52 protein-coding genes and 1 pseudogene (1 of these 53 running past the window's edge) are annotated in these 57,671 nt (G+C 56.4%); 33 read left to right on the top strand and 20 right to left on the bottom strand.

Annotation, left to right across the window (positions count from 1 at the left end):
* The 3 genes in view from DMG62_13830 to DMG62_13820 are tightly spaced (at most 37 nt apart) and all read left to right on the top strand, a layout consistent with a single transcriptional unit that may run on beyond the window.
* Positions 1–103, top strand: partial view of a hypothetical protein gene (locus DMG62_13830; protein PYY22353.1) — the 3' end only. It extends 893 nt beyond the left edge of the window; only the last 103 of its 996 coding nucleotides appear in the window; its start codon lies off the left edge, out of view; the stop codon is at positions 101–103.
* Positions 100–1,425 carry an MFS transporter gene (locus DMG62_13825; GenBank protein ID PYY22352.1) on the top strand — a complete coding sequence of 442 codons (1,326 nt, stop codon included), beginning with the start codon at positions 100–102 and terminating at the stop codon, positions 1,423–1,425. Before DMG62_13830 ends, DMG62_13825 begins: the two co-directional genes overlap by 4 nt.
* A gap of 37 nt (positions 1,426–1,462) precedes the next feature.
* Positions 1,463–3,172 carry a dihydroxy-acid dehydratase gene (locus DMG62_13820; protein ID PYY22351.1) on the top strand — a complete coding sequence of 570 codons (1,710 nt, stop codon included), beginning with the start codon at positions 1,463–1,465 and terminating at the stop codon, positions 3,170–3,172.
* A 119-nt stretch (positions 3,173–3,291) separates the two neighbouring features.
* Here the strand turns inward: DMG62_13820 and DMG62_13815 are convergent, their stop codons facing one another.
* Positions 3,292–4,548 carry an MFS transporter gene (locus DMG62_13815; protein ID PYY22350.1) on the bottom strand — a complete coding sequence of 419 codons (1,257 nt, stop codon included), beginning with the start codon at positions 4,546–4,548 and terminating at the stop codon, positions 3,292–3,294.
* Positions 4,549–4,713: 165 nt separating this feature from the next.
* On the opposite strand from DMG62_13815, the gene DMG62_13810 reads away from it, so the two are divergent.
* Genes DMG62_13810 through DMG62_13800 form a run of 3 tightly spaced genes read left to right on the top strand, consistent with a single transcriptional unit; the run spans position 4,714 to position 6,750 of the window.
* Complete coding sequence (locus DMG62_13810; GenBank protein ID PYY22349.1) at positions 4,714–5,505, top strand: hypothetical protein; 792 nt, start codon at positions 4,714–4,716, stop codon at positions 5,503–5,505.
* Positions 5,505–6,473 (top strand): aldo/keto reductase, encoded by a 969-nt coding sequence (locus tag DMG62_13805; protein ID PYY22348.1) that lies wholly within the window; start codon positions 5,505–5,507, stop codon positions 6,471–6,473. Before DMG62_13810 ends, DMG62_13805 begins: the two co-directional genes overlap by 1 nt.
* A gap of 28 nt (positions 6,474–6,501) precedes the next feature.
* Positions 6,502–6,750, top strand: coding sequence for a hypothetical protein (locus DMG62_13800; protein ID PYY22347.1), 249 nt, complete (start codon positions 6,502–6,504; stop codon positions 6,748–6,750).
* 139 nt (positions 6,751–6,889) lie between these two features.
* Here the strand turns inward: DMG62_13800 and DMG62_13795 are convergent, their stop codons facing one another.
* The gene (locus tag DMG62_13795) at positions 6,890–8,191 is read right to left on the bottom strand and encodes a glucarate dehydratase (GenBank protein PYY22346.1); all 1,302 of its coding nucleotides are present in this window, start codon (positions 8,189–8,191) and stop codon (positions 6,890–6,892) included.
* Here DMG62_13795 and DMG62_13790 point away from each other — a divergent pair.
* The 3 genes from DMG62_13790 (at position 8,190) to DMG62_13780 (ending at position 14,044) form a co-directional block, all read left to right on the top strand.
* On the top strand, positions 8,190–9,044 hold the full coding sequence (locus DMG62_13790; GenBank protein PYY22345.1) for a hypothetical protein: 855 nt from the start codon (positions 8,190–8,192) through the stop codon (positions 9,042–9,044). The genes DMG62_13795 and DMG62_13790 overlap by 2 nt on opposite strands.
* Complete coding sequence (locus DMG62_13785; protein PYY22344.1) at positions 9,010–10,068, top strand: hypothetical protein; 1,059 nt, start codon at positions 9,010–9,012, stop codon at positions 10,066–10,068. The genes DMG62_13790 and DMG62_13785 overlap by 35 nt, the downstream gene beginning before the upstream one ends.
* 247 nt (positions 10,069–10,315) lie before the next feature.
* Positions 10,316–14,044 (top strand): hypothetical protein, encoded by a 3,729-nt coding sequence (locus tag DMG62_13780; protein ID PYY22343.1) that lies wholly within the window; start codon positions 10,316–10,318, stop codon positions 14,042–14,044.
* Between the two features lie 321 nt (positions 14,045–14,365).
* Here the strand turns inward: DMG62_13780 and DMG62_13775 are convergent, their stop codons facing one another.
* On the bottom strand, positions 14,366–15,781 hold the full coding sequence (locus tag DMG62_13775; protein ID PYY22342.1) for an MATE family efflux transporter: 1,416 nt from the start codon (positions 15,779–15,781) through the stop codon (positions 14,366–14,368).
* A 96-nt stretch (positions 15,782–15,877) separates the two neighbouring features.
* Between DMG62_13775 and DMG62_13770 the strand changes: the two genes are divergently transcribed.
* Complete coding sequence (locus tag DMG62_13770) at positions 15,878–16,063, top strand: hypothetical protein (protein PYY22410.1); 186 nt, start codon at positions 15,878–15,880, stop codon at positions 16,061–16,063.
* Positions 16,064–16,093: 30 nt separating this feature from the next.
* On the opposite strand, the gene DMG62_13765 is transcribed toward DMG62_13770, so the two are convergent.
* Positions 16,094–16,918 carry a hypothetical protein gene (locus tag DMG62_13765; protein ID PYY22409.1) on the bottom strand — a complete coding sequence of 275 codons (825 nt, stop codon included), beginning with the start codon at positions 16,916–16,918 and terminating at the stop codon, positions 16,094–16,096.
* A 295-nt stretch (positions 16,919–17,213) separates the two neighbouring features.
* Between DMG62_13765 and DMG62_13760 the strand changes: the two genes are divergently transcribed.
* Positions 17,214–19,319, top strand: a complete 2,106-nt coding sequence (locus DMG62_13760) for a S9 family peptidase (GenBank protein ID PYY22341.1) — start codon at positions 17,214–17,216, stop codon at positions 19,317–19,319.
* A gap of 15 nt (positions 19,320–19,334) precedes the next feature.
* Here DMG62_13760 and DMG62_13755 read toward each other — a convergent pair whose 3' ends face one another.
* Entirely contained in the window at positions 19,335–19,535 is a 201-nt protein-coding gene (locus DMG62_13755; protein PYY22408.1) for an allantoinase, read from the bottom strand.
* Positions 19,536–19,567: 32 nt separating this feature from the next.
* Here DMG62_13755 and DMG62_13750 point away from each other — a divergent pair, with 32 nt between their 5' ends.
* The 7 genes from DMG62_13750 to DMG62_13720 all read left to right on the top strand — a co-directional run bounded on the left by DMG62_13750 (position 19,568) and on the right by DMG62_13720 (position 26,896).
* The gene (locus DMG62_13750; protein PYY22340.1) at positions 19,568–20,329 is read left to right on the top strand and encodes a hypothetical protein; all 762 of its coding nucleotides are present in this window, start codon (positions 19,568–19,570) and stop codon (positions 20,327–20,329) included.
* Between the two features lie 85 nt (positions 20,330–20,414).
* A complete protein-coding gene (trxB, locus tag DMG62_13745) occupies positions 20,415–21,350 on the top strand; it encodes a thioredoxin-disulfide reductase (protein PYY22339.1) in 936 nt (311 codons plus the stop codon).
* A gap of 174 nt (positions 21,351–21,524) precedes the next feature.
* Positions 21,525–22,274: a hypothetical protein gene (locus DMG62_13740; protein ID PYY22338.1), complete on the top strand. Its 750-nt coding sequence runs from the start codon at positions 21,525–21,527 to the stop codon at positions 22,272–22,274.
* A 36-nt stretch (positions 22,275–22,310) separates the two neighbouring features.
* Positions 22,311–23,744, top strand: a complete 1,434-nt coding sequence (locus DMG62_13735) for a hypothetical protein (GenBank protein ID PYY22337.1) — start codon at positions 22,311–22,313, stop codon at positions 23,742–23,744.
* Entirely contained in the window at positions 23,741–25,069 is a 1,329-nt protein-coding gene (locus tag DMG62_13730) for a hypothetical protein (GenBank protein ID PYY22336.1), read from the top strand. The genes DMG62_13735 and DMG62_13730 overlap by 4 nt, the downstream gene beginning before the upstream one ends.
* Positions 25,070–25,139: 70 nt before the next feature.
* Positions 25,140–25,469, top strand: a complete 330-nt coding sequence (locus DMG62_13725; protein PYY22335.1) for a hypothetical protein — start codon at positions 25,140–25,142, stop codon at positions 25,467–25,469.
* A gap of 71 nt (positions 25,470–25,540) precedes the next feature.
* Positions 25,541–26,896, top strand: coding sequence for a Fis family transcriptional regulator (locus DMG62_13720; GenBank protein PYY22334.1), 1,356 nt, complete (start codon positions 25,541–25,543; stop codon positions 26,894–26,896).
* A gap of 35 nt (positions 26,897–26,931) precedes the next feature.
* On the opposite strand, the gene DMG62_13715 is transcribed toward DMG62_13720, so the two are convergent.
* Both DMG62_13715 and DMG62_13710 read right to left on the bottom strand, forming a co-directional pair.
* The gene (locus tag DMG62_13715; protein ID PYY22333.1) at positions 26,932–27,534 is read right to left on the bottom strand and encodes a 3-octaprenyl-4-hydroxybenzoate carboxy-lyase; all 603 of its coding nucleotides are present in this window, start codon (positions 27,532–27,534) and stop codon (positions 26,932–26,934) included.
* Between the two features lie 9 nt (positions 27,535–27,543).
* Entirely contained in the window at positions 27,544–28,875 is a 1,332-nt protein-coding gene (locus DMG62_13710; protein ID PYY22332.1) for an adenylosuccinate lyase, read from the bottom strand.
* A gap of 197 nt (positions 28,876–29,072) precedes the next feature.
* Here DMG62_13710 and DMG62_13705 point away from each other — a divergent pair.
* Positions 29,073–30,896, top strand: a pseudogene (locus DMG62_13705) (chloride channel protein).
* Here DMG62_13705 and DMG62_13700 read toward each other — a convergent pair.
* From DMG62_13700 to DMG62_13685, 4 genes are all read right to left on the bottom strand, one after another.
* A complete protein-coding gene (locus DMG62_13700) occupies positions 30,893–31,522 on the bottom strand; it encodes a phosphoribosylglycinamide formyltransferase (protein PYY22331.1) in 630 nt (209 codons plus the stop codon). The pseudogene DMG62_13705 and the gene DMG62_13700 sit on opposite strands and share 4 nt — an antisense overlap.
* Positions 31,523–31,738: 216 nt before the next feature.
* Positions 31,739–32,797 carry a phosphoribosylformylglycinamidine cyclo-ligase gene (locus DMG62_13695; GenBank protein ID PYY22330.1) on the bottom strand — a complete coding sequence of 353 codons (1,059 nt, stop codon included), beginning with the start codon at positions 32,795–32,797 and terminating at the stop codon, positions 31,739–31,741.
* 49 nt (positions 32,798–32,846) lie between these two features.
* The gene (gene lepB / locus DMG62_13690; protein PYY22329.1) at positions 32,847–33,608 is read right to left on the bottom strand and encodes a signal peptidase I; all 762 of its coding nucleotides are present in this window, start codon (positions 33,606–33,608) and stop codon (positions 32,847–32,849) included.
* A gap of 160 nt (positions 33,609–33,768) precedes the next feature.
* Complete coding sequence (locus DMG62_13685; protein PYY22328.1) at positions 33,769–34,212, bottom strand: hypothetical protein; 444 nt, start codon at positions 34,210–34,212, stop codon at positions 33,769–33,771.
* Between the two features lie 195 nt (positions 34,213–34,407).
* Between DMG62_13685 and argR the strand changes: the two genes are divergently transcribed.
* Genes argR through DMG62_13645 form a run of 8 tightly spaced genes read left to right on the top strand, consistent with a single transcriptional unit; the run spans position 34,408 to position 42,084 of the window.
* Positions 34,408–34,848 carry an arginine repressor gene (argR, locus tag DMG62_13680; GenBank protein ID PYY22327.1) on the top strand — a complete coding sequence of 147 codons (441 nt, stop codon included), beginning with the start codon at positions 34,408–34,410 and terminating at the stop codon, positions 34,846–34,848.
* Positions 34,848–35,885, top strand: a complete 1,038-nt coding sequence (locus tag DMG62_13675; GenBank protein PYY22326.1) for an N-acetyl-gamma-glutamyl-phosphate reductase — start codon at positions 34,848–34,850, stop codon at positions 35,883–35,885. The genes argR and DMG62_13675 overlap by 1 nt, the downstream gene beginning before the upstream one ends.
* A complete protein-coding gene (gene argB / locus DMG62_13670; GenBank protein ID PYY22325.1) occupies positions 35,882–36,670 on the top strand; it encodes an acetylglutamate kinase in 789 nt (262 codons plus the stop codon). The genes DMG62_13675 and argB overlap by 4 nt, the downstream gene beginning before the upstream one ends.
* Positions 36,667–37,944: an aspartate aminotransferase family protein gene (locus DMG62_13665; protein PYY22324.1), complete on the top strand. Its 1,278-nt coding sequence runs from the start codon at positions 36,667–36,669 to the stop codon at positions 37,942–37,944. The genes argB and DMG62_13665 overlap by 4 nt, the downstream gene beginning before the upstream one ends.
* 35 nt (positions 37,945–37,979) lie before the next feature.
* Positions 37,980–38,966 (top strand): ornithine carbamoyltransferase, encoded by a 987-nt coding sequence (gene argF / locus DMG62_13660; GenBank protein ID PYY22323.1) that lies wholly within the window; start codon positions 37,980–37,982, stop codon positions 38,964–38,966.
* Positions 38,959–40,182, top strand: coding sequence for an argininosuccinate synthase (locus DMG62_13655; GenBank protein PYY22322.1), 1,224 nt, complete (start codon positions 38,959–38,961; stop codon positions 40,180–40,182). Before argF ends, DMG62_13655 begins: the two co-directional genes overlap by 8 nt.
* Before the next feature lie 2 nt (positions 40,183–40,184).
* On the top strand, positions 40,185–41,582 hold the full coding sequence (argH, locus tag DMG62_13650) for an argininosuccinate lyase (GenBank protein ID PYY22321.1): 1,398 nt from the start codon (positions 40,185–40,187) through the stop codon (positions 41,580–41,582).
* The gene (locus tag DMG62_13645) at positions 41,569–42,084 is read left to right on the top strand and encodes an N-acetyltransferase (GenBank protein PYY22320.1); all 516 of its coding nucleotides are present in this window, start codon (positions 41,569–41,571) and stop codon (positions 42,082–42,084) included. The genes argH and DMG62_13645 overlap by 14 nt, the downstream gene beginning before the upstream one ends.
* A 349-nt stretch (positions 42,085–42,433) precedes the next feature.
* On the opposite strand, the gene DMG62_13640 is transcribed toward DMG62_13645, so the two are convergent.
* On the bottom strand, positions 42,434–43,345 hold the full coding sequence (locus tag DMG62_13640) for a LysR family transcriptional regulator (protein PYY22319.1): 912 nt from the start codon (positions 43,343–43,345) through the stop codon (positions 42,434–42,436).
* 144 nt (positions 43,346–43,489) lie between these two features.
* On the opposite strand from DMG62_13640, the gene DMG62_13635 reads away from it, so the two are divergent.
* The 4 genes from DMG62_13635 to leuD are packed head-to-tail and all read left to right on the top strand — an operon-like array spanning position 43,490 to position 47,838.
* A complete protein-coding gene (locus DMG62_13635) occupies positions 43,490–44,692 on the top strand; it encodes a 2-isopropylmalate synthase (GenBank protein ID PYY22318.1) in 1,203 nt (400 codons plus the stop codon).
* An 18-nt stretch (positions 44,693–44,710) separates the two neighbouring features.
* Positions 44,711–45,814, top strand: a complete 1,104-nt coding sequence (gene leuB, locus DMG62_13630; protein ID PYY22317.1) for a 3-isopropylmalate dehydrogenase — start codon at positions 44,711–44,713, stop codon at positions 45,812–45,814.
* A 9-nt stretch (positions 45,815–45,823) separates the two neighbouring features.
* Positions 45,824–47,242: a 3-isopropylmalate dehydratase large subunit gene (gene leuC / locus DMG62_13625; protein ID PYY22407.1), complete on the top strand. Its 1,419-nt coding sequence runs from the start codon at positions 45,824–45,826 to the stop codon at positions 47,240–47,242.
* A complete protein-coding gene (gene leuD, locus DMG62_13620) occupies positions 47,239–47,838 on the top strand; it encodes a 3-isopropylmalate dehydratase small subunit (GenBank protein PYY22316.1) in 600 nt (199 codons plus the stop codon). The genes leuC and leuD overlap by 4 nt, the downstream gene beginning before the upstream one ends.
* Positions 47,839–47,896: 58 nt before the next feature.
* On the opposite strand, the gene DMG62_13615 is transcribed toward leuD, so the two are convergent.
* The 3 genes from DMG62_13615 to DMG62_13605 all read right to left on the bottom strand — a co-directional run bounded on the left by DMG62_13615 (position 47,897) and on the right by DMG62_13605 (position 51,002).
* Positions 47,897–48,550, bottom strand: a complete 654-nt coding sequence (locus tag DMG62_13615) for a hypothetical protein (protein PYY22315.1) — start codon at positions 48,548–48,550, stop codon at positions 47,897–47,899.
* Positions 48,551–48,633: 83 nt separating this feature from the next.
* Positions 48,634–49,806 (bottom strand): cystathionine beta-lyase, encoded by a 1,173-nt coding sequence (locus tag DMG62_13610; protein ID PYY22314.1) that lies wholly within the window; start codon positions 49,804–49,806, stop codon positions 48,634–48,636.
* The gene (locus tag DMG62_13605; GenBank protein PYY22313.1) at positions 49,803–51,002 is read right to left on the bottom strand and encodes a cystathionine gamma-synthase; all 1,200 of its coding nucleotides are present in this window, start codon (positions 51,000–51,002) and stop codon (positions 49,803–49,805) included. The genes DMG62_13610 and DMG62_13605 overlap by 4 nt, the downstream gene beginning before the upstream one ends.
* 336 nt (positions 51,003–51,338) lie before the next feature.
* Between DMG62_13605 and DMG62_13600 the strand changes: the two genes are divergently transcribed.
* Positions 51,339–52,685 (top strand): MFS transporter, encoded by a 1,347-nt coding sequence (locus DMG62_13600; GenBank protein ID PYY22312.1) that lies wholly within the window; start codon positions 51,339–51,341, stop codon positions 52,683–52,685.
* On the top strand, positions 52,654–53,046 hold the full coding sequence (locus DMG62_13595; GenBank protein PYY22311.1) for a hypothetical protein: 393 nt from the start codon (positions 52,654–52,656) through the stop codon (positions 53,044–53,046). The genes DMG62_13600 and DMG62_13595 overlap by 32 nt, the downstream gene beginning before the upstream one ends.
* A 26-nt stretch (positions 53,047–53,072) precedes the next feature.
* On the opposite strand, the gene DMG62_13590 is transcribed toward DMG62_13595, so the two are convergent.
* From DMG62_13590 to DMG62_13570, 5 genes are all read right to left on the bottom strand, one after another.
* Positions 53,073–53,354, bottom strand: a complete 282-nt coding sequence (locus tag DMG62_13590) for a hypothetical protein (GenBank protein ID PYY22310.1) — start codon at positions 53,352–53,354, stop codon at positions 53,073–53,075.
* Positions 53,355–53,614: 260 nt separating this feature from the next.
* Positions 53,615–54,823 (bottom strand): hypothetical protein, encoded by a 1,209-nt coding sequence (locus DMG62_13585; protein ID PYY22309.1) that lies wholly within the window; start codon positions 54,821–54,823, stop codon positions 53,615–53,617.
* Entirely contained in the window at positions 54,823–56,031 is a 1,209-nt protein-coding gene (locus DMG62_13580) for a hypothetical protein (protein PYY22308.1), read from the bottom strand. Before DMG62_13580 ends, DMG62_13585 begins: the two co-directional genes overlap by 1 nt.
* A 254-nt stretch (positions 56,032–56,285) precedes the next feature.
* Positions 56,286–57,224, bottom strand: coding sequence for a hypothetical protein (locus DMG62_13575; GenBank protein ID PYY22406.1), 939 nt, complete (start codon positions 57,222–57,224; stop codon positions 56,286–56,288).
* 125 nt (positions 57,225–57,349) lie between these two features.
* Positions 57,350–57,671 (bottom strand): RNA polymerase subunit sigma-24 (locus tag DMG62_13570; GenBank protein ID PYY22307.1); only part of this gene is annotated, 322 nt, incomplete at its 5' end.

Raw genomic sequence — 57,671 nt, 5'->3', positions numbered from 1 at the left:
CAGCCAGCAGCAGGCTGAGATGGCTTTGCTCAAGGCCATGCAACGCATTCTGCTGGCGCGCTGCCTTCAGGCCAATGCCTCTCAGAAGGGCTTTGACGAATGAGTAGCTCACGACATCCCGAAATGGTCCTTGAAGTCGTGGCTGACCCAATAATCCGACGCACGCGGCGTCGAATTGCCAAACGGATTCTGCCTTACGTGACGCTCCTGTACATCATCGCCTACCTGGATAGGGTGAACGTCGGCTATGCCGCACTCGAGATGGTCAACGATCTGAAGTTCGGCCCAGAGATCTATGGTTTCGGAGCCGGCATCTTCTTTGTTGGATATTTGTTGCTCGAGATTCCCGGAACGATACTCGTTGAAAAGTGGAGCGCACGGAAATGGATTGCACGCATCATGATCTCCTGGGGCATCATCGCGATGTGTACAGGGTTCATTCGTACTCCGGTGCAGTTCTACTGGGTTCGGTTTCTCTTGGGAGTAGCAGAAGCAGGCTTCTTCCCGGGAATTATTGTCTATTTGAGTCACTGGGTGCGGCCCCAGGACCGTGCGCGAGCGCTGGCCGCATTCACCGTCGCGCAGCCGATTTCCAACCTGGTAGGGTCTCCAATTTCGGGATTGCTTTTGGGAATCCATTGGTTCGGCCTTGCCGGATGGCGCTGGCTCTTCATCCTCGAAGGTCTGCCGGCGGTACTATTTGGAATAATCACGATCTTCTATTTGACTGATTGGCCGCATCAGGCTGCGTGGCTCTCTCCGGAGGAGCGGGGATGGATCAGTTCAGAACTTCAGAAAGAAATTGAGGCGAAACGAGCCGATCATCCGGTTAGCTTGTGGCAGGCGATACGGCACAAGAACGTGGTTTTTCTGTGCACGGCATATTTTTTCGTGGCAAACAGTGTCTTCGGATTTACCTTCTGGTTTCCCACAATCCTGAAGAGATTGTCAGGCTTTTCGAATCTTCTCGTCTCAACTATGGCCTCGTTGCCTTTCGCTGTCGGACTCTTATCAATGCTGCTGGTCGGATGGTCCTCGGACCGTACTGGCGAACGGCGCTGGCACACTGCAATCAGCATGCTCCTGATCGCCACCGGCCTGGCGCTGAGTTTGTGGCCGCAGGGAGTCTTTCTGCCACTGCTGCTGTTCTGTGTGGCTGGAGCCGGACTGTATAGTTATCTTCCCGGCTTCTGGTCCATACCCAGCAGCTTTCTTTGTGGGACGGCGGCAGCCGTCTCGATTGGCTTGATTAATTCTATCGGCAATCTTGGTGGGTTCGCCGGTCCTTATGTCGTAGGTCACTTGAGCAAGGCTACGCATTCATTTACTGCTGGAGTACTTTATCTTTCTCTCTCGGCGGTAGCGGCGGCCGGATTTGTCCTCGCTGTGTCGCCGAGGCGGCGAGAAAAGACTCTTCAGATGTAAAACAATTAGCGGAAAGAGCTGTGGAGGATCTGGATTCATGAAGCTGCGCAGTGCAGCCTGGTTTGGTCTACGAAATCGCGATGGCTTCATTCACCGAAGCTGGATGAAGAATCAGGGTCTGCCTGATCACTTGTTCGATGGACGTCCGGTGATCGGGATCTGCAACACCTGGTCGGAGCTGACGCCGTGCAATGCGCACTTCCGCAAAATCGCCGATCACGTGAAACGCGGAGTCTACGAGGCCGGCGGCTTCCCGCTGGAGTTTCCCGTGATGTCGCTGGGCGAGACGCTGATGCGTCCGACGACGATGCTCTTCCGCAATCTCGTCAGCATGGATGTTGAGGAATCGATTCGCGCAAATCCGGTTGATGGCGTGGTTCTGCTTGCCGGATGCGACAAGACAACGCCCGCGCTGCTGATGGGAGCCGCCAGTTGCGATCTTCCGGCGCTCATGCTCTCCGGCGGCCCAATGTTGAATGGGAAGTTCCGCGGACGAGACATCGGCTCAGGTACGGATGTGTGGAGGTTCAGCGAAGATGTGCGCTGCGGCGCCATGAGCATGTGCGACTTCATGGCCGCTGAGTCCGGCATGAGCCGCTCCGCCGGTCACTGCATGACGATGGGAACGGCCTCGACGATGGCCTGCGTCGTCGAAGCTCTCGGCATGGGATTACCTGCGAACGCTGCCATTCCCGCAGTGGATTCGCGTCGCTACACACTCGCTCATACCGCTGGCCGTCGCATCGTGGAAATGGTGAAAGAGGATCTGCGCATGTCGAAGATCCTCACCCGCAAAGCATTCGAAAATGCAATTCGCGTTGTGGGTGCGATTGGCGGTTCAACCAATGCGGTGATTCATCTTCTCGCCATCGCAGGCCGCATCGGCGTTGATCTCACTCTGCACGATTGGGATGTACTCGGGCGCAACGTTCCCTGTTTGTTGAACCTGATGCCGGCAGGCAAGTACCTGATGGAAGACTTTTACTACGCCGGCGGACTACCCGCGCTGATCCGCGAACTCGGAGACTTAATCCATCGCGACGCGCTTACAGTGAATGGCAAGACGATCGGCGAAAACGTCGGGGATGCCGAGTGCTTCGATCGCGACGTCATCCGTCCGGCGAAAGATCCATTTCGGGATCATAGCGGGATCGCCGTCCTGCGCGGCAATCTGTGCCCGAATGGAGCTGTCCTCAAACCCTCCGCCGCGACACCGGAGCTGATGAAGCACACCGGGCGCGCCGTAGTCTTCGACAACATCGAAGACTTCTACGCGCGCATCGACTCTGCCGAGCTTGATGTAGATGAAAATTCAGTATTGGTACTAAAGAATTGCGGTCCACGTGGCTATCCAGGTATGCCCGAAGTGGGAAACATGCCACTCCCGCCGAAGATTCTGAAGAAGGGAATCACCGACATGGTGCGCATCTCCGATGCCCGCATGAGCGGCACGGCCTTCGGCACCGTAGTGCTGCACGTCTCACCCGAAGCCGCTGCGGGCGGCACATTGGCGTTGGTTGAAAATGGTGACGTGATTGACTTGGACGTGGAAGCTCGCAGGTTGCAATTAAGCGTCACCGACCATGAGCTCGCACGCCGTCGAGAGCGATGGAAATCACCTCAGCCCGTATTCGAGCGAGGCTATTACAAACTCTACTTCGATCACGTGATGCAGGCGGACCGCGGCGCCGATCTGGATTTTCTTCCTGGCGGAAGCGGCGCCTACGTGCCGCGCGACAGCCATTAAGCAAGCGAACTTCTTTTTACAAGGAAGAAGTCGAAGTCGAAGCCTGCGGCGCCTGCAGGACGCTGCCGCCTTGTATCAGTTTGTCAGGCCGCCGTCGCGGCCTTTGCTTTAGACATACCTCAACAACTCACCGTCGCCGCAACCGCCGGCTGTGCCGGACGCAGCATGAAAGCCATCGCCGCCGCGATGATCAGCGCGATGCCCAGACTTCCAAATCCGTAAACAAAGCCGCCGGATTGCTTCAGGAAGTGTCCGACGACCACCGGACCGAAATATCCGCCAAGATTTCCAATTGCGTTAATCAATCCCATGGCGGTAGCAACGACCTTGAGCGGCAGCGTCTCTGTGGGCAATGCCCAAAATGGGCCGAGCGATGCATACACCGCCGCTACTGCCAAACTGATCAGAGTAAATGACACGAACGGGAATCGCTGAGTAGCCAGAGCCGCCAAAAACGACACTCCCGAAACGATCAGCGTGAGGCTCATGTGAGCGCGCCGCTCGCCAGTCCTGTCAGAACTCTTAGCTGCAGCAACCATCAGGATCGCTGCCAGCACATATGGAATCGTGATTATGTTGCCTAACGTCAGATCGCTGAGCTTCCTCGTGTTGTTAAGAGCGGTGGGAAGCCAGAACAGCGAGCCATAACTGCCAAAGTTACGGAGAAAATAAATCGCGGTAAGAATCAAGACCTGCGGCGACAGCAGAGCTGCCAGATAGCTGACTCGCTCCTGAGGCTTGCTATCGGCAGCCTCGGCGGCAAGCGTTCGCTCGAGATACTGCAGCTCCCCGGCAGAGATCCACTTTGCCTTCTTCGGGAAATCATCGATTGTCCTCAACCAGATGAGGAGCCACAAGAACGGCAAAGCGCCTTCGACCACCAAGAGCACCCGCCAGTTCCAATGCGTAAGCAGCCACCCGGAGAGCGGAGACGAAATCACAACGGAGAGCGGAAGACACAGCATCCAGTAAGCATTCGCCCGCGCTCGTTCCGCACGAGGAAACCAGTGCGCGACCAGAACAAGGACCGCAGGCCAAACTCCTCCTTCTGCCAGTCCAAGCACGAGTCTCATCATCCAGAATTGCGCTGCTGACTGAACCAGGCCCGTCGCGACGGAGCACACGCCCCACGCGACCAGAAGAATCCCCACGACTCGTTTCGCGCTCCAGTGTTGCGCCAGGTATCCGGCGGGCATTTGCAGGAGCAGGTATCCCCAGAAGAAAACTCCCACGGCGTCGCCCGCCTGCCGCGGGTCCATGTGGAGTTCGGCGCTCATCGCAGGCAGCGCCATGGAAACATTGGTGCGATCAATATAGGCGATCGTGTACATCACGAATGAGATAGAGAGAATCCGCAACCACCGCTGTTCGGTCATTTAGGGAACGTAAGTTCGTGACTAAATCTTGTATCCTCTGCAATTACTCATAAGAATCGCCAGGTTGTACTGAATGAAACGAACAATCTCAGGCGCATCGAACATTACCAATTCGTGCTTTGCTTGTCACTCAGCGTCGACGATCATGATCTCAGGAGCTGAGTGATGCCGCGAATCGCGCGAGCGGTGAAAGAGCAGGGCGCGCCGTTGTTGGGTATTGCGGCCTACTTCTACGATCCAATTTTTGTGGAGATCGCGGCTAAGCTCGGCTTTCGTGTGCTCTGGATCGAAATGGAGCATGCCTTCATCACCTTTGCGCAAGCCGCCGATCTTTGCCGCATCGCTTCCGGAAGCGGCATGCTGACGATGATCCGCATTGCTGACAACCGCCGCGAGAATGTATTGAAAGCGGCGGAGTGCGGGCCCGACATGATCGATCTTCCAATGGCGGATTCGCCGGAGATTGTCCATGACTTCATCCAGCACGCCCGCTTTCGTCCAGAAGGCGCACGCGGTTACTTCAGCGTTCCCCGCGCACTCGACTACGGCATGGTCGAGAGCCTGCCCCAGGCGCAGCAGAAGCTGAATGCGGAACTCAGCTTGATGATCCAGATTGAAACCGCAGAAGCCGTCGCTCGCGCCGATGAACTCTGTGCCATTCCGGGAATTGATATTTTCTTGGGACCGGCCGATCTGTCTTCAAGTCTCGGAGTCCCGGGCCAGACGACTCACGCAAAAGTCGTCGCGGCAGCGCAGACGTGCATTCGCAGCGCCAGACAGCACGGAAAATTAATTGCAGTCGGCAGTCCGCTGCCTGACGTGCAGTTCTGGGCCGATCAGGGCGTGGACATACTTTTCTGTGGCAACGATGTCGCCTGTTTGCGGATCGGAGCCCAATCCATCCTCAAGCAGGCGACCGCCGCCATTCAAAATCGGAAAGCGAGCACTTCGGCCTAATGGATTTCAAGCAGCTCAACCGGACTGATCTGAGAGTTTCCCGCTTGTGCTTCGGCACCATGACTTTCGGCAAGCCCGCCGATCAGCAGACCTGCAATCGGATGGTCGATCAATGCATCGAAGCAGAAATCAATTTCTTCGACACCGCCAATATGTACCAGGTTGGCGTGGCGGAAAGCATGTTGGGGGTGGCTTTAAAAGGGAAACGCGACAGGCAGATCCTGGCCACGAAAGTTCGCTTCAAAATGGGAGAGGGTCTAGACGAGAGCGGCCTCTCCAAGCGGGCTATCTATCGCGCAATCGATGAGAGTCTCAAACGGCTGCAGACGGATTATGTCGATATTTATTATCTCCACTTTCCCGATTATGCAGTTCCAATTGAGGAAACACTGGAGGCGCTGGAGTCTCTAGCCGGACAGGGCAAGATTCGTTATGCGGGCACCTCCAACTACGCCGCGTGGCAGCAAACCGAAATGCTGTGTATTGCCGAGAAGAAGAGCTACAAACCCGCAGTGATCACGCAGCCGATGTACAACCTGCTCGCGCGGGGAATCGAGCAGGAGTGGCTTCCCATGACGAAGCACTTTGGCCTGTCGAACATCGTCTACAACCCACTCGCCGGCGGATTGCTCACGGGCAAGCATCACATCCAGTCCGTCACACCCGGCACACGCTTCGACAATAACAAGTTGTACCAGGACCGCTACTGGCATCCGGAGGACTTTGCTGCGGTGGAGAAGTTGCAGTCGATCGCGAAGAAAGCCGGGCGTTCCGTTGTGAGTCTCGCTTTGAACTGGCTGCTGCATCATACGGTGAGCGACTGCGTGATTCTGGGAGCATCGCGTCCTGAGCAACTCGCAGAGAATCTGGCAGCGTGTAAGGAAGGGCCGCTTCCTGATGAAGTCGTGAAGGCGTGCGATGACGTGTGGAATGAGTTGCGTGGGCCTGTTCCTGCTTACAACAGATAAGTACAGGCCAAGCGCAAATGGGAATGCAATGAGAAACGCACACGAGAATGCGCAGGAGAACGCACACGTAGAACGCTATAAGAGCGCACAGGAGAACGCTACGAGAATGCACAGGAGAACGCTACGAGAACGCACAGGAGAACGCTACGAGAACGCACAGGAGAACGCTACGAGAACGCGCAAGGAGAACCGGCCGCCCCGGCCGTGTTTTCGTGGGGGACTGCTAACACGGATGCGATCTCCTGAATTGAAAGACGTGCTCTCGGAGGACGTCTAAGAACCGAAAGCAGAAAACACGGCCGAGGGCGGCCGGTTCTCCTTTGCGCCGATTCTCCTTTGCGGCCGGTTCTCCTTTGCGCCCGTTCTCCTTTGCGCCCTGTTCTCCTTTGCGCCCTGTTCTCCTTTGCCCTGCTTCGTCACCACCTGGGCAAGACCCTTCGCCAATTCGGATCCACGTGCTTTCGCATCTCTGCTTCGTCATCCCGCTTGCGGTACTTGCACTTGCGATAGCGCTCTCGCCCGCGAGCAAGCTGATCCTGATCGAGTTCCACTCCTAAGCCCGGCTTTTCCGGAATCTGCACGCAGCCGTTCACAATGGGAACACGGCCGCCTGCCACAACTTCGTCTTCTTCTGACTGCCACGGATAGTGCGTATCGCATGCATATGTGAGCTGCGGAGTCGCGGCAGCCGCCTGTGCCATTGCCATGAGCGACACGCCAAGGTGTGAGTTGGAATGCATCGACAATCCCAGGCCAAAGGTGTGGCAAAGCTTGCCGAGATGTTGCACCTGCTGAATCCCTCCCCAATAGTGCGGATCGCAAAGCACAACCTGCACCGCGTCAGTCTTGATCGCTTCCGGCAGATCGGCAAAGCCGGTCACAGCCACATTGCTGGCCAATGGAGTATCCACTCCTGCGGAGACGAGTTGCTTTCGTACCGCCGCCATTCCGGAGATGTTTGCGGTCGGGTCTTCGAGATAGCCGCCATTCCCCAGCTCTTCGCGTAGCGCTCTTCCAATTTCAACGGAAGTCGCCACAGACCAGGCGCAGTTCGGATCGAGGCGAATCGGCACCTTCGGCCCAAATCCTGCGCGAAGCTGGCGCACGGTCTCGATCTCCTCCGCGGGATCGAGCACTCCCGCCTTGAACTTGATCTCGCGAAATCCATACTTCGCAAACATCAGTTTTACCTGCACTACCAACTGCTTTGGAGTTAATGCCTCGCCGTATTCGTCGGAGCGCGCGTCGTCGCCTTCGCCGCCCCCGCCGGCCTGCTTATAGAACGGATACGCGGAGAACGGAACCTCGCTGCGCGCGCGGCCGCCAAGCAGATCACAAGCGGGTTTTGCCACTGACTTGCCGATCAGATCAAGACAGGCGATCTCGATCGCCGAGTAAAGTCGCGCAGCAGCGTCGAGTGGATTTTCGCCGGGAAGGTAATACGTCTGCGAGCGATCTCCCGAGGCGCTGGCGTCGATCATCGGCAGCAGGTTCCCGGCTAAGAGATATGCATCTGCGCCAACGATTTTTTCCCGAAGTTGCTGAAAGCCTTGTGCGATAGCATCCCCGCCGTGAGTCTCGCTGATTCCCACAATTCCATCCTCGCTCTCAAGTTCCAGAATGGACCTGAGAGCATAAGGAGCATGAAGTCCATACGAACTCCGCAAGGGTGGATCAGCGATGGCAATGGAGTGAACCCGCAGCTCAACGATGCGCATGCGATCCCATGGATCCGGCCGCCGTCTCACCCCAGCAGCCGCAAACGCGGCGTCTGCCGGGAACCCCGCTCGGCCGGCTGTGGCTTTTGCCTTCCTGCATGAAGTTCCTCAACTCCACGCGCCATCAACATCGCGCGCTCGCCGATTTCCAAATTGCGATATAAAGACTCACATCATACTTCGCATGAAGCACCGCCATTGCGCAGAGCGAAACTTCGAACGAGCGTTTAGCCGTGCAGCGCAGATCGCGGTATTAGTTCTTCTATGCGCAGTTGTGGCACAGCCCAGTTCCGAGAACAAGGCGCGCCAGTCGAACCCGGCGCCCGAACACGCAAAACCATCAACGAATGCTTACGTCGGCTCTCAGGAATGCGCTCTCTGTCATAACGACATCTACGAAAAGTACTCGCGGACCGATATGGGCCGATCCATGGTCAAGGTGGATGCTGCCCTTCTGAAGACAATCCCAACCTCTGCCTCAGTTTTCGATCAGCATCTGAACCGGCATTTTGAGCAATACACGAAAGACGGGGCTCTATATCAAAGCGAGTTTGAGGTCGCTGCCGACGGCAAAGAGGTCTTCCGCGAGACGCATAAAGTAGATTGGATCATCGGCGCTGGAGCAAACGGCTTCGGCGGTATCGTCCAGCGCGCAGATTATCTGTTCGAGACGCCGCTCTCGTTTTATTCGAACGTCAATGCCTGGGCGCTGTCACCAGGTTATCAGTACGCCGATTACGGCTTTAGCCGTGCAATCTTGCCGGGATGCACAAGTTGCCATAGCGGACGTCCCCAAGCAGTCCTCGCGGGAGACGATCGTGAATCCGGCCAGACTTTCCGCATGGCTGGCTGATAACGTGTGCCTTCCCTGTCACCAGACCGGCGATGCCCGCATACTTCACGCAGCCAAGGACTACAGCGATTTTCGTCCGGGCTCGACCCTCGACAGCACGTTAAGCATCTTCATGGTGCCATTCACGGCGCAATCGCCGCCGCAGGACGATCTGCTCGAACACTATCTCTCGATGCGCTTGAGCAAATGCTATCGCCAAAGCGCGGGCAGATTGAGGTGTATTACCTGCCATGATCCGCATACACAGCCGACCGCCACGGAAGCGCCAGATTACTTCCGCCAGCGCTGCCTGACCTGCCACACGGAGCAAAGCTGCTCCGTTCCGCTTGCCGAGCGGCAGAAGCAGAAGCCGGCGGACAATTGCATTAGCTGCCATATGCCCAAGCGCGATGTGAAAGCGATCTCGCACTCGGTGCTCACAAATCATCGGGTGGTCCGAACGCCTCAGGAGCCGTTTCCCAATGCCGCCTTCAAGATGACCACGCCACAACTGCCCGATCTCGTTCACTTGAGCGCAGAGCCGGGAAAAACAGTTGCTGTGCCTCCGCTCACTCTCTTGCAAGCCTACCGGCAGATCATGCTTTCGCATCCGGAATACCGGCCGCGGTATTGGAGGCTCGCGCAGGAGCTAGACAAGACGGAACCAAATCATGTGGCGGTGCTGCAAGGGCTAGCCGACCTGTCGCTGCAGCAGAGAACTCAAGAAGGGCTGAATGCGGCAATCGCCTATCTTGATCGTGCTCGGCAGCGTGGCATGACGCAGCCTGCAGATTTCGAGCAGTTGGCAAAGATGCTGATCGCAACTCACCAGGAGCCGCGCGCGCTTGAAGTGTTGCGACAGGGCATCGAAGTCATTCCTTACGACGCCGAGCTTTATCGGCTGTTAAACAGGACGTACTCGTCCCTCCAGAAAACGGGCGAGGCGTGCCAGGTGCTAAAGAAGGCGAATGAAAACTTTCCCCAGGACGACTCGATCCGCGAACTACTGAAGCAGTGCGCGCCTGAGACAAAGAACCGGCAGTAACGACCCCGCTCCATGTCCAAGGCCTTACTTCTCGAAAATTTTCAAAACTTTCAGAAAGCAAGGAGAACCGGCCGCCTCGGCCGTGTTTTTCTGTTTGCGTTCCTTAGGAAGTTTTCAAAGATCACAATTCTCTGATTCTCAGAAGATCGCACGCTCGTCGCAGTCCCACACGAAAACACGGCCGGGGCGGCCGGTTCTCCTTGCAGGCCTCAGCATATTTCAGTATTTGAAATAGAGATTTTTTATCTTGAATTCAACGATTGTTCTTAGGTATGTTCTGCGACTGTCAACAGCCCTGCGCACCTTTCGCCAGCTCAATTGCGCAAATGGGCTGGGACTCGGCAGCCAAACGATTTTTCTGGAGGGAGTCACAATGATGTGCCGCCTTTCCGCGAAGTATCCGTGCTGGATTCTGGTCCGGCTGATTTTTTCTGCAGCATTCTTTCTGGTCCTCAACGGCGGTATGCTTCAAGCCCAAATTGCGACTGCCTCGCTCAACGGCACAGTCAGCGATCCTTCCGGCGCGGTCATACCCGGCGCTACGGTCAATCTGAAGAACGTGGCCACCAATGGAGAGCGCACGACGAACACCAACAGCGCAGGACAGTACGTGCTGGTGAACATCAGTCCCGGCCGCTACACGCTGACGGTTCACAAAGACGGATTCAGCACGGTCGCGCACCCGGAGTTCACGCTGGAGGTAAACCAGTCCTCAACCCTGGACTTCAGCCTGCACGTCGGATCCGCGGTCGAGAGCGTTACGGTCGAAGCTGCCGAGACTGGATTGCAAACTTCTACTTCCGAATTGGGAACGGTGATCGACCGGCGCTCCGTAAACGATCTGCCTCTGAACGGCAGGAACTTTACGCAGCTCCTCAACCTGACTCCGGGCGTAAGCGCCGTTAACACCTCGCAAAACAGCAGCAACCAGCAGTTTGCCGGAAATACGGTTGGGTCATTCTCCTTCCCATCGATCAACGGTCAGACCAACCGCAGCAATTTGTTCCTGCTGGATGAGGTGAACAATCAGGAAAGCTTCGCCAGTACTTATTCGGTGCCGCCGATTCTTGATGACATTCAGGAGTTCAAGGTGGACTCGCACAATGATCAGGCGCAGTTCGGTGGCGTGCTGGGGGGCGTGATCAATGTGGTTACCAAATCGGGAACCAATAGCTTTCACGGAGCGGCCTGGGAGTTCTTCCGCAACAGCGCTCTCGACGCCAAAAATCCACTTACCGGCATTAACGAGCTTCATCTAAACCAGTTCGGCGCCAACATCGGCGGCCCAGTCCTTCTGCCGCACTACAACGGCCGCAATCACACCTTCTTCTTCGGCAGCTACGAAGGAATTCGGCGCCATGAGGGCAATGCCAACTTGTTGTTCATTCCCACTCCAGCCGAGATCGCCGGTGACTTCACGCTGGATCCAACCGGCAAGGCTCTCGCGCAAGTCTATAACCCGTACAGCACGACCTCGTCAGGTGCGCGCACTCCGTTCCTGTGCAACTCAGGGACTACCACGCCAGTAGCGCTTATTCCGGGGACAAAGCTCCAGGCGCCTTCTGGAACCACAACCGCTCCAGCCGGGACTACCGCTTGCAACATCATCCCGGGAGGTCTGATCGATCCAAACATGCAGAAGGTGGCGCAGCTCCTATATGGACCGCTGACTCCGAACGCCAACAGTTCGGCCGGAAACTATGCCAAGACGCTGCTCAATACTCAGGAACCGAACAGCTACAACATCCGTATCGACCAGAATTTTGGCGATAAGAGCTCGATTTTTGGACGCTTCAGCCATATCAATGCTCCCCGAAATGTGCCGGGGATCTTCGGTCAGACGAACTTCAACAATTATTGGGCGCATCAGCTGGGAATTGGATGGAACTACGCCTTCGGTCCAACCGCCGCCCTGTCACTCCATTTCGGGAGAAACTACGGATATTCGGTAAATCCTGTTCTGCTTTCTGAGAGCTTCTCGCAGCAACTGATTCAGGCTGGTGGTTACGATCAGAGCTTTGCCTGCGGCTATACGCTCGGTCCGAGGAAGTGCTACTTCAACGGAGTTCGCTTTGCGAACGGCGGATTCAGCAGTGGAAACTCCGCGCCGGAAGAAGGCACCAGCCCCGCCATAGTGGCTGACATTTATCAATGGCGCGGCAACTTCACCAAGACTCACAGCAAGCACACCTTCAGCATGGGCGCCGAGTTCAACAGCAACGGCTTTCAGCAAACCTTTAACCAGAACCACCTCGATTTCGGCTCGGCGCAGACGGCGAGCGCGACCTCTTCAGGCAAAGGTGGATTCAGCGTTGCCTCGTTCCTGCTCGGAGTTCCGGGAGGGGATACCTACCGCAACGAATTTGAGACAGAACACGGTGGGTGGGTGGATGGATTTTATTTCCAGGATCAATGGCGCCTAACTGACAAGCTCACACTGAACCTTGGCGCTCGTTACGATGTGACCTTCATTCCGACTTACGGAAGCATTAAGGACGGGAACGCTCCCATCGGCAATCTAAACTTGCGCACAGGAAACTACGAGCTACAGTTCGTTCCTCCCTCCTGCGCCACAACCGGCAACAAGCCTCCATGTATTCCCACTTCGGATGGCTCGCTGCCTGCACACACCATTGTCTCGCCGCTTGGCGGACGCTTCTGGCCAAATGCCTACGACAACATTCAACCGAGAGTGGGAGTGGCATATCGGCTGCGAAACTCCTCGGTGCTTCGCGCCGGGTATGGCCGCTTCTACGACAACTGGGCCGCTGTGATTCAGATGGCGCAGAACCAGCAGGGAACGTGGCCACGCACCGATCAGCTGATCGTCTCGCCGAATCAGACCGGCGTCCCCACCGTCTTCGCAGAGAATCCGCTGCAAGGCGCAAATACAACGCCGGCGCCGACACCGTTTGAGCAGAACAACTGGTTTGTGGATCCCAACCTGAAGAACCCGTACTCCGATCAATGGAACTTTGGCGTGCAGCAGGCGTTGCCATCGAATACCACTGTAACGGTGAACTATGTAGGGTCGCGCGGTCACAGACTCGACGTGAACATCAACGGGAACCAGGCGCTTACGCCGGGGCCAGGACAGATCCCGACTTCGAGCTGTCTGCGGTCGGCAACCTGCTCGGCAACGCTGGTCTCGCAAGCGCGTTTCCCGCTGCCATATTCGGTAGTCACGCACTACGACACCAGTGTTGGAAAATCCTGGTATGACGCTCTGCAGGCTTCGGTGGACAAGAAGACAACGCACGGGCTGAGCTTCCTGCTCTCCTACACCTGGTCGAAGACGCTGAGCATCGGCTCTGATGAGTGGTTCAGCGCGGGCAGCAATGGCACTTCCATACAGAATCCTTACAATCTCGCTGTAGAAAAAGCGCTGGCGGGATTCGACTTGCCGCAAATCTTTACTGCGCATGTGGTCTACGAACTGCCCGTCGGCCCGGGAAAGCAGTTCGACGCCGGCAACCGCGTGCTGAACGCCATCGTAGGCGGCTGGCAAGTAAATGGCATCGCTAATTTCAACTCGGGAACCCTCTACAACGTGCTCGCAGATAACAGTATCCCGAATGTAGGCGCGGTGAACGGCGGATCGGAACGGGCGAATCTCGTGGGCGATCCCAATTCCGGTACTTGTCCGAATGGGGCGGCGGTGGGAACTCGGAACTGCTGGTTCAACACTTCTGCCTTTAATATCCCGGCGCAGTTCACCTTCGGAAGCTTCAGTCGCAATGTCTTGCGCTCCGATGGCAGGGCCAATTTCGACTTCTCCGTCTTCCGCAATTTCCCTATTACGGAACGAACTCGAATGGAGTTCCGGTCAGAAGCATTTAACTTGACCAATTCGCCGATCTGGGGAGCGCCGCGCTCAAACATCAGCAGCGATGGCGCCAATTTTGGCGTGGTGAACCAGATGGCTCCGGGCTACGCTCCACGGCAGTTGCAGTTTGCGTTGAAGCTTTACTACTGAAGGGGGTTGACGTTTCAAACAGGAACAAGGTTAAGTCGACAAAAATCCATTGCGCGTCGAAGGCGGTGCTTTAGGGAGCGGCATCGGCTTCAGCCGTGCCGTCCTTAGATTCCTTTTAGTTCGGCTTCAGCCGCTGCGGTAACTTGTTTTCTCTCAAGGTAAGGCAGCCCCCTTCAGGCGCTAAAGCGCAAAACGAACAGCCTTGCCTCTTGCCGGCACGACTAAAGTCGTGCCTTTCCCTAAATCTTTTCTGTTGGCGGCACGGCTAAAGCCGGTGCCCCTCCCTACGTCTGGTTTCGTCGGCAGCGAACGACACACCCCCTACACCTTCTGCACCTTCCACGCTCCGCGGCGGAAAAGGACCGTGCTTATGAGAGCAAGTGTCGAATAGCCGATCATGATTGCGAGGAAGACGCCAAGCGGTCCAAAGTTCAGGATTCGCGCCAGAACATAAGCGAGCGGAATCTCCCATAGCCAGAAGCAGAAGAGGTTGATCCAGGTGGGAGTCCAGGTATCGCCTGCGCCGTTAAACGATTGTGTGAGCACCATTCCCAGGGCATAGAAGACGAAGCCATAGCTCATCGTGCGCAGCGCCTGCGCGCCGATGGAGGCTGCCTCAGGATGATGCGTGAACACTCCGACGATTGGTCCTGCGAACGCGATGAATAAGAATCCCACGGAGCCGAGTACGGCCATGTTGTACTTGGCGGCGATCCAGACAGCCCGCTCGGCGCGATCGGGGTCCTTGGCGCCGAGTGATTGGCCCACCATTGTGGCGGCTGCGTTCGACAGTCCCCACGACGGCAACATCCAGAAGATTACGAGTCGTATGGCGATGGTGTAGCCGGCGACGGCGTTACTGCCGAAGGTGGAGAGGATTCGCACGAGGCCGACATAGCTCGCCGTTCCTACTAACACCTGGAATGTTCCCGATCCGGAAAGCCGGACCAAATTGGCCATGACCGCTGGTCGCAGGGCAAGATTCATTCGCGTTACCGTTACTCGAGCGTCGCCACGCGCGAGACGGTAGAGCTGAAAGAGCACTCCAGTACTGCGTCCGATCGTCGTCGCAACCGCCGCGCCGGTGACTCCGAGATGCGGGAAAGGACCAAGGCCGAAGATGAGGCATGGGCCCAGCACGATATTGATGGCATTGGCGAGCCATAGCACCCGCATCGCGATCGCGGCATCACCTGCGCCACGGAAGATCGCGTTGATCAGGAAGAGCAGAAGAACGCTTGCGCTTCCGCCGAGCATTACGCGCGTGTAGCTCGATCCGATCGCTCTCACGGAAGATGACGCTCCCATGATGGCCAGCAGGCGCGGAGCAAGAGTCACGCCGAGAAAGGCGACGATCGCAGCCACGCCGAGTCCCAGCGCGATGCCTTGCACCGCAGCTTCGGCCGCAGCCGCAGGTCGCTTCTCCCCTATGCGCCGAGCGACCGTTGCCGCTACGCCGATTGAGAGTCCGATGGCCACGGTGTACACAATCGTGAGCATCGACTCGGTGAGGCCGACGGTCGCAGTGGCGTCAGGTCCGAGACGGGAAACGAAGAAAACATCGCAAACTGCGAAGACCGACTCCATCATCATCTCGAGAATCATCGGGATGGCGAGAAGCACGACCGCCCGCGCAATTGGTCCAGAGGTGTAATCGTGATGTGTGCCGCGAACGGCATCGCGTACGACGGTCCACCAGGTGATGCGTTCTTCGTGTGCGGTGGCTGGGGTGCTCACAGGATTGACCTTGCCGAATGATTACTCATTACTTGATACCGGTTCGAAACGCGAGATCACAGACTACTACGAGTAGCGAAAAGAGAAAGATTTGTTATTCCTCATCCAGGAGCGCAGCACTGGGAGATTTTCATAAGGCTATGCAAAGAAGCCGATGCGCGCGGGAACCTCGTCGCCGATGCCTGGTACGCTGCCTTAGCGATCGAATCAGGCTGTGAGTGGATTACCTTGGACCGGGATTATGCGCGCTTCGAGGGCCTGCGATGGCGACTGTCCGCCTGAGTGCTATGAGGACCTCACGTCTCGAACGAGCTATTTCGGCTGTGGGCCCTGCTTCGCTCCAGGATTCTGCGGATCGTTATTCTTGGTGACGTTGCCGTAGATGATGTTTACGTTTGAGCCGAAGCGTTTGTAATCGCTGTACTTGACGATGGCTTTTACGTGAGCGTCGCTACCGGTGAAGTGAAGTACTTCATCGGCTTTGCTGTAAGTTGGGAACCAGTACTTGCCCTCGATCTGTTCTCGATAGGTCACGAAGTGCGGGAAGAGCTGTTCTTCTTCCGGATGCTTCTTTTTCCTTTTGGGGCTCAGGTTGAATCCTATATCGGGAACGCCTTTTCCATAGGTCTTGACGATCTGCAGGTCCTGGTTATCGACCCATATGCGACCCTGGAAGTAGCGCTGTCCTTTCTCGATGGTCTTGGGCGCGACGTCAAAGACGTACGTCTGCAGCTCGTCTACCTTCTGTTGGCCTACATAAAGGATCTGGTACTTGGGAATTTCTTCGGTGGTGAGCGAAAAGGCGGTTCGTTTGCGCAGGTCGTCGATATCTTCTTTGGTGATGTAGAGACTGACTTGCGGAGCGAATTTCACCTTCTCCAGCCGGCGGCCGCGGTCGTCATAGATGATGTCCGATACCTGGCGGAACTCTCCGACGACGCTGATGCCGTCGACTTGCTGGTACTTTACGTCCTCGGTCCAGGTGTAATGGTCGCGCGCTTGCTTGAATTCGTCTTCCTTTGCGGTGAATTTTTGGATGATTTCCTGGACGGAAATGGCCTTCGGTTGCGCCGGATCTATGGGTCCGGAGCCCTCATTTGCGATGTCGGGAATCTGCTGGGCATTGCCGGATCCGATCGTAAACTGCGCCTGAGTGGCTCCGGAAAGCCAAAAAAGTGACGCGAAAGCTGCAAAAAGTGTGGTTGAAAGCTGTTTAAATGACCGCATTCTGTATTCCCGGACTGACATTGTAGCCGCTAATTGGCTCCAGCAAGTCACACAAAAGTAAGCCAAAATCCTCCCGGCAGGTGTAAAACACGCACCAAAACCGGCTCGTTAATCGCCGGAAAGGTCCGGCACAATGCGTCTATTTGCGTCCTTATTGTGCATTTCAGGCTTGTTACACTGTCCGGTTTGTGCTTAGGAGAACGGAATGCGCCGTATTCTTGCGTTCTTAATAGCGTCGGCTAGCGTCTTTGTCGCGCAGAATGCACGGCAAAATCCTGCCGCAATGGGCCAAAAACGTCCATTTACCTTCGCAGACATGATGGCGTTAAAGCGCATAGGCGACCCCCAAGTGTCGCCAGATGGGCGCTGGATCATGTTCTCAGCCGTCGATGTAAGCCTCACAGAGAACACCCGTAAGCCTCACCTTTGGCTTATTTCCGCCGCTGGAGGCGACGCAAAGCAGGTTACGAGCGGCGAAGCCGGCGAGAATCGCGGACGTTTTTCGCCCGATGGAAAGAGTTTTTCGTACACATCAAGCGCTGTTGGCGGCTCGCAAATATGGATTGAAGGCTTCGATAGCGCTTCCGGAGCGCCATCTGGGCAGGCCCGTCAGCTTACTTCGCTGTCCACAGAGGCTGATGGAGCGGTTTGGGCGCGCGATGGCAAGCACATTTTGTTCGTCTCTGAGGTGTATCCCGACTGCAAAGATGACGCTTGTAACAAGGTTCGTGACGAAGAAAATGCTAAATCCAAGGTGAAAGCGAAGACATTTACGCGTCTTTTTTACCGCCATTGGTCGAGTTACACGCGCTTTAAGCGCAGCCATCTGTTCGTTGTTGCCCCTGAAGGAGGCATTCCAGTCGACATCACGCCGGGAGATCACGATGTTCCGCCCTTCAATCTCGGTGGCCAGGACCTCTATGCCATCTCTCCGGACGGGCAGGAGGTGGCATTTACCAGCAATATTGATGAAGTCGAAGCCACGAGTACAAATAATGACGTCTTCATCGTTCCCATTACGGGAGGAACGCCGAGGAAGATATCGACCAGCCCGGGTAGCGACTCTACTCCGCTGTATTCACCTGATGGGCGTTACATTGCGTATCGTTCACAAGTCCGTGCCGGATATGAAAGCGACCGCTTTCGCCTGCTTTTGTTCGAGTGTAAGAGCGGAATGACGACCGATCTGACAAAGAATTTCGATCTTTGGGTGGAGGCTTTCGCATGGACTCCGGATTCATCCGCGATTTATTTCGCAGGCGAAGAGCACGGAGGAGCGCCTATATGGCGCGTAAAAGCTAGCGGCGGAGACCCTGAAAAAGCGATTGCCGGCACTAATGATGAGCCGGCTATCAGTCCTGACGGCAAGACTATCGTCTTTACTCGGCAGTCTGTAATGGCACCAAATGAGATCTACACAGCATCCATAGTTCAAAACGGAACGGCTGAGGCGCAGCAATTAACTCATCTTAACGATGCCGTGTTGTCGCAAATCGCCATGTCTCCGATTGAATCGTTTGAATTCACAGGCGCGGAGAAGACAAAAGTTCAGGGCTTCCTCCTGAGACCGCCCGGTTTTAACGTTGGGCAGAAGTATCCAGTGAAGTTTCTGATCCATGGCGGCCCACAAGGACAGTGGGGAGAGGAATGGTCGTACCGCTGGAATGCAGAGCTAATGGCGGCAAGCGGTTATGTTGTAGTCCTGATTAATCCACGCGGCTCGACCGGTTACGGGCAGAAATTCATTGATGAGATCAATGGGGACTGGGGCGGTAAGCCCATTATGGACCTGATGAATGGCCTGGATTATGTCGAGAAGACGTATCCGTTCATAGATAAAGAGCGTGAGTGTGCGCTGGGCGCGTCCTATGGCGGATACGCCATCGACTGGTTGCTTGGTCACACCACACGCTTCAAGTGCATGGTCTCGCACGATGGTATGTTCAACACCGTCTCCGCTTTTGGAACGACGGAAGAGCTGTGGTTCAACGTCTGGGAGTTCAAAGGAACTCCATGGACGAATCCCACTGCATACAAAAAATGGTCTCCGAATCAATACGTCAGCAAATTCAAGACACCCACGCTGGTCGTGCACGGGCAACTGGATTACAGGCTCGATATCTCCGAAGGGTTTCAGCTGTTCACGACGCTTCAACTGCTGAAAGTCCCATCGAAAATGCTCTATTTCCCCGATGAGGGGCACTGGGTCTTGAAGCCGCAGAACAGCCAGCTTTGGTACAAGATAGTGGGGGATTGGGTAGATCAATGGGTCAAGGGTTCCCGGGCAACCCAGGCTACGAGAGGTGAATGATCTGGAGCGGGTAGTTCATATCTCCGGATAAATATCGAAGAATGCCTCCACGCTGTTTCGTAGTTGAGCCTCGATCTCCTCTTTGCTCCCTTCGAGCACATGCATGGTGACGCGCGCTGTATGTCCATTTTTTAATTGCACGGGAGCGTCGCCTACGGATTTGATTTCGTCAGATGGCAGTAATCGCATGCCATACACGAGTGTGAGATTCGCCATATAAGTAGTGTAACGAAGGTAATGAGGCTGCATTGCTGCGCCTCTGGCTTGTCTGTTCTACAATCCGCTTCGTGCGAGTTCTCCACTTCATTCTTCTGTGCTCGTCCGCGGTCTCCGCGCAAAGCTCTCAGGACAAGCCAGCGAAGCAGGAGCAGGGCCCTCCTCTAAAAGTAAACATCCTCAATGTATGCACCCCCGGAACCGAGGAACAGCAGGAGATGAAATCCGCGCTGGCTCGATTGCCAAAGGCTCCTGCGTTTGTAAGCGACTACGAAATCTCGCGTGGTGTTTCGACCGTCGAGGAAGGCAAAACCGCAAAGTACGTTCGGCTGCGCCGCGAGTTCAAGAACGACTCCCCACTGCAAACCATTCAATATTCCCTGAGCTCCGACGCGGAGAACACGATTGAGACACTAGTCTTTCGCGGGCGGAATGTGAAAGATCTCCTGGCGCTCTCGATCGAAGATAAACTGTCCACGTCGGTCAGCAAGCCTTCAACCGTGATTCAGACTGACACGCCGGCATCTCGGCTGCGCGTGGAGCGAGCGGGAAAAACAACCCTGGGTCTCGCCCGCTGTGAGGGTGTAGATCAATCCCTGTACGAACCCATTTTCGCGCAAGCATCTGCAACACTGGCTGATTACCGCCGATTCCTGAGGCTGCGGACGATGCTGGCCGGCGATATTGCCTGGTTCAATTCGAGCTCAACGTCCGGACCATCCACACACACGGACCGCTCAGCTAGGACCAAGAAATCTGAAGAGCCTCCGACGTCACCGGCTGGACCACACTAGCCACGGTGTGGCGGGTACAATGTGTTTTCCTGAATCGCGCGCCTGAGTCTTCCTGCGGGAGTACTGAATCCAATCTCTACGGACTATGGAAAATTCTGTACGCAATGTGGTGATTCTCGGCTCGGGATGCTCCGGATTAACCGCTGCTATCTACGCTGCTCGCGCAAACCTGAAGCCCTTGGTGATCGAGGGGCATGAGCCAGGAGGACAGCTCAGCATTACTACGCTGGTCGAAAACTTCCCGGGATTCCCGGAGGGTATTCAGGGTCCTGAGTTGATTGAGAACATGAAGAAGCAGGCGGCCCGTTTTGGCGCTGAATACATGATCGGGCATTTGGTCAGCGCGGATTTCACCAAGCGTCCTTTCGTGCTGAACTTCGGTAACAAAAAGCTGCTGACGCGCACGTTGATTGTGGCCAGCGGAGCCTCGGCCCGTTGGCTGGGTATTCCCAACGAGCAAGCACTGATCGGACACGGGGTTTCATCGTGCGCCACCTGTGATGGGTTCTTCTTTGGCGGCAAGGACATCACCGTCATCGGTGGCGGTGATTCGGCGATGGAGGAGGCGCTTTTCCTTACGCGTTTTGCGAATAAAGTAAGCATCATCCATCGTCGCGATAGTTTTCGTGCCTCGAAGATCATGCTTCAGCGCGCACGCCAGCATCCCAAAATTGAATTTCTTACCGATACTGTTGTCCACGACGTTTACGATGTGCAGAAAAAGGAAGTCACAGGTCTACGGCTCCGCAATTTAAAGACCGGGGCGGAATGGGACTTCCCCACCAGTGCCATGTTCCTGGGCATTGGCCATGAGCCAAACACCAAATGGGCCAAAGGACAGCTCGATAGCGATCTGGATGGTTATTTGGTCACCAAGAACTACGTGTTCACAAAAGTGCCCGGAGTCTTCGCCTCTGGCGACGTACAGGACCGGCGGTACCGGCAGGCGATCTCCGCCGCCGGAACCGGGTGCATGGCGGCCATGGAAGCTGAGAGATTTCTGGAGGAAGAGGGGCTGTAAGCGCCAATTCTCTCCTGTAACTATGGATTTCTCTTGTTGCAAGCGGCCGGTCATAGTGATAGCCTTCTGAGCCTCAGTTCCCCCAACTGACGTTTTCGGATTGCATTAAATCCGTTCCATTGGGCTCTCCGTACCAAAGCAAGCTAGATTCCTATTCCTGGCCGAGGTCGAGCCATGAAGTTCAAGCCTTCTTTTTGCTCGATTGCTGTGCTCGCAATCGCGGGATTGTTTTCTTCCTGCGGTGGCGGAAACAACAATAACTCGCAAAGCGGCAATGCCATTCCTGCAACCAAGCTGAATGGAAGCTTCGTCTTCTCTGCCAACGGAACCGATCCGGCCGATGGCAGTTACTTTGTCGCTGGTAGCTTTACCGCGGACGGCAAGGGCGGACTAACGGGGATCGAAGACTTGAATCTTGGATCGGGCGTTGACAGTAACGTCTCGTTTACGGGTACGTACCAGGTTGATTCCGCGGGAAGTGTCTCGGTCACAATCTCTGACGGCACAGGCGTGCCTACCTTTTTCACTTTTCCCATTCCCAGCGGATCTGTGGCCGCCAAACTCAGCTATGACGGCACTGGCAGCGGGACAGTTCAAGCGCAGAACACTAGCGGCTTCACCAATCTCGGCACATTTGCATTCACACTCAACGGCCAAGGGGAAGGCACAGTTACCGGATCGGGAAGCTTCACGACGAATGCGGCCGGAAGCTTCACTGCTGGAGCCGAGAACCTGTCTGATGGGGCCTTCGCGCGCAATAATTCGGCCCTGAATGGAACGCTCAGCCCGATGTTTAGCGGCGGCCGAGGAACGGCGGTGATCGGCGCCGACGTGTTCAGCTACTACGCAATTTCTCAAACGCAAATTGTTCTTGCTGGACTAGAGGACACCACGCTCATTTATGGGACCGCGACAAAGCAGTAAGCCGCGGTTGCGGCGGTACTTTGTTGGGAGGCGAGTATGAAGGGCCAAAGTCTAGTGTTAAAGATTGCGATGCTCTGCCTGGTGCTGGGCACGATCTTCGGAACCACTCCTGTCTTCGCGGCTGATCATCGCGAGGCTCCCATTGTGGACGGGATCCCGGAAGGTGATATCACCGACGTTTACCTCTTCACCGACCCTAACGATGCAACTCGAGTCGTAATGGTCATGAACGTCAATCCGTTCAGTGTCCCAGCTGAACTCCCGAGCTATTCACTGTCTCCCGATTTGCTCTACCAGTTCAAAATCGACAACACCGGCGATGCCCGGGAGGACGTCGTAATTCAAATCGTCGCCGATATTTCTGGGCAGGGACAGACTATCCGCGTGCTTGGCCCAGCCGCGCCTTCCCTTACCGGAGCCCGCAACATCCTGCTCAATTCATCTCCCTCGGCTCAAGGAACGTTCGGAACCATATTTGGGAGCGCCGGTGGAGTACAGGCATTCGTCGGCATGCGCGACGATCCATTCGTCTTTGATGTTGGGCAGTTCTTCCGCATTTTGAACAACACACAAGATGTGTTTCGACAGATCGGCACCAGTTTCCGAGGGCGTGCAGTGCGCTCCGACGGAACCAGTGGAGTCGATGGCTTTGGCGGCTTTGATGTGACTTCTATCGTAGTGTCGCTGCCGAAGTCCATGATTCGAGGCAGCACTTCCAAGGTAAACGTGTGGGCCACGGTGAGCGAGAGAGTTCCCGATCGGCGCAGTCAAGGCCGGGTTTATACGCAATTTGAGCGCATGGGCCAACAAGGCTTCGCTACCGTATTCATCCCGAAAGGCGCGCCCCGTGACGCGGAGAATGCCGAAATCCCAGAACATGATGTGGCAAACTATTCGGGGCTGATCCCGGACGCGCTGACCACGGCTGACACCGACGGCACGGGGAACACAATCCAAGGCAGGGCAAATCTGCTGACCGCGCTCGGACTCACAACGCTGCCGAACGGCGCTCCGCTTCTCCTGCCGGGGACGTTTGCGAACACGAATAAGAATTTACTGCGCGTAGCTCTTTTGCCGGATGTTTTGCGTTTCGATTTGGATCTGCCTGCCAGCAATCCTGCAATTGGGCAATTCGGACTGCAGAATGGCCGGCGGTTGAACGATCCCGCGATCGACATTGCACTGCAACTCTTGCGTCAGCTTGCGGATGTCCATTTCCCATCGGGTGTGACCGGTGGAGGCCCGTTAGGCAGTCGCGCCGCCCTGGAGTGCTCGGCCTTCCCGAGTTGTCAGGATCGTCGCGTATTAGTCGTAGTGCAGGGAACGACTTTCAATAAGCCGGATGCACAGCTGACCGACTTCACGGTGGTCGGAAACGATCGGCCATTTCTAGCCACGTTTCCGTTTCTGGCGCTGCCGCATCCGCTTCCCGGCGAAACCGGCACAATAGGATTCCCGGTGCAGCAGTGATCCCAAGTAAAGACGCAGCATCCTGCGTCTTTACCATTGTTCTGCTGGCACTCGTCTGCGGCGCTCAAACGCCACCCCAAGCGGTCGCATCGCACGCCACCGACGAGCGCATTCGCTTCTTCCAGGCACAACTCTCGCGGGATCCCGACTATTACGTGAATTACAACCGTTTGGCCGGCGCTTATTCATTGAAGGGGCGCGAAACCGGAGACATCAGCTACTACGACCTCGCTGAAAGAGTGATTCAGAAATCGCTCGAGTTGGAATCCCAGCACGAGGAAGCCGCGGCCGCGTACGGGCAATTGGGCGCAATTCAATTCGCAGAACATCGTTTTCCAGAAGCGGCTTCGAATGCCGAACATGCGTTGAAACTCTCTCACGATCCAGCGGCCCTGGCGCTCGCCGGTGACGCGCAGCTCGAAATGGGGAACTACGCAAAAGCTGAGGCATGGTTTGTACAGCTTGTCCCTCGAAACGATGGACGTCCCCATACTGGTCAGGAGTACTTGAGAGCTACGCGTGAGGCTTCGCTGGCGTGGATGCGCGGTGATATTGAAAACTCGATGTTGCTGATGAAGCAGGCATGCGCTCTCTCCCAGCAAGCGCACTTACCCGCCGAGAACGTGGCATGGACACATTTTATGCTTGGCGAGCAATTGTTTCAGTCCGGAAATTTGGCAGAGGCTGAAAAGGAAATGAATTATGCGCTCCGAGTCTTCCCCTTCTATCATCGCGCTCTGGCAGGTATGGGACAGATTCGCGCCGCTCAACTTCGTTTCTCCGAGGCTGCTGATTTCTACCAGCGCGCAATCGCCGTTATTCCGCTGCCGATTTATGCGAGTGCTCTCGGGGATGTCTATAAGCGTCAAAAGAAAGACACGGAGGCAGAGAAGGAGTACGCACTCGTGGAATACATCGGGCAGTTGGGGGCACTAAATAAGCAGGTCTACAACCGCGAGTTGGCGTTGTTCTTTGCCGATCATGATCGTCACCTGAGTGAGGCCTTGGCGCTGGCCCGAAAAGAACTCGAGGCGCGGCACGACGTTTACACATGGGACACGCTGGCGTGGGCGCTGTTGAAAAACAATCGCCCTCAGGATGCTCAAGAAGCCATCCAGAAGGCGCTCGCTGCCGGCACGCGAGATCCAATCCTGTTCTTCCACGCCGCGGCAATTGAGCGCAAGCTAGGAAACCCGCACGCTTCAGAGTTCGCGCAGAAGGCTCTCAAAATCAATCCTGAATTTCATGTGCTGTATGCCAATGAAGCCCGCGCCTGGACAGGCGTTCCGACATCCAATCTTGTTGGCACACTGAGCCACAACTGAGCGCGCAGTAATGCCATACCGGCGAGGTGGTTTGCCGGAATGCTGCCCTTCTGGAACTACGATCATCAGCATGTTTGAACTCTATGCCGAGGAGGGTCGGAGAGTTTTGTTGTTTGCTCGTCAACACGCAAGCAACGCTGGCGCGACTCGTATCGAGTCACAACATCTTCTTCTCGGGATCCTGCAGGAAACTCCCTCAGTCATTTACCGTCACTTCCCACAAGAGCTGGACCCAATTAAGAACGAGCTACTTGGCGGACAGCTTAGGGGTGCGAAGGCCTCGGATGTGGGTCTGCCACTCAGTAATGAGTCCAAGCGGATTCTGCCCTATGCGGCCGATTCTCGCGCAGTCGTAAACAACATCATCCGCTTAGGAACGGCTACGCTGATCGTGAAGTAATACGGCAAGTCGTCGCAACCTTCTGGAGAGCGAGATCACATGGATGATGAGACGGTAAAATCATTCATCCGATGAACTCCATCCTTGTAGTCGACGACGAGACCGACATTCGCAAGTCGCTGCGCGGTGCCCTTGAGGACGAAGGGTTCAAGGTCGGTACGGCTGACAGCGGCGAGGCTTGTCTTGAGGCGCTAAACACGCGATCTTATGATGTCATCCTGCTGGATATCTGGCTGCCTGGCATCGATGGGCTGGAGACGCTGGAGAAGATTAAAGAACACCAGGATCCTCCGGAGGTGATTATCATCTCCGGGCACGGCACGATCGAGACTGCCGTTCGGGCTACTAAGCTGGGAGCATTCGACTTTCTGGAGAAGCCGCTGTCGCTTGAGCGGTTGCTCATCCTTATTAAGAACGCTATGGAGGCGCGGAGGCTGCGCGGGGAAAACCGCGAATTCCGCAGGCAGCTCGAGGCGAAGAGCATCATCGTCGGCGAGAGCGTCCCGACTAAGGCGTTGCGGCAACAAATCAGTCTCATGGCTCCTACTAATGGACGCGTGCTGATCTACGGCGAGTCCGGAACGGGAAAGGAGCTGGTGGCGCGGGCGATTCACAACCAGAGCCTGCGTCGCGACAACGTATTCACCGAGGTCAATTGCGCTGCGATTCCGGAGGACTTCATTGAGCCCGAATTATTCGGATATCGGAACTCTGCGGTATCGGGCGACTCAGCCGAGAAGATCGGGACGTTTGAACGCGCCGATGGAGGCACGCTGTTCCTGGACGAAGTCGGGGACATGAGTCTGAAGACTCAATCCAAGGTGCTGCGCACACTGGACGAGCAGCGATTCACGCCGGTCGGGGCTGCTGAGCCGGTCACGGTCGATGTGCGGGTAATCGCCTCCACAAACAAGAATCTCGAAGAAGAGATCGCGAGCGGCAACTTTCGCGAAGATCTCTTCTATCGGCTGAACGTGATTCCCTTTTATGTTCCTCCATTGCGGGAACGGATTGAGGACGTTCCTCTTTTGGTCAAGCACTTCCTCAAAGAATTCTCTGCGCGCTACAGTCGCCGGACCAGGGAAATTGCAGATGACGCCACTGACATTCTTATGAAGTATTCCTGGCCCGGTAATGTGCGCGAACTGCGTAATATGATCGAGCGCATTGTGATCATGAATCCTGGGGCAACAAAGCTGGAGCGGAAGCACCTGCCGCCCCTCGTCTATCGTGACGGTTCGCGCCGCAGCGCCACTCCAGAATTCTCTTCGCTGCAGCAGGCGCGCTCCGCCTATGAGCGCGACTACATTCTGAAGAAGCTCGACGAAAGTAAAGGAAACATCAGCCGCGCAGCAGAGATTCTCGGTTTGGAACGCAGTCATCTTTATCGCAAGATGAAGGCCCTGGGAATTTCCGTGAAGGAATGAATTCTCCAATAGGGCATGATCGCGATGCGAAGGCGCTACTCATTCTTCCACCGATATGCTCCCTCCTGCTGCAGCCCAATATGCGCCAGCACCCGGCAAGCGAACTGCCGAGCCATCTCCTCCAGCGATGCAGGGAGATTATAAAAAGTCGGAATCAGCGGGTACACGGTGGCTCCGCCGTCGGCAGCACGATACATATTCCTGATATGGATCTTGTTCAGCGGCGTCTCGCGCACGCACAGTACCAGTGGACGCCTTTCTTTCAGACAAACGTCGGCGGCACGCTCAATGAGGTTTCCCGCCAAACCATTCGCTACCTGCGCCAGAGTTCCCATACTACAGGGCAAAACGATCATCGCGTCTGTGGGGTACGAACCGCTTGCAACGTTCGCGCCGATGTCGTTGTTTCCTTGCTCTTGAATTTTCTTGCTCTTCATGCCTAACAGCTGGGCTACGAGATCGCTACGTCCACGGATCTTCAGCTCCTCGGCAAACACCCGCAGCGCATTGTCTGACGCGATGAAATTGACGGTGGTAATTCGCGGATCGCCTTCGACTACGCGCAGCAGCTCCCGCGCAAAAATCGCTCCGCTTGCTCCAGTCGCTGCGACGGTGAGGTTTTGAACGGTTTCCGGCATCACGTTGGGCTAAGCGCTCCCGGATCTCTCAGCTTCCCCGCCCTGACGCTGGGAAAAGACGCGCTTGAAAATTGCATCCACGTTGCCGAGCTGGCGCTTCAAATCAAATGCCCGTTCCATCTGCTGCTCGGAGAGTTTGCTGCGAATTTCGGCATCGCTGCGCACCGCGTCGCGAAAGTTGTTGCCGTTCTTCCAGGCCTCCATCGCATGCTTCTGCACCAGGCGATATGCGTCTTCGCGCGACATGCCGGACTCTGCGAGATCGAGGAGGAGCTGTCCGCTGAAAATCAGGCCGCCGCTGCTCTCGAGGTTCTTCAACATGCGATCCGGATAAACCAGGAGTGTGTCGATCAGGCGAGTGGTTTTGTGCAGCAGGTAATCCATGAGAATTGTCGAATCGGGAAGAACAATTCGCTCAACCGACGAATGCGAGATGTCGCGCTCGTGCCACAGTGGGACATTCTCCAGTGCTGCCTGCGCATTCGAGCGCACTACGCGTGCCAGTCCGCTGATCTGTTCGCATGTGATCGGATTGCGCTTGTGCGGCATGGCTGAAGAGCCCTTTTGTTTTTCGCTGAAGTATTCTTCTGCCTCACGCACTTCCGTACGCTGCAAGTGGCGGATCTCGACGGCGATCTTGTCCAAAGTGCTGGCAATTACCGCCAGAGTCGCAATGAAAAAGGCGTGCCGATCGCGCTGAATGACCTGGCTGGAGATCGCGGCTACTTTTAATCCAAGCCGCCCGCAGATTTTTTCTTCCAGTTCGGGAGTTAAGTGCGCAAGCGTCCCTACTGCACCGGAAATCTTTCCCACGCGCATATCTTCAGCTGCGTGCTCAAAGCGTTCGATGTTGCGCTCGATCTCCGAATACCAGTTCGCTAACTTCAATCCAAATGTTGTCGGCTCAGCATGAACGCCGTGCGTTCTTCCAATGATGGGCGTGTTCTGGAATTCAAGTGCGCGCCGCTTGAGGACGGTCTTGAGTGCCTCGAGATCGTTACGGATGATCAGCGAAGCCTCGTGAATCTGGAGGGCCTGTGCCGTGTCGACGACGTCGTTGGAAGTGAGGCCGAAGTGCAGCCAGCGCGACTCTAGTCCGACTTTTTCCGCTACCGCCGTTGTAAATGCAACGACATCGTGCTTGACCTCGGATTCGATGGCCTGGATACGCTCCAGATCGAAGTCGCCGCGTTCGCGAATAGCTTTCGCTGCCGACAGGGGGACCATACCGGCTTCAGCGAGAGTTTCTGTCGCCGCAACCTCCACTTTTAACCATCCTCGAAAGCGGTTCTGTTCGCTCCAAATACGCCCCATTTCGGACCGCGTGTATCTCGCAATCAAGCTTGGAAGTCTCCAACCGCGCCGCTGGCGCGACTTTCTGTCTGTAAGAGCGACAAAGAAGAATAGCCCAGAACCTCAGGTTCGCGCGAACTAGCCCGAAGCACGCTTCGCGGTGCGCTAAACTGGATATTCAGGCGGCGTTAACCGTTCCCGGACTGATGACTCTGGTCGCGGAATCTGACGTCACCCTCGGGCCCATGTCGACGACTCACTCTGCTGCTCGCGCTTCCAGTTTGGCCGATTTCACCACCGACCTTCGGGTAATTCCTCTCTCCATTATCTGCATTGGTATCGGCGTAGTTGGCGCATTTCTGGCTCTGATTCTGCTGAAGCTTATTTATCTTTTCACTAACCTGTTCTTCTTTCATCGCTGGAGCTTCGAATTTAATTCTCCGGCTCAGAACACACTGGGGATTTTCGTGATTCTAGTTCCCATTGTGGGCGGTTTGATCGTTGGCATCATGGCGCGCTTCGGTTCGGAACGCATTCGCGGACACGGAATTCCCGAAGCTATCGAAGCGATTCTGTTGCGCGGAGCAAAAGTGGAACCGCGGGTCGCAGTTTTTAAACCGGTTTCTGCTGCGATCGCTATCGGCTCCGGCGGACCGTTCGGGGCCGAAGGACCAATCATCATGACGGGCGGAGCCGTCGGATCGCTGATTGCGCAGCTCTTCCATATGAGCAGCGCGGAACGCAAAACACTGCTGGTTGCTGGAGCCGCGGCAGGAATGTCGGCAACTTTCGCGGCTCCGATTTCTGCTGTTCTGCTGGCCGTTGAGTTACTGCTGTTTGAATGGGAGCCGCGCAGCCTGATTCCCGTAGCCATGGCAAGCGCCACTGCAGCGGCGGCGAGACACTACTTGCTGGGCCTTGGTCCCTTGTTTCCCATTCCGGAACACCACATTGCCGTGGACGCTGTCGGATTAGCCTCATGCATGCTCGTGGGGCTGCTGGCGGGGCTGCCGGCTGCCGCCCTGAGCTCAGCTATTTACGTGGTGGAGGACGGCTTCGCGCACCTGCCCATCCATTGGATGTGGTGGCCGGCAATTGGCGCCGCGGTGGTAGGAATCGGCGGCTATTTCTTTCCCCAAGCTCTCGGCGTCGATACGACGTCATTGCCTCGCTGCTTGACCATGACCTGACCCTGAAAGCTCTGATTGGCATTTTCCTGGTCAAGGCATTATCTGGTCAGTTTCGCTCCGATCCGGAACTTCTGGCGGCGTTCTCGCTCCGCTCCTGATGATGGGTGGCGCGCTCGGAGGTCTCGAAGCTCGTTTCCTCCCTCACTACGGAACTGGTTTATGGCCTCTGGTCAGCATGGCAGCAGTCCTTGCAGGCGCTCTGGGCGCACCTCTTACAGCAGTGGTCTTCGGCTTCGAGCTCACACATGATCCGGGCGTATTGCTGCCGCTCCTGATTTCTGCGTTAGTGTCGTACGGTCTGGTTGTGCTGACCTTGCCCAGGTCGATCCTCACAGAAAAACTGAGCCGCCGTGGCTATCACCTCTCGCGCGAATACATTGTCGATCCCATGGAGAGCCTCGCGGTCGAAGAAGTGATGCGGACGCAGATCGCCAGACTCATTCCCGGCGCGACCCTCGATCAGCTTCACCAGGCTTTGCAGGTGAATGACAGCCTTGGGGTACAACGACTATTTCCGGTCGAGGACCATAATGGGAAGATGATCGGCGTAATCCCTCGCTGGGATCTCGAGCAGTTCGTTACCGGAAGAAAGGGACCTCGCTCGCAGCGCTGATCATCGAAACTCCCGTCACTGCCTATAGCGACGAGCGCCTGACGACCGCTGTTCAGCGAATGGCTAGCAGTGGGTTCACGAAGCTGCCTGTCGTCAAACGCGAGCATCCTAACGAGGTTGTCTGCATAATCTCCATTTCCGACTTGTTGAAGGCACGAAGTGCAGCACAGGAGACGGAAGAACGTCGCGAACGAGTTCTGCAGTTGAGCGTGCCCCTGCTGTTTCGCGGTCAGGAAGACGAAGATTCGAAGGGGAGTGCGTCTTAGGAAACGCGGCTCTGTAGCGAGGTGGTCTTCTTCAAGTAACGTCGCCCGCGAATCTCATGATCGCCACCGAGTACCATGCGAATGGCTTCGCTATAGGCTACATGCTCCTGTTCCAGGATCCGCTCCGCAAGACTGTGCTCGTCATCGTCGGGCAGCACAGGAACTGAACGTTGCGTGATGATCACGCCATGGTCGAGATTCTCATCAACGAAGTGCACCGTGCATCCGCTGACCTGGACGCCGTATTCAAGTGCCTGGCGCTGCGCCTCGAGTCCGGGGAACGCGGGTAAGAGCGAGGGATGGATGTTCAATACCCGATTGGGAAATGCTTCGAGAAACACCGGCGAGATTAGGCGCATGTATCCCGTGAGGCAGACAAGATCGACTTTGTGCTCGCGCAGACAAGCGACGACCGCGGCATCGTGCTCTGCGCGGGGGAGTCCTTTACTCTGGATTACATGTGCATTGAGCTCGCGCTGCTCGGCAGCTTGCAGGCCCGGAGCATAGGGCATGTTGGAGATCACGACTGCGATCTCAGCGCCGGGGATTTTTCCTGCCGCAATGTTGTCGGCGATGGCGATGAAGTTGGAGCCGCGTCCGGAAAGGAGAATGCCGAGACGTTTCATACTTTTGTTTTTCTTTTGTCATTCCGAACCGCCGCGTTTTGGCGGGAGGAATCCCTACGGGCTGCTACCCTGTTTGCTCGGTCCACTCTTATTAATAGTTATGCTCACAACAAAAAATAGGACGTTTGGCTTGTACCTTACCGTTTAGCAGTTCATAGGGATTCCTCCCGCCACAAATCGGAGGTTCGGAACGACAGGGCGACGCCCACGAAGCAATCAAGAGTAGACAACGCGACGATCGCCTTTAACAATCCGCCCAATCGTATAACCCTTCTCATTGATGCGGTCCAGGATGCTCTGCACACGCTTGAACTTGTTCGGCGGCACGACAAGGATCATGCCAATTCCCATATTAAATGTGCGCATCATCTCCTCCTGATCCACGTTGCCGAGCTTCTGCAGATGTTGAAAGACTGGTAGCACCGGCCACGATCCAAGTTGAATGTTTGCCGCCGCTCCTTTCGGCAAAACCCGAGGCAGGTTCTCGGTGATGCCTCCGCCCGTAATGTGGGCGATGGCTACGACCGCGTCGGACTCAAGCAGGCGGCGCACGATCGGCCAATAGCTCTTGTGCGTACGCATCAACTCTGCGCCTGCCTTGTTCTTAATCTCGCTGACAAACGTTTCCGGAGTGTAGCGCGCAACTTCAAAGAAGAGCTTGCGAGCGAGTGAGTATCCATTCGTATGAAGTCCGTTCGAGGGCAAGCCAAGGATCACGTCGCCCATCTCGACACGCTCGCCTGTAATAATGCGATCGCGTTCGACGACCCCAACGATGAAGCCCGCGATGTCATACTCGCCGTCCGAATAAAATCCGGGCATCTCGGCGGTCTCGCCACCGATCAGCGCGCATCCGTTCTGCCGGCAGGCGTCTGCCAGGCCAGAGACAACTTTCTCCGTCACCTCCGGATCGAGTTTGCCGCTGGCGAAGTAGTCAAGGAAGAAGAGCGGAGCAGCGCCTTGCACCGAAATGTCGTTCACGCAGTGGTTCACAAGATCGGCTCCCACCGTGTGATGCAGGTTCATGTCGAAGGCGACCTTAAGCTTGGTGCCGACGCCATCTGCGCTCGAGACCAGTACGGGATCCTTGTATTTCTGGCCCAGCGAAAACAATCCGCCAAAGCTGCCGATGTCGCTGAGAACGTTCCGATTGAAAGTCTTTTGCGCGAGGTACTTGATGCGCTTCTTGGCGCGATCGGCACGGCTGATGTCTACGCCGGCATCAGAGTAGGTGATAGGACGGCGATTGGTTTTCTGAGCTGAGGATTGGGCCAAGCAGTCGGGTCCTTCTGATGGTTTGCGAGGACGGGAAAGAAAAAGTGTATCACTTGAGGCAGAGAAGCATGCCGGTCCGGCGCCAGCGAATCTGTGTCATGTGACTCACTGATGATGCGTAGAGGCCCACTTGGTGTAGCCAGTTCGGGTCGAGCCATGCCGAACTCGGCGCATCGTAGGACCAGAACACTACCAGCGGCTCGCCGATGACACTCTCTGCCTGTATCGGTCCCCAGTAGCGGCTGTCTTCGGAGTTGTCGCGGTTGTCGCCGAGCACAAACAGCATTCCCGCAGGCACGCGATAGGGTCCGATGTTTTCCTGCCAAGTCCAACGGCGGCTGGGACGCACACGGGCATAACTCTCTCGCCAGCGGATGCCGTTTACATAAAGCACCCCGCCGTGAAGAGCAACAACATCTCCGGCTTCGGCGATTACACGCTTGAGGTAGATCTCGCCCGGTTCAAAAGGGCTACGGAAGGCAACAATTTCCCCAGGGTGTGGAGTACGCAGCTGCGGCAGTCGGAGCTGGGTAAACGGTACCCGCGGACCATAAGGCAACTTAAACATTAGAAGGTGGTCGCCCACGAGCACCGTTCTTTCCATAGAGGCAGTGGGTACCATGCCGAGATCAAGAACGAACGAGAAGATGAAAACGACGGCAATCGCGATCCAAAAGAGCGGTCTTGAGAATCGCACGAACCGCTCGCGAGGCTTCGGTCTCGTTTCAGCGCACGTCAGTGGTGCAGCCGCTACTTGCAGATCCAAAGCTACAGATATGGCGCTCAAAGAAGCTCCAGGAGCTAACGCAATTGTGAGCTGCGCAACAGGAGCTTGGAATAAGGAGTTGTACTTAACTCAGCTGAAAAGGATTCATTGCGGTGGTTACTTGAGTACAGCGGTTGCTGGTTGAAGTCGAGGGTTTGTTTCAGGACTGCCGCGCGAAGGCGCGCGGTGTTCCCTAAGAAGTTCGCTACTTGGAAGGGCTTCGCCGTTCACTCCGCCGTCTGTTTTCTCCCGCGCGTGCGACCGTCCTGCGTTCACCGGATCGGCGCTCACTGATGCGGCGGTCGACCTCGGGCCACGTAAGTTCGGGCATAACCTGGATGCGATCCACCGTGGCGGCAACGCCGTAGCGTCCCTGTGATCTTTGGTCTTCGACGCGATTGACAGTTGCACGGCAGCAGACCCATCTTGCGGCCTCCCCGGTGATTTCCTTGGGCAAGATCATCACGATATCTACCGGGCTGCCTTCGCTCACTTTGGTCGAGCACTCAAGGAAGATGCCGGATTGGCTAAGGTTCTTCGCCTCTGCCGAAATGTTGTTCCCATCGACATGCACCTTAGCAGGAATTTTTAGCTCCTTCCGAGGTGAACTTCGCTTCTCCTGGGCGGTTTCCGGTCCGGGCGTCGCCATGCGTTGAGTCTCCTGTTTTTCGTCTATTGAGAGCTGCCGCAGGATACGCCAGTTTCCTTCTGAAGTACATACAAGCCACAGCTGAGCCGGGACTTAAACGAACCTAGCTACGCACCGGAAGTACCAAAAATCTTCGAAAACTATTTGACAGGGGCGGGTTGAATATTTATACATAAGAATGCATATTCATGCATCATGTCGAAGCTCACGAGGCAGCAATTGATATTGCAGCTGATTGAAAACGGGAACGTAGCAAATCAGGAGGACCTGAGGCGCGGTCTTGCCCGCCAGGGACACCAGGTCACTCAGGCTACGCTCTCGCGCGACATCCATGACCTTGGCATCGTTAAGACCGCGAATGGTTATGTGGTGGCGGCGCAGGCAGCCGGAGAGGCTGGACTTCCCTCCGCCGAGCGGCTGGTTCGGGAGTTTGTGTTGAGCGTCCGTGAGGCGCAGAACCAGCTTGTGCTGAAAACCAGCGTTGGCAGCGCACAGCCGGTGGCGGCGGCGCTTGATGCCGAAGGCTGGGAGGAGATGCTGGGGACGATCGCCGGCGACGACACCATCCTGATCATCTGCGAGAACAAACACCACGCAGAGCGTATGGCCAACCGCATAAGGGAGATGCTTGCTTAGTGAACGCGCAACTCCAAACGGCGGTCGTTGGCGCGACCGGTTATGCCGGATTTGAACTCGCGCGCATTCTCGGACGACATCCCCGGCTTAGCAGACCACTACTGTTCTCTCGCGAGTCTGGAAACTCCGCCGATCTCACTGAGTACTACCCGCACGTGCTCGGCAATGGGCAGCTGCGAGTGCATCCCTTCGATTGGCAGAAGCTGGGCGAAAGCAAAGTCGATCTGCTCTTCCTTGCCACGCCACATGAGACCTCGCGCGAGTGGGCTCCTGAGGCGCTGAAGCGCGGCATGCGCGTGATCGACCTCAGCGGTGCGTGGCGACTCAAGCACGAAGCTCATCGCGCGATCTACGGTTTTCACGATGCTGATCCGAACTTGGCTAACAGCGTGGCCGGCAAAGCCGTGTACGGCTTGCCGGAACTGCGCTCGAAACAGATCTCGGGATCGACGCTGATCGCAAATCCGGGCTGCTATGCCACCTCGATCATCGTCGCACTCGCTCCGCTGGTTGCAGCAGGCGTGATCAATCGCAGTGCCGGAATCGTCTGCGATTCCAAATCGGGAGTTTCGGGCGCAGGCAAGCAGCCAACGGCTACGACTCATTTTGTGGAAGTGGCGGACAATCTTTCCGCATATGGCGTCTTCACACATCGGCATCTGGGAGAAATTCTCGAGCAGCTCAATCTGCAGGACGAGGAACTGACGTTCACGCCGCATCTGCTTCCCATTCCTCGCGGAATCCTTTCCACAATTTATGTGCGGCTCGAGCAAGCGATGACTTCGGCTGAGGTCGGGTCGATTTTTACCAAGTTCTACGCTGGGCGCCCGTGGGTTCGGATCTTCGGCAGCAAGCTGCCGCAGATTCGCTACTCGCTGCACACCAACTACTGCGATCTCGGTTTCAATCTCAGTGCCGATGGCAAACGGCTGGTTGTGGTCTCGTGCCTGGACAACCTCATGAAAGGCGCTGCCGGCCAGGCGGTGCAGAACATGAACGTGATGTTCGGCTTCGACGAAAAGGACGGGCTGAATTGAGAGTCGTAGTAAAGATCGGCGGTGCCGCCCTGGATAACAAGGAGCTCGCGCACAAGTGTGCGCGCGCCATTGTGGACCTTGCCGACAGCAACCATCACCAGGTTGCTGTCGTGCACGGTGGCGGCACGGAGCTTACGCGAACCCTTCATCAGCTGGGCAAGGAAAGCAATTTCATAAACGGTCTACGCGTTACTGATTCGGAAACGCGTGATGTAGCTCTGATGGTTTTGGCCGGTAAGGTGAATAAAGCTCTGGTCGCCGGAATCGCGGCGCTAGGCAAGCCGGCGATTGGGATGTGCGGGGCCGATGGTCTCAGCTTCCGCGCGCGCAAGAAGAAAACAAACGGCTGCGATCTGGGATTTGTAGGAGAAATCTGCTCCGCCGATCCACGCTGGATCGAATCCATTTGGAACGCGGGCGGAATTCCCGTGATCTCCAGCGTCGCACTGGGTACCGACGGTCAGTACTACAACGTGAATGCGGACCAGACTGCTGCCGCTTGCGCCGTCGCATGCCGGGCACATGCACTCATCTTCCTTACTGACGTGCCTGGCGTGAAGAGCGCCGATGGTTCCGTGATCCGCTGGCTGCAGATAAAGCAGATCGAAGACCTCGTAAAGACATCCGTAATCCGCGGCGGCATGCTTCCTAAATTGGAAGCCTGCCAAGAGGCGTTGCGGCGAGGAGTAGGTCGAGTGCGCATTCTTCCGGCAAGCGAAGCTGGGCTGCTCCCGGATTTCTACACGTGCAAGATCGACTGCGGCACCGAGGTGATGGTGGCATGAAACTGACTGAGGCAAAACAGAAAGAAGCGCAGCTTCTGCTGCCTACGTACGATCGCGTTCCGCTGCTGCTCGAGCGCGGCAAAGACGTCTATCTGTACGACGCCGATGGCCGCAAGTATCTCGACTTCATCACTGGCATCGGCGTGAATGCCTTGGGATACGGCGATCGCGCGGTGCTGAAGACGATCGCCAAGCAGTCCGCGCGTTTGATCCACTCTTCAAACCTCTTCTACCACGAGTTCACAACGCCGCTTGCGGAACGGTTGACACGAATTTCGGGGCTCGATCGGGTATTCCTCTCGAACAGCGGCACCGAGGCGTGGGAGGGTGCGCTCAAGATCGCTCGCGCGTACGCGAAGAAGAAAGCTCCCGCCGGATCGGAGCCGAAGTGGCGTGTGCTGGCGATGGAGAACTCTTTCCACGGCCGCACTTATGGATCGCTCTCGACCACAGGCCAGGCAAAGTACCGTGATCCGTACGCGCCTGTTCTTCCTGGCATTGAGTTTGTCACCTTCAATGACGTTGAAGACCTGAAGCAGAAATTCAACGACAGCGTTTGCGCGGTGGCAATCGAGACGGTCCAAGGCGAGGGCGGCATTCAGATCGTCTCGAGCGAATTTCTGGAGACCGCGCGTGCTCTCACCGCGGGTAGTGGTGCGCTGCTCCTGATCGACGAGATCCAGAGCGGGCTAGGGCGCACCGGGCGGTGGTTCGCCTATCAACACTACGGAATCACGCCAGACATCGTCGCCATCGCGAAGCCAATTGCTGGCGGCTTGCCGCTTGGCGCGTTGCTTACCACCAACGAAGCCGCAAGCGCGCTGAAGCCAGGCATGCACGGCACTACGTTCGGCGGTGGTCCGCTAGCGTGTGCAGTTGCTTGCACCGTGATCGATCAGATTGAGACGCGGAAGCTGATCAAGTCCAACCGCGAGTTGGGCAAGTACTTCGTCAAGAAGCTCGAAGCACTTAAGAAAAAGCACAAGTCAATTCGCGACGTGCGCGGTCTGGGCTTGATGGTCGCGGCCGAACTCGATTCCGCCGATCTGGCCAAAGCAGTAGTTCCGGCAATGCTGGAGCGTGGCGCGATCATCAATCGCACGCACGAAACTACGCTGCGCTTTCTGCCCGCATACATCATCATGAAGAAACACATTGATGAAGTAGTGAAATCGTTGGATACAACACTCAAGCAGCTCGAGAAGCACTACATCCAGAAAGAAGCGCCTGTCTCGCCGGAAGGCGAGCTGGTTGCGCAAGGGAGCACACATTGAGCACTCGATCCGTAACCCAGGTTCCAGTAAGCCCGATGCCACAGATGCAGTCGTGGTGTGAGGACCTGATCTCCATCAACGATCTCGGTCCGTCGGGAATCAGCTCCGTACTTGATCTTGCCGCATTGCTCAAGGCTCGCCCCGTAGATTTTCGCGGAGCACTTGCCGGCAAGCAGCTAGTGATGTTCTTCGAAAAGCCCTCGTTGCGAACGCGGCTTACTTTCGAGGCTGGTATCACCAGCATGGGCGGACACGCGTTCTTTGTCGACCAGACCGCCTCGCGCATCGACGCGCGCGAAAAGCTTAGCGACATCGCTCACAACCTCGAGCGCTGGGTCGATGGCGTAGTACTGCGCACCTTCGCTCACGCGACAGTAACGGGAATGGCGGAGCACGCGAGCATTCCTGTGATCAATGCGCTCAGCGAGCTCGAACATCCCTGCCAGGCGCTGGCTGACTACCTGACGCTTCAGGAAAATTTCGGCGACCTGCGCAACGTAACCCTCGCTTACGTAGGTGACGGTAATAATGTGGCGCACTCGTTGATGCTGGCTGCAGCATGCCTGGGAAGCACGATCAGAGTGGCTACTCCCGAGGGCTACGGTCCAAAGCTGGAAATCATAAAGCAGTCGAAGAAAATTGCGGCCACAACCGGGGCGACCGTCCAGGTTCTCACCGATGTGCAGAAAGCGGCGAATGGTGCCGACGTGATCTACACGGACGTGTGGGCGAGCATGGGCCAGGAAAACGAGGCGGCGTCCCGCAAACAGATATTCGGCGGCTATCAGGTGAACGACAAGCTCTTCGCCCAAGCCGCTCCGCACGCGATCTTCATGCATTGCTTGCCCGCGCATCGCGGAGAAGAAGTTACCGATGCGGTGATCGATTCACCTCGTTCCGTAGTCTTCGACCAGGCCGAGAACCGGCTGCATGTACAAAAAGCCATCATGCTGATGCTGCTCGGCGGAAACGCGCCGCGCATTTCTGCGGGCCAGAAGAAACCAAGGAGAATTCATGCCTGAGAAAGTTGTACTCGCTTATTCCGGAGGACTCGACACTTCCATCATCATTCCCTGGCTCAAGGAGAACTACTCCTGCGACGTGATCGCCATGGTGGCAGATGTAGGACAGGGCGAAGATTTAGATTCAGTGGTCGTCAAGGCGTACAAGACTGGCGCCTCGAAAGTTGTCGTGCGCGATATGCGTGAGGAGTTCCTCACCGAGTATGTCTTTGCGGCGATCGCGGCCGGCGCGGTGTATGAGCACAAGTACCTGCTGGGTACGTCGCTCGCCCGACCAGTGATTGCTAAGCACCAGGTGGAAGTTGCGCTCCAAGAAAAGGCGACCGCGGTTGCGCATGGCTGTACTGGCAAGGGCAATGACCAAGTACGCTTTGAGCATGCATACCAGGCGCTCGCCCCGCAGCTAAAGGTCATCGCTCCGTGGCGTGAATGGAACCTGAAGTCGCGTGAAGACTGTCTCGCGTATGCCGAAAGCCGCGGAATCCCGGTAGCCGCCAGTCGCGAGAAGATCCATAGCCGCGATCGCAACCTGCTGCACATCAGTCATGAAGGCGGCGAACTCGAAGATCCAGCCAATGCACCACTTGAGACGACATGGCAGTGGACAAATGCTCCGCAGGCGGCGCCTGACAAGGCAGAACTGGTGGAGATCGGATTCGCGCATGGTGTGCCCGTTTCCGTAAATGGGAAGAGCATGACTCCGGTCGCACTGCTTGAGAAGCTGAACGACATAGCTGCCCGTAACGCCGTGGGGCGCGTGGATCTGGTCGAGAATCGCTTCGTGGGCATCAAGTCGCGGGGATGTTATGAGACCCCTGGCGGCACGCTCCTGCTCACCGCTCATCGCGAACTCGAAGCCTTGTGCCTCGATCGCGATCTGATGCACTTCAAACAGCATCTCGCGCTTAAATACGCGGAACTCGTTTACTTCGGACTTTGGTTCACACCGTTGCGCGAATCGCTCGATGCTTTCGTTAGCAGCACGCAGAAGGAAGTCACCGGTACGGTAGGCCTTAGCCTCTATAAGGGCAATGTCTCCGTCACCGCGCGCACGTCGGAGTACTCGCTCTACAGAACTGATCTGTCGTCGTTCACCATGGGCGAAAGCTACGACCAGAAGGACGCCGCCGGCTTCATCCGCATTCTCGGACTACCTGCGCGTTCACGCGCCATCCTGCGCAAAGCTACTCCTGAAGAGGAGGCTGTGTCGGCGTGAAGATGTGGTCGGGCCGGTTCCGCCGGCCGCTGAATCCGGAATTCGAGCAGTGGCAGCGGTCGTTTCCTTTTGACAAACGACTTCTGCCGCAGGAGATGGCTGCCAGCAGCGCACACGCTCGTGCGCTTGCCGGAGTGGGCGTGCTCTCCGCAGCGGAGCTGAAGTCGCTGCTCGACGCCCTTGCCCATGTGAAGCATGCGGTTGAGAGCGATCGACGATTTCTCGAAGACAGCGAAGCCGAGGACGTTCACCATTTCCTCGAGCGCAGGCTGGTTGAACTCGCCGGGGATGTTGGCCTGAAACTGCATGCAGGCCGCAGCCGCAATGAGCAGATCGCTACCGATCTGCGCTTGTTTGTGCGTGACGCGATCGATCAGCTTGGTATGAAGCTCGTCGAATTCGTGGATGCAATCCTCGATAAAGCCAAGGCTGCCGGACAATCGGCGATGCCGGCACACACGCATCTGCAAGCCGCGGAGCCAGTGCTGGTCGCGCACTGGCTGCTCACATACGCGGAGATGCTGCTGCGCGATCACTCGCGTTTGCAGGATTGTCGCGAGCGGTTGAACTTCTGTCCTTTGGGATCCGGAGCAGTCGCCGGAGCCACGCTGCCTTTGGATCGGCAGGCGATGGCTGCAGAACTCGGTTTCACCGGTCCTACGGCTAATAGCATTGACGCGACTAGTGATCGTGACTTTGCGATTGAGTTCGTACAGTCCGCTTCATTGCTCGGCATCCACCTGAGCCGGTGGGCGGAAGAGATGATCCTCTTCTCCACACGTGAGTTCGGATTCGTGCGACTTCCCGAAACGTACTCCACCGGCAGCAGCGCAATGCCGCAGAAGATGAATCCCGATGCGCTGGAGCTAATCCGCGGCAAATCGGGAAGGCTTGCCGGAGCGGCAACTTCATTGTTGATGACCGTAAAAGGCCTGCCTCTTGCCTACAACAAAGATCTGCAGGAGACGCAGGAGCCGGTGTTCGATGCGGCCGATACATCGCTGCAATGCGTACAGACTGCGATCGGCTTCTTGCGCGACTGCGACTTCGACTTCGCTCGCATGGGCACTGCTGCCGAGTGTGGCTTTATGAATGCTATGTCCGCTGCAACATATCTTGCAGCGAAGGGCGTTCCCTTCCGCACAGCCCACGAGTGCAGCGGCAAGGCCGTGAGCTTCTGCCTCGATCGTGGCTGTGAGTTGGCTGATTTGAGTTTGGAGGATTTGAAGCAGTTCAATCCGGCGTTTGACCGCGATTTTTATTCCGCGATCACGCTGGAAGCTGTCCTTGGTTGTCATGATGTTCCAGGCGGTACCGCTCCCGCACAGGTGCGAGCGGCTCTTGAAAATCTCGAACAGCGCGTTCGCGCGCTCCAGGAGGCACTCCATGCTCACGCGTAGAGCCATCCTGCCGGACGTTGAGCAGATCCACAAACTCATCGGCGAATATTCACCCGATGGCACGCTGCTGCCGCGCACACTCGCGGAATTGTCGGAGAATGTGCGCGACTTCGTCGTAGTCGAAAACGAGAACGAGATCATCGGCTGCGGCGCGCTGCACTTCTATGGACGGCATTTGACTGAAATCCGCTCCATCGCCGTTCACCCGACGCACAAGGGCAAAGGGGCCGGCCGCGTTCTGATCGACGCGCTGCTCAAAGAGGCTGAACATCACAAGATCACGTGTGTGTGTCTGTTTACGCGGATTCCAGACTTCTTTGCGAAGTTCGGATTTGAATTCGCCAGTCGCGAGGTGCTGCCGGACAAGATCTATAAAGATTGTCTGAAATGCCCGCGCCTGCACGCTTGCGATGAAGTCGCAATGTACCGTGGCTCGTTGCCCAAGGTGACGCCGGTGAAGCTGGAGGATATCCAGGTTCCGTTGTCCGCCTTGCGAGCTTAGGCAGTACCGTCGGCCGCCGGTACTCAGCGGACACGCGAACCCCGCAGCGAGGCGCGCGGCAGCCGCGCTGATTCGCCAAGCAGGATTGACGGTCGAGGAATTCCAGGGACTACTCTAGCCGCGCTTCTTTCGAAGCTTTCGGCTTGGCCGGCGGGGCTCCAGTCAGTTTGTTTTTCAGTGCCTCGCGCTTCTCACGCATCTTCACAACCTGCTTGTGCCTGCGATTGTCGCGGGACTTGTCGCCATTGATTAAAGACATTCTGAGCTCCTTTTCTATGTCTACATTGTATTCATCCTGGACTGCGACCGACCGAGGGCGGCCGGAACCACGTTGTCCGTGGGTCTTCTTTCATCGTTCTACCGCATACATGTAATCTTCGCGTGTTTGGGCGAATGATTGCGCGACCTTAAGAAAGGCTTTCGCTGCGTGCGAGAGCTTTGAGCGTTTGCGATAGACGATTCGAAGTTTGCGTTCAAACTGCAGCTCGGGCACAGGAATGCTGACCAGTTTGGGCCCAAGTTCTTCCTGTACGGAAATGCGCGGCAGCAGAGCTACGCCATTTCCCATGGCGACGAACTTCTTGATCGACTCGATCGTCGGAAGCTCCACGTTCATGTTAAGCGGCGTCTTTGATCGGCGAAAAGCGTCGATGACCTTTAATCGATACGGGGATTGCACGTTATGAGCGATGAACACCTCGGCGCCGAGTTGTTGGATTTTTACGCGCGATTGTCCGCTAAGGGGATGCTTGCGATGAACGATGAACGTCAGCTGGTCGCTGTAAACGCAGATCGACTGCAAGTCCAGAGAATTTGGGCGGAAGGAAATCACGCCCAATTCGGCGTTGTGATTCAGCAGATCGTCCGGAATACGGCTGGCTAAGGAACGCAGGACGGTGATTTTGATCGTCGGATACAGTCTACGAAACTCATCGAGCACGGGCAGCAAATACAGGCATGTGAACTCGTTGGCCGCGATGCTCAGCTTACCGCGATAGAGCTGGCGCAGCTCCGTAAGTGCTCCCTCGGCCTCCGTCCGCAGGTTCACCATTTTCTGCGCGTATTCGTAAACTACTCTGCCGGCATCGGTGAGCGTGCCATCACGGGAAGACCGATCCAGGAGCGGCTCCCCTAGATGCTCCTCCAGCTTGCGAATGGTTTGGCTGATGGCGGGCTGGCTGCGATGGAGTTTCTGGGCAGCCCGTGAGAAGCTACCTTCCTGCACTACAGCCATGAACGTCTGGAGTTGAAAAAGGTCCATTTCCGCTGCTGAGCGAAACTTATAGAGCCATAAGCAAAAGATATATTAGCACTCTACCTTATGATTCCATAACAATTATAAGCTTGGATTATAGGCGAGCGGAGCTTGAAAATGGTTGTTTCCCTTAGATCATAGAGGAGAGCCATGGAACGAATCACGATCTTCGACACCACCCTACGCGACGGTGAGCAGTCTCCCGGATGCAGTATGAACATCAGCGAAAAGCTGCGCCTGGCGCAGACGCTCGATGCACTTGGAGTCGACGTGATTGAGGCTGGCTTTCCGATTGCCTCCCACGGAGACTTCGCGGCTGTTGAGTTGATTGCCCGAGACATTCGGAGACCAGGCATTGCGGCGTTAGCTCGCTGCAAGCGTGAGGACGTGGAGCGCGCATGGGAGGCGGTTCGGGACGCCGAGCGTCCCCGTATCCACACATTCCTGGCTACCTCCGACATTCATCTCGAATACAAGCTGAAGATCACGCGTGCCGAGGCGCTTCAGCAGGCTCGCGAAGTGGTGTCGCTCGCCAAGTCGCATTGCGATGACATCGAGTTTTCTCCGGAAGATGCCACCCGGTCAGACTTTGACTTTCTTTGCGAGGTTTTGGAGGCCGCGATCGAGGCTGGAGCTACGACGTTGAACATTCCCGATACGGTCGGGTACACGCTGCCGGCAGAGTACGGCGCCCTCATCGCGAACCTCTGCAAGAAAGTGCGCAACATCGATAAGGCGGTAGTCTCTGTGCACTGCCACGACGACCTGGGACTCGCGGTGGCCAATACTCTGGCTGGCGTTGACGCTGGCGCACGCCAGGTGGAGTGCACGATCAACGGCATCGGCGAGCGCGCAGGCAATGCAGCTCTCGAAGAAATCGCGATGGTGATGCGAGTTCGCAGCGATCGTCTGCAGTACCAAACCGGCATCGAAACAAAACTGCTTTACGCGGCCAGTCGGCAGTTGGCGGGAATGATCAGTTTCGGGCCGCAGCCAAACAAGCCGGTGGTTGGCGAAAATGCGTTTGCGCACGCCGCCGGCATTCACCAGCATGGCATGCTCTCGAATCCACTCTGCTACGAAATCATGACTCCTGAATCCGTTGGCGCTCCGGGAACAAAGCTCGTTTTGGGAAAACACTCCGGCCGTCATGCATTGCAGGCTCGGTATACCGAGCTTGGATATCAGCTGAGCCCGAGTGAACTGCAGGAGACTTACACAAGGTTCATCGACTTGGCAGATCGCAAGAAGAACGTTTATGACCAGGATCTGGTTTCCCTGCTGCCGATCGAGCGTCGTTCCAGCCGCGCGGCTGCCACTGCCCCCGATGTCGGCGCGCCAAGTTTCAGATAATAGGTCGAGGCAAAAAAAATGCGGCTTAAAGTTGCGATTTTGCCCGGTGATGGCATTGGGCCTGAGGTGATGAAGGTAGCCACAAAAGTACTTCGCACCCTGGCCGATATCAGCGGATTCGAGCTTCAGGCCCAGGAATATCCAATTGGTGGCGCGGCGCTGGACGTAACCGGATTTCCGCTTCCCAAGACGACACTCGATGCCTGCTTAGAGAGCGATGCCGTTCTACTCGGCGCCGTCGGATCATCAAAATTCGATTCCCTCCCCCAGAACCGCCGTCCCGAAGCGGGACTGCTTCAACTGCGCATCGCGCTCGGCGGATTCGCGAATTTGCGACCCGCAGTGGCATACAGCTCTCTCACTGAATGTTCTCCATTGCGCGCAGCGATCGTTGCAGACGCCAATATTCTTTTCGTCCGAGAACTGCTCGGTGGACTCTATTTCGGCGAACCTCGCGGTATCGACGCTGCCACTCACTCCGCATTCAACACCATGCGCTATAGCGAATCTGAGATTGAGCGCGTCGCGCGGGTGGCGTTCGAGCAAGCTCGGCAGCGGAAGTCCAAGGTCACATCCGTTGACAAGGCGAACGTACTTGAGACTTCGCAGCTATGGCGTAGCGTGGTAACCCGTGTCGCTCAGTCTTATCCGGATGTAGCGCTCGAACACATTTATGTCGACGCATTTGCCATGCACCTGGTAACGAATCCTCAGCGCTTCGACGTGGTTCTCACAGAGAACCTGTTTGGCGACATTCTTTCGGACGAAGCGGCCGCGATCACAGGCTCTCTGGGCATGCTGCCGTCGGCCACCGTGGGCGGCGCGGTGAATCTTTATGAGCCGGTGCACGGCTCAGCGCCCGACATCGCGGGACGAAATCTTGCAAACCCACTGGGCGCGATTGCGTCAGCAGCAATGATGTTGCGTTATACCGCGACTCTACATCGCGAAGCCGACGAGATGGAAGCTGCCACTCGCAGTGTGCTCGCGCAGGGATACAGAACCGCGGACATTCATCGCTCGCCGAGCGAACAGCAGGTTTCAACCACGGAGATGGGAAGCCTCGTCGAAGAGGCGCTTACGGCAGCGATCATCCGACGGCAAGCGTACCACGCGGTATGAGTGATGGAGATGTTGGCTAAGACACTTTTCGAAAAGCTTTGGGAGCAGCACATCGTCCACCAGGATCCTGACGGACGCGCGCTCCTCTATATCGATCTGCATCTCGTGCATGAGGTCACATCACCGCAGGCGTTCGAGGGGCTGCGCCTTAACAACCTTCGCGTGCGCCGCCCCGACCTAACCATAGCGACGGTTGACCACAACGTTCCCACGACTCCGAATCGCCACATCATTTCCGATCCGATCGCCGCACAGCAGATCGAGACTCTGCGCCGAAATTGTCATGACTTTGGCGTGCAGCTGTTCGATATCGATTCATCAGAGCAGGGCATTGTGCACGTAATTGGTCCGGAGCTTGGGCTTACACAGCCGGGAAAGACGATCGTCTGCGGAGATAGCCACACGAGCACACACGGAGCGTTCGGGGCGCTCGCATTCGGTATCGGAACGTCTGAAGTCGAACACGTACTTGCCTCTCAGTGCCTGTGGCAGAAGAAGCCGAAGACGATGCAGATCGTCGTCGATGGCGCGCTACCGCTGGGCGCCACGGCGAAGGACATTGCTCTTGGAATCATCGGCCGCATTGGCTCCGACGGAGCGACCGGATACGCAATCGAATATCGCGGCGCTGCCATTCGCGCTCTCAGCATGGAAGGCCGGATGACGGTCTGCAACATGAGCATCGAGGCTGGCGCCCGCGCCGGGATGATTGCGCCCGACGAAACTACATTCCGCTATGTTTGCGGACGCCGCTTTGCGCCCAAGAATTTCGAGAAGGCGCTCGCACATTGGCAGACGCTCCAGTCGGACGATGAGGCGCGTTTTGATGCGACCGTCAGAATCAACGCCGCCGATCTCGAGCCTTACGTTACCTGGGGTACCAATCCAGGAATGGTAGTTCCCATTAGCGGCCGAGTTCCCGACCCGAGCTCGGCGGCTTCGGAGACGGAACGCGCGGCTGCCGCTCGCGCTTTGGAGTACATGGATCTGAAGCCTGGAAGCGCGATCGAGGACATCGCGATTGATCGCGTTTTTATCGGCTCGTGCACGAACGCTCGCATTGAGGATCTGCGTGCTACGGCTGAGCTTGTCCGTGGATATCACGTGCATCCAGGAGTGCGCGCAATGGTGGTGCCGGGATCGCAGCAAGTGAAGCATGCGGCCGAGGCGGAGGGACTGGATCGCATCTTCCGCGCTGCCGGCTTCGATTGGCGCGAATCTGGATGCTCGATGTGTCTCGGAATGAATCCGGACATACTGCAGCCGGGAGAGCGCTGCGCATCCACCTCCAATCGTAACTTTGAAGGTCGGCAGGGCCGTGGTGGACGCACTCATCTGGTCAGCCCGCCAATGGCAGCCGCAGCAGCCATTACTGGGCACTTCACCGATGTCCGTAAATGGCGTTTCAAAGAGGCGCAATCCGCATGAGGCCTTTCCGCGAACATACCGGCATCGTGGCGCCGCTCGATCGCAGCAGCATCGATACGGACCAGATCATCCCCAAGCAGTTCCTGAAACGAATCGAGCGTACTGGTTACGGAGAGTTCCTCTTCTTCGACTGGCGTTACACCGGCGATGGCGAGCCGCGAGCGGATTTCGTATTGAATCAGCCTCAGTTCGCCGGAGCTTCAATCCTGATCGCAGGGAAAAATTTCGGATGTGGATCGTCACGCGAACATGCTGCGTGGGCTCTATCGGACTACGGTTTTCGCGTGATTATCGCGCCCAGTTTCGCTGATATTTTCGCGACCAACGCCGGCAACAATGGATTGCTGCTTGTGAGGCTCCCCGAGCAACAAATCTCTACATTGCTCGATCACGCTGGGCAAATTCCTTGTTACAAACTGCATGTTTCGTTACTAGACAAGAGGGTTCAAGACGACCAGGGCTTCGGAGCACGCTTCGATATCGACGAGTTCCGTCGCACCTGCCTGCTCGAGGGACTTGATGAGATTGGACTCACTTTGAAACACGAATCCGAAGTCGCTGCCTATGAGAGTCGGATCGCCAACCGGGCCTGGTAACCCGAGCATCACTCTCATCCGAGGTAGAAACCCGGCATGTTGCGCCTCGACTGACTAACTACTGCACGGTCAGCGTTCCGGTACCTGTGATTCCGTTGGCGGTGGCTGTAATCGTTGTCGTCCCGCTCGCCGCATTAGTAATGATCCCCGTGTTGGCGGTAATGGGGATATTTGGGTTTGAAGAGGTCCACGTAGCATTGACTGTCTGCCCGGAGCTGTCCTGTGCCCGGAACGTAAGAGTGGAGCCGACAGATGCTGTAAACGAGGTGCCAGAAGTCGAAGTACAACCGGCGGTACATGAAATTGTGAGATTGCCTCCACCGCCCGTAGTTACAGTGAGAGTGGTGCTGCCACTTTGTCCACTTTGGCTTGCCGTGATGGTTGTAGTTCCTGTCTTGATGGCACTCGCGAGGCCCGAGCTGTTGATCGTCGCGACGGTGGCATCGGAGGAACCCCAACTAGCTGATGACGAGATGTCTTTGCTAGTGCCATCGCCGAAGCTGCCTATCGCAGTGAACTGCTGCGTTTTGGTCAATTGTAAGGAAGCATTTGAAGGCGTAACCGAAATGGCGACCAAACTATTCGCATCCGGAAAGAATTTCCCACAGCTCACAGCGAACGCTGCCAAGAGAAGCAACGACACTAGCGTCCAGCGGTGTGTTTTAAATGATGCCAGGCTTGAACGCCTATTGCTCGATGGACCCTTCGACATGCGATGTACGGCCTCCTCGGCGATTGAACGAAGCTTCCCGCATTAGATGCACAAAAAGTTGCGTAGCTTCGTACCATCGAACCCTAACCGACCGACGCACGCAACTCAGACACGCTCTCCGCGACTTCCAAGGCGTCCGCCAGATCGGCAATCAGATCTTCCGCATCCTCGATTCCAACCGACAGGCGAATCAAGTCCTGCGGCAACCGCCGTTCGGCTGCAACCTGCGGCGGCACGCTTGCGTGTGACATCCGTCCCGGTAAGCTTACAGATGATTGTAGCCCCCCGAAGCTCACCGTAATGGGAAAGAGTTTGAGGGATTCCACGATCTGCCGCGAGAGGCCGAGCGAACCGGTTTCGAAGCTGACCACCGCACCATTTCCGCGAGCCTGAGCAGAGTGGAGGCTGAAATTCTTCTTGTCCAGCAACGATGGGTAATATGTCTGCCGGACGGCGGAGTGGTTGGAAAGAAAATCGGCGATGCGCTCGGCGTTTTCTTGTTGGCGCTCGACTCGGAGAGCCAGCGTCTTGATTCCTCGCAAGAGCAAGTAGGAATCAAATGGTCCGAGTACGGCTCCCTCCCCGTTTTGGATCAGGTAAAACTCTTCCGCGAGTTGCGGATCGCGCACGATCACCGCTCCCGCAACGACATCGCTATGTCCGCAAAGAAATTTTGTAGCGGAGTGGATCACGATGTCTGCGCCAAGTGTCAGCGGGTTCTGCAAGTAGGGCGACAGCATCGTGTTGTCGACGCACAGAAGCGCATCGTTCTCGTGAGCCAGCTTGGCCACAGCTGCGATATCCACAACTTTTAACAGTGGGTTTGTTGGTGTTTCGATGTGAATGAGCCGAGTACGCTGGCTGCATGCACGGGCAAAATCTTCCACCCCCGATCCATGAACATAGCGGACAGTGACTTGCGATCGCTTCAGGATCTTGGAGAAGAGTCGACAGGTTCCGCCATAGACATCATCGATGACGACAATCTCATCGCCGGGCTTGAGCAACCTGGTGACTGCAGTGAGCGCTGCCAATCCGCTGGCGAATGCGAATGCTCGGATGCCACGCTCCAGCTCTGCAAGCTGCTGTTCCAGAACGGTACGCGTTGGATTGCCACTGCGCGAATAATCGTATTCGCTGAACCCAAGCGCTCCCTCCTGCTCGAAGGTCGCAGTCTGATAGATGGGGGTCGAAATTGCCCGATGTGGATCACCAGGACAGCCATTCGCTTGAACAATTTTGGTATCGATTTTCATGACGCCACGCTCGCGATATATGCAGTGCTGCTACAAGCCTCGGCTTTGCCGAGTGCCTGCTCGAGATCGGCGATGATGTCTGCCGGATCTTCAAGCCCGACAGAAAGCCGAATCAATCCGTCAGGGATGCCGAGCGCTTCACGCGTCTCTGGGGGAATGTCCGCGTGAGTCATGCTCGCCGGATGTGTAATAAGTGTTTCCGCCGCTCCCAGGTTTTCTGCCAATGCACAGAGCTTGACTGACTTCATCAGCTCCAGGGCTGCGGGAGTTGCGCCTGTCACTTCAAACGAGAGCATTCCTCCGTGAGCGCCATGCTGGCGACATGCCAAGTCGTATTGTGGGAACGACGCCAATCCGGGATAAAACACTCGCGAGACGGTTGGATGTTTCTCCAGCCAGCTCGCCACCGCCAAAGCGTTATCAGAGTGCCGCTCAAGACGCATGCTGAGCGTCTTCAGCCCGCGTAACGTAAGCCAGGACTCGAGCGGAGATTGAATGCAGCCGATCGTTTTACGTACCAGTCGAAAGCGCTCCAGGAGCGCTTCGTCTTTGGTCGCGAGCGACCCGCCTACTGTGGCATTGTGGCCTTCGATGTACTTGGTCGTCGAGAGCACGCTGATGTCAGCCCCAAGCTCAAACACTGGCTGAAGCGCCGCCGTCAGAAATGTATTATCGACCGCAAGCAGCACGCCCGCTTTGCGGGTCACGCGCGAAACCGCAGCAATGTCCGTGAGCTTAAGCGTCGGGTTTGCAGGCGTCTCAATGAAGATCAATTTGGTGCGCGGCTCAATTGCCTCAGAGACGGCACCGATGTCAGATGTATCCACAAAGCTTGCGCGTACGCCCACGCCCTCAAGCACCTGGCGAAACAGGCGAACGGTCCCGCCATAAACTACCTCAGAGATGATGGCGTGGTCGTCCTGTTTCAGGATCGACAGGAACAGCGTCGTAATCGCGGCCATTCCGGTTGAAAAACATAAAGTTGGCGCACCCTCGAGAGATCCCAGCACGTCCTCGAGTGCCGAAACGGTGGGATTCGCCGCCCGGGAGTAAGTAAACCCCTTGTGCACGCCAACAGCTTCCTGCACGTAGGTCGTCGTCTGATAAATGGGTGTGAGAATGGCCCCGGTGGCGGGATCGGGCGAAAGATTGCCGTGAATAGTACGGGTATGAATACCGCGGGTATGCGAAGACATTTGAATCCTCCTGCGTGAGCTGAATTTAGGCTGAAAATACGAAGACCGCCGGGAACCCCAGGCGGCCGTTCACGATCAGGAAGATTTGTTACTCGACTCTCAAGCTCCCGATGTGGACAGTACACCGCCCGGGGTGCACATGGCCATATACATTCGGGTCCGATTGAGAGGAGTCATTGACTTAGCCCGCTGGTAACGGGATTAGGTGATTCTACACATAGGGCTGAGTCTGTCAACGGCGATATTCCTCTTGTGGACACTGCAGGCGCACGGCTACGATTGCCGCGCCTTTACACTGGTTCTGATCCGGAAAGCATCCGCCCTCGCTCTCACGATATGAAACTCAGCCCTTCTCTCTTCAAAAGCACGATCGTAGCCGCGCTTGGCGGCCTCCTGTTCGGATTTGATACTGCAGTAATCTCAGGCACCACGCGCGGACTCACGGATCAATATCACCTCTCACCCAAGTCTCTGGGGATCACCGTTGCCAGTGCCTTGGTGGGCACGCTGATCGGCGCGGCTGTCGCTGCAATCCCTGGGGATCGCTATGGGCGCCGAGATAGTTTGCGCGTCATGGCGATTCTTTACCTCATCTCGGCGCTCGGTTGCGCCTTTGCCTGGAACTGGCCGGCGCTGGTTCTTTTCCGATTTGTCGGAGGGCTGGGAATTGGAGGTTCTTCAGTCCTAGGCCCTATGTACATCGCCGAGATCGCGCCAGCAGCATGGCGCGGACGATTGGTGGGATTCTTTCAGTTCAACGTGGTGTTCGGAATCCTGCTGGCGTATTTGTCGAATTACCTTCTCAGCATGGTTGGTTTTGGCACCGCTGAATGGCGCTGGGAGCTAGGCGTAACTGCAATTCCAGCGTTCCTGTTTTTCCTGATGCTATTTGGAATTCCTCGCAGCCCGCGCTGGCTCGCGGAAGTCGACAGAGCTGATGAGGCGCGCGCCGTGTTGCAGCTAATTGGCGAAGAGAACTATGAACAGCGCTTGCGGGAGATCGTCGATTCCATCGCCCAGGCGAAGGCTCTGGGTAAGGAAGCTCTCTTCCAAAGGCGCTACGCTCTGCCTGTGTTTCTAGCAATCTCGATCGGTGCTTTCAACCAACTCTCCGGCATCAACGCCATTCTCTACTACCTGAATGACGTCTTTGCCCGCGCCGGCTTCGGCAAAGTGTCCGGAAATTTGCAGGCAGTCGCGATCGGTGCAACGAACCTTGCCTTCACCATGATTGCAATGTCACTGATCGACAAGATCGGACGCAAAACTCTGCTGTTGATAGGCTCGGTGGGTACGATGCTTTGTCTTGCCGGAGTTTCGGCGGTTTTCGCAACTCATCGTCATGAAGAGTTTCTGGTCTGGCTGCTCATCGGCTACATCGCTTTCTTCGCCGTCTCGCAGGGGGCGGTCATTTGGGTTTATATTAGTGAGATCTTTCCCAATGTGGTACGCGCCAAAGGACAAAGCCTGGGGAGCTCCACGCATTGGGCGATGAATGCTCTCATCTCCCTTATCTTCCCTCTTCTAGCAGCGCGGTCCGGAGCTTACCCGTTTATGTTCTTTTGCCTGATGATGGTCGCGCAATTCTTTGTTGTCCTCTTCACTTACCCGGAGACAAAAGGAATCACGCTCGAGGACATGCAGAAGCGGCTTGAAGGTTCGAGGGTCGCAGCACACTTGTGAGAATTTTCAGAAGGATCGACAAGAACAGCTGCCAGAGAAGGGCAACTATCAGTTCTCCCCAACAAAGAAGCCTGCAGGTACTAGGTTTTTCGCCCGATTGGAAGGCATGCAGGGCTTGCTAAACTCGATTTTGATGATCGCGGATTTCACCAATCTGGTTCTCGGACTGCTTGTGGCGCTCTTCCATCGGCCGATTGCGAATTTCATTCTGGAACGCGAGCATTCCCTGGACGCCTTCTTTCGTCGCCAGGGCGTACATTTCCCAGAACCTCCTAGCCAGGCGACGGCCCACAACATTTATTTCTGTCTGGGCTTGTTTATGTCGCTTTTTTCCATCGCTCACATCTGGTTGAGCTTGTAGCCCTCGGAACCGCCCAGGAGTGTCGCTTACTTCCTGCGGATAGCGCACGTCTGCGAGAGCACATCTGTCTTGAAGACGCGAAACGCTCGAACGGAATGAGACTGTGCAGAAGAGTTCTTAGGGTACCCATTAGCGGCTGACGTGCCATCGCCAATCGGGGGATGAGTATCCACGAATGCGCCTGTGACTCTAACAAACCGCCCGATACGTGAACTCAAATCTTCGGCACTTTCGAGTTTCACTTTGGCGCTACGTTGCGTTTGAAGAAAATACGTGCCGCTCTCGTCCTGTGTTAGACACCCCTTCATGGAGCGCTCACCTCCGGGGGCAACACCGCGGTGGGACTTAGACGATGCAGAAGAAGCGGAACCGCCTGGCGACGTAGCTTGGCCAGCCGAACTAACCACGAGCAGAATCACGAACAGGAATGCCCTACTCACTGATGAAACTTTCTCCAAGAATCAACATATTGGAGCAATCAAGCCCTGTCCAATCTCGAAATAGAAAAGCCTCGTCTTCGGACAAGGCTTTGTTTCCCGCTTATTGCTAAATGACTAATTGCCGATCCCTACAGCATCTCAGAACCACACTGCATGGCAAAAACGCGACTTGCTTCCTGCATTGCTTTACGCAGTTCTGCTCCGTGTGCCTTTAATTGGACAGACAGCAGCTTCATGGACCCGGAGATACTCCGGTTGAGATTACTGCGATTATCGATCAGCTCTCGGTGAAGTTTTTCCATGGCTTTTCGCATAGCGCGATTGATTTCGGAGCCATCGATGAGCACATCGCTCGTGGTGAGTTCTCCATCGTCGATGAGCGGCTCCACTCTCTCGAGAGCCTCAGCCGCGGATGCAATCGCTAGTTCTGCTTCCGGCAATCCCTCGGGTGTCAGTGCCGAGCTGTCTGATCCTCGACGCGCGGGTACTGACATGGAGAGCGTCTGCTCCTTTTTATCGCGCACAATGACTATTGATATTTTGCCGTTCTTGCCGGTACGCAAAGCCTCACGCCAATCCGAATTATCAGAGATCTTCTGATCGCCGACTTTTACGATGACATCGCCAGCGCGCAGACCCGCAGTGTCGGCGGTACTACCCTTCTGCACCGAGCGCACCAGCAAGCCCTCACCGTTTTTCACGCCAAAGTAGTCGCCGAGTTGCGGCGTCAAACTCTCGAGAGTTACGCCGGCGGTGGAACGAATCCGAGTGTAGCTTTGGTCCGTCCACGCGCGTGGGAAATCCGGCATCGCAGGAACAGGAGGAGGGGGCGGCATTGCTAAAGCAAAATCTTCAGGCTCGTGAGGCCAAACTGACGACTCCAGCTTTTTGCGGTCAGCGAGCTGGACTTTGATGTTCTGCGGCTGCCCCTCACGCATGATGTCGAGCGAAACAGTTCGTCCAGGCGGAGTTTCCCGCATGAGACGCTTGAATTGCTCCTGGCTCTCCACCGGCGTGCCGTTGAAGCTCACGATGACATCGTGCTCCTTCAGCCCAGCTTTGCCCGCTGGAGCGTCCTGATCGATTTGAACGATCTCGACACCACGGTCGTCTTTTAGCTTGAGGGCCTGCACGCGCTCGGCGCCAACATCGGCAACACCCACACCGAGATACGAACGGCTGGCCGCGCCTTCGAACTCGACAGTTACAGGAGTAGCAAAATGACGAACTTTCGTAGTGGCCTTCTGCGCAATGAGCGGCATTGCCGCGAGCGCCAGAAGCGCAATTCCAATCAAATAAATACGTCTCATCGAAGTTCCCCGGGCAGCTGTGCCCATTATTTCTTCAGCGCGATGAATTGAATCTTTCCCGTCGAGGTATGCAGCTTCAGCGTCGGCCCGCCGCCATTCAGATCGCCTTCGGCCGACATTTCGCGCGGCCCATAATCGCCTTCGGACGAGATCCGAATTCCGGGAAGTTCGCTGCGAATGGCGTCTCTGCTGGTAGCGACATCGATGCTGGCATGAACGCTGACCTTCAAGTCAGACGGAAGATACACAATGATGTCACCAACGCCAGTCTCGAGTGTGGAGTCGCTGAACTTGCCGTTCATGGTCATGAACTCAGCAGTGATTCCCCCAGCGCCGGTCTCCGCGCGGACACTGCTGCCTATCCGGACACAATGGATGCTGCCGCTGCCGGTTTGCGCCTTAATTGCACCATTGCCGCCCCCAGTAAGGCGAATGCTGCCGCCGCCGGTTTCTACATCCATGGTTCCAGCGACATTGCCAACCTCGATATTGCCGCCACCGGTGGATCCGCGCAGATCCCCGCCGACGCTCTGCACTGAAATGTTGCCACCGCCGGTTTCAACAATGGCGTCGTGCTTCGCTGTCTCCAGATAGACATTCCCGCCACCGGTCGAGGTTTTCAGTTGTCCTCCCACGGAAGTGATATTCACCTGACCGCCACCTGTGCGGATTCCCAAATCGGCATTCACTGTGCCGACCTTGATCGAGCCGCCACCCGTGCTGCTAGTGACGTTTCCATCGATATCGTCGAGACTTACGGAACCGCCCCCAGACTCGGCGTCCACGCGCCCGTTAAGGTGGAAGAACTGCAGGCCGCCTCCGTCCGTCTTGGCTTTGATCACCTCCACGGATCGCGGGGCAGTGATGTTGAACTCAACCGAGCCGCGTCGCCAATTTCCGGGACCTTCGCCGCCGAAGTAGGCGGCCTCGCCCTGACGAGTAGCTATGACTCGCAGATTCTCGAAGTTCTTACGTGCGCTCTCTTCGGAATAGCCGGTCAGACGTTTGCGAATCGTATAGGTAATGTTTGATTGCTGAGAACCGGTGACGCTCACGCTGCCGGTATTGGTATGAATTTTGATATAGCGCGACGCAGGCATCGTCCCGGTAAGCTCTTCCACCCAGGAGTTCCCGTCGCGGTAGACCTTGGATGCGCTATCCGTCTGGGCTACGCCGAGAGTGGCGAGCGCCAGCATCAGAGTCGGAAGCGCGAATTTATTGCGAATCACTACCAAATCGTTGTTCCTCTATTTCTATGCGCGTTGTCCAGAGCCTTAAGTCCTGCAGAAGCTTTAAGGAGAGCACCGGCTTCAGCCGTGCCGTCCAAGCCCTCAAATATTGCTCGGCTTTAGCCGGTGAGGGGACTCACCCACAAACACCCGCAGGGGCTGAAGCCCAAAAAATCAAATTCCCGATCTTACCGGCACGGCTTGAATCCGTGCGTTTCCCTAAAGCGAAATCAGCCAGCGCATGAGCACAAGACGTTCTGTTACTCGAAATCCGGGAGGTTGGAAAGCATACGCTTCGACTCCTCCTGGATGTACTTATCTTTGTCTCCCAGCGCCAGTGCGGCGAAAGCCTGCCGCACACTGCTGTCGTTCTTCACCGATTCCAGCAACGAGATCGCTTGTGTACGCACACCGGGATTGGGATCCTGCAGCAGTGCCTCGAGCACGGCGTCGCGCACCTTCTGGTCGTCCTTCACGTAGGAGCGCAGTCCATCGAGAGCCTTCAAGCGAACACCGGGGTTGCGATCATAGTGCAGGGCAAAAATCAAAGCTTCGCGCACACGGCTGTCATCCGGGCTCTTCGCCAGCAAATCGACAGAGTCTAAGCGAAGACCGGAGTTCATGTTGTTGCGCGCGGCGAAGAGGAGAAGCTGTTGGATTTTCGGGTCGTTGATTGATCCTTGTGCCTGATCGGGAAGGACTTTGTCGTACTGAATCTTTACCTGATCGCTGCCGGGGTCCTGCGTAATGCCGCGAATGCTTGCGATTGCAGCTGAATCGACGGGTGGCATGCCGCCCTTTTGGATCTCTGCCACTTGAGCGGGCTTTTGTGCTACCTGCCACGTTGTGAGGACGCCTGCCGCGAAACCAACCATCAGCAAAGCCGCCGTGAGCGCCGGAGCAAACTTCATCGATTGCAGCCAGCCGGCAAGATCGAAGGTGAAACGATGCCAGCCGCGATGTGGTTGTTCGGACTCCAGCGCTTCAGAGAGCCGCATTCGCGAACTAGTCAGCAGGTTCGGCGAAGGATCGGGTACTGGGCTCGCCGACATTGCCAGGCGGAAGCCGCGCGTGGCCTCGAGTTCGGACTGGCAGGTCGAGCAACGCTCCACATGCCGCTCGAGCTCGTAGCGCTCGTCGTCCTTCAATTCGTCATAGACATACAGGGCAACGTTCGCCCGCGTCCATTCACAGTTCATAATTGCCACACTTTCTAAGACCGGCTGTCGGCTTTCGGCACTCGGCCTTCGGCCTCACAACCTTAACTTCTCTTCGAACTTGCCAGAGCTATTCGGAGTTCGAAGTTGCTTGCAAACTCAAACCTTCAGCGCATCGGCGCCAGTGTTCCTCGCAGCTTTTGCGTGGCGCGGAACAGCGTGTTCTTTGCCGTCTCTTCCGTTGTGTTCAACATCTCGCCAATCGTTCTCAACTTCAGTCCCTGATAATGCTTCAACTCAAATACCATCCGCTCACGCGGCGTGAGTTGCTGCAAGGCTTTGCCAATCTTGCCACCCAGTTCACGCCGCATAAGGTTGCGCTCGGGATTGGCTCCAGCTCGATCGTCGGCGACCTGGTCCAACAGGCTGTGCTCTTCTCCACTGGCATCGACCATGACAGGCGAATCTTCGCGCCGCGTTTTTTTCTTG

The organism is Acidobacteriota bacterium (assembly GCA_003225175.1).
Classification (GTDB): domain Bacteria; phylum Acidobacteriota; class Terriglobia; order Terriglobales; family Acidobacteriaceae; genus Gp1-AA112.
Note: the sequence above shows the minus strand (reverse complement) of the source record. Positions and strands in the feature narration are given on the sequence as shown.

What these genes read in the sequence shown, in the direction of transcription:
- DMG62_13825 (PYY22352.1), top strand. Translation starts at nt 100, where the DNA reads ATGAGTAGCTCACGACATCCCGAAATGGTCCTTGAAGTCGTGGCTGAC.
- DMG62_13820 (PYY22351.1), top strand. Translation starts at nt 1,463, where the DNA reads ATGAAGCTGCGCAGTGCAGCCTGGTTTGGTCTACGAAATCGCGATGGC.
- DMG62_13815 (PYY22350.1), bottom strand. Translation starts at nt 4,548, where the DNA reads ATGACCGAACAGCGGTGGTTGCGGATTCTCTCTATCTCATTCGTGATG.
- DMG62_13810 (PYY22349.1), top strand. Translation starts at nt 4,714, where the DNA reads ATGCCGCGAATCGCGCGAGCGGTGAAAGAGCAGGGCGCGCCGTTGTTG.
- DMG62_13805 (PYY22348.1), top strand. Translation starts at nt 5,505, where the DNA reads ATGGATTTCAAGCAGCTCAACCGGACTGATCTGAGAGTTTCCCGCTTG.
- DMG62_13800 (PYY22347.1), top strand. Translation starts at nt 6,502, where the DNA reads ATGAGAAACGCACACGAGAATGCGCAGGAGAACGCACACGTAGAACGC.
- DMG62_13790 (PYY22345.1), top strand. Translation starts at nt 8,190, where the DNA reads ATGCGATCCCATGGATCCGGCCGCCGTCTCACCCCAGCAGCCGCAAAC.
- DMG62_13795 (PYY22346.1), bottom strand. Translation starts at nt 8,191, where the DNA reads ATGCGCATCGTTGAGCTGCGGGTTCACTCCATTGCCATCGCTGATCCA.
- DMG62_13760 (PYY22341.1), top strand. Translation starts at nt 17,214, where the DNA reads ATGCGCCGTATTCTTGCGTTCTTAATAGCGTCGGCTAGCGTCTTTGTC.
- DMG62_13755 (PYY22408.1), bottom strand. Translation starts at nt 19,535, where the DNA reads ATGGCGAATCTCACACTCGTGTATGGCATGCGATTACTGCCATCTGAC.
- trxB (PYY22339.1), top strand. Translation starts at nt 20,415, where the DNA reads ATGGAAAATTCTGTACGCAATGTGGTGATTCTCGGCTCGGGATGCTCC.
- DMG62_13740 (PYY22338.1), top strand. Translation starts at nt 21,525, where the DNA reads ATGAAGTTCAAGCCTTCTTTTTGCTCGATTGCTGTGCTCGCAATCGCG.
- DMG62_13735 (PYY22337.1), top strand. Translation starts at nt 22,311, where the DNA reads ATGAAGGGCCAAAGTCTAGTGTTAAAGATTGCGATGCTCTGCCTGGTG.
- DMG62_13725 (PYY22335.1), top strand. Translation starts at nt 25,140, where the DNA reads ATGTTTGAACTCTATGCCGAGGAGGGTCGGAGAGTTTTGTTGTTTGCT.
- DMG62_13720 (PYY22334.1), top strand. Translation starts at nt 25,541, where the DNA reads ATGAACTCCATCCTTGTAGTCGACGACGAGACCGACATTCGCAAGTCG.
- DMG62_13715 (PYY22333.1), bottom strand. Translation starts at nt 27,534, where the DNA reads ATGCCGGAAACCGTTCAAAACCTCACCGTCGCAGCGACTGGAGCAAGC.
- DMG62_13700 (PYY22331.1), bottom strand. Translation starts at nt 31,522, where the DNA reads ATGAAACGTCTCGGCATTCTCCTTTCCGGACGCGGCTCCAACTTCATC.
- DMG62_13685 (PYY22328.1), bottom strand. Translation starts at nt 34,212, where the DNA reads ATGGCGACGCCCGGACCGGAAACCGCCCAGGAGAAGCGAAGTTCACCT.
- argR (PYY22327.1), top strand. Translation starts at nt 34,408, where the DNA reads ATGTCGAAGCTCACGAGGCAGCAATTGATATTGCAGCTGATTGAAAAC.
- DMG62_13665 (PYY22324.1), top strand. Translation starts at nt 36,667, where the DNA reads ATGAAACTGACTGAGGCAAAACAGAAAGAAGCGCAGCTTCTGCTGCCT.
- argF (PYY22323.1), top strand. Translation starts at nt 37,980, where the DNA reads ATGCCACAGATGCAGTCGTGGTGTGAGGACCTGATCTCCATCAACGAT.
- DMG62_13655 (PYY22322.1), top strand. Translation starts at nt 38,959, where the DNA reads ATGCCTGAGAAAGTTGTACTCGCTTATTCCGGAGGACTCGACACTTCC.
- argH (PYY22321.1), top strand. Translation starts at nt 40,185, where the DNA reads ATGTGGTCGGGCCGGTTCCGCCGGCCGCTGAATCCGGAATTCGAGCAG.
- DMG62_13645 (PYY22320.1), top strand. Translation starts at nt 41,569, where the DNA reads ATGCTCACGCGTAGAGCCATCCTGCCGGACGTTGAGCAGATCCACAAA.
- DMG62_13640 (PYY22319.1), bottom strand. Translation starts at nt 43,345, where the DNA reads ATGGACCTTTTTCAACTCCAGACGTTCATGGCTGTAGTGCAGGAAGGT.
- DMG62_13635 (PYY22318.1), top strand. Translation starts at nt 43,490, where the DNA reads ATGGAACGAATCACGATCTTCGACACCACCCTACGCGACGGTGAGCAG.
- leuB (PYY22317.1), top strand. Translation starts at nt 44,711, where the DNA reads ATGCGGCTTAAAGTTGCGATTTTGCCCGGTGATGGCATTGGGCCTGAG.
- leuC (PYY22407.1), top strand. Translation starts at nt 45,824, where the DNA reads ATGTTGGCTAAGACACTTTTCGAAAAGCTTTGGGAGCAGCACATCGTC.
- leuD (PYY22316.1), top strand. Translation starts at nt 47,239, where the DNA reads ATGAGGCCTTTCCGCGAACATACCGGCATCGTGGCGCCGCTCGATCGC.
- DMG62_13615 (PYY22315.1), bottom strand. Translation starts at nt 48,550, where the DNA reads ATGTCGAAGGGTCCATCGAGCAATAGGCGTTCAAGCCTGGCATCATTT.
- DMG62_13610 (PYY22314.1), bottom strand. Translation starts at nt 49,806, where the DNA reads ATGAAAATCGATACCAAAATTGTTCAAGCGAATGGCTGTCCTGGTGAT.
- DMG62_13605 (PYY22313.1), bottom strand. Translation starts at nt 51,002, where the DNA reads ATGTCTTCGCATACCCGCGGTATTCATACCCGTACTATTCACGGCAAT.
- DMG62_13600 (PYY22312.1), top strand. Translation starts at nt 51,339, where the DNA reads ATGAAACTCAGCCCTTCTCTCTTCAAAAGCACGATCGTAGCCGCGCTT.
- DMG62_13590 (PYY22310.1), bottom strand. Translation starts at nt 53,354, where the DNA reads ATGAAGGGGTGTCTAACACAGGACGAGAGCGGCACGTATTTTCTTCAA.
- DMG62_13585 (PYY22309.1), bottom strand. Translation starts at nt 54,823, where the DNA reads ATGGGCACAGCTGCCCGGGGAACTTCGATGAGACGTATTTATTTGATT.
- DMG62_13575 (PYY22406.1), bottom strand. Translation starts at nt 57,224, where the DNA reads ATGAACTGTGAATGGACGCGGGCGAACGTTGCCCTGTATGTCTATGAC.